General features: G+C 64.4%; 72 protein-coding genes (2 of these 72 cut by a window edge). 25 read left to right on the plus strand and 47 right to left on the minus strand.

Annotated features, from left to right (window positions below):
- From ACV1FX_RS18410 to ACV1FX_RS18495, 18 genes are all read right to left on the minus strand, one after another.
- Positions 1-1,072: the 5' portion of a hypothetical protein gene (locus ACV1FX_RS18410; protein WP_473118958.1), read on the minus strand. 281 nt of this gene lie to the left of the window's left edge; only the first 1,072 of its 1,353 coding nucleotides appear in the window; it begins with the start codon at positions 1,070-1,072; the stop codon falls past the left edge of the window.
- Between the two features lie 68 nt (positions 1,073-1,140).
- A complete protein-coding gene (locus ACV1FX_RS18415) occupies positions 1,141-1,902 on the minus strand; it encodes a YmfQ family protein (protein WP_473118959.1) in 762 nt (253 codons plus the stop codon).
- Positions 1,895-3,010: a baseplate J/gp47 family protein gene (locus tag ACV1FX_RS18420; RefSeq protein WP_473118960.1), complete on the minus strand. Its 1,116-nt coding sequence runs from the start codon at positions 3,008-3,010 to the stop codon at positions 1,895-1,897. The genes ACV1FX_RS18415 and ACV1FX_RS18420 overlap by 8 nt, the downstream gene beginning before the upstream one ends.
- A gap of 15 nt (positions 3,011-3,025) precedes the next feature.
- A complete protein-coding gene (locus tag ACV1FX_RS18425; RefSeq protein WP_473118961.1) occupies positions 3,026-3,547 on the minus strand; it encodes a phage GP46 family protein in 522 nt (173 codons plus the stop codon).
- A 3-nt stretch (positions 3,548-3,550) separates the two neighbouring features.
- Positions 3,551-4,357, minus strand: coding sequence for a phage baseplate assembly protein domain-containing protein (locus tag ACV1FX_RS18430; protein ID WP_473118962.1), 807 nt, complete (start codon positions 4,355-4,357; stop codon positions 3,551-3,553).
- 2 nt (positions 4,358-4,359) lie between these two features.
- Positions 4,360-5,436 carry a phage baseplate assembly protein gene (locus ACV1FX_RS18435; RefSeq protein ID WP_473118963.1) on the minus strand — a complete coding sequence of 359 codons (1,077 nt, stop codon included), beginning with the start codon at positions 5,434-5,436 and terminating at the stop codon, positions 4,360-4,362.
- 3 nt (positions 5,437-5,439) lie between these two features.
- Positions 5,440-6,108: a hypothetical protein gene (locus tag ACV1FX_RS18440; RefSeq protein ID WP_473118964.1), complete on the minus strand. Its 669-nt coding sequence runs from the start codon at positions 6,106-6,108 to the stop codon at positions 5,440-5,442.
- Positions 6,105-6,710 (minus strand): DNA circularization N-terminal domain-containing protein, encoded by a 606-nt coding sequence (locus ACV1FX_RS18445; protein ID WP_473118965.1) that lies wholly within the window; start codon positions 6,708-6,710, stop codon positions 6,105-6,107. The genes ACV1FX_RS18440 and ACV1FX_RS18445 overlap by 4 nt, the downstream gene beginning before the upstream one ends.
- Entirely contained in the window at positions 6,707-9,193 is a 2,487-nt protein-coding gene (locus ACV1FX_RS18450) for a hypothetical protein (RefSeq protein WP_473118966.1), read from the minus strand. Before ACV1FX_RS18450 ends, ACV1FX_RS18445 begins: the two co-directional genes overlap by 4 nt.
- A 160-nt stretch (positions 9,194-9,353) precedes the next feature.
- A complete protein-coding gene (locus ACV1FX_RS18455) occupies positions 9,354-9,806 on the minus strand; it encodes a phage tail assembly protein (RefSeq protein ID WP_473118967.1) in 453 nt (150 codons plus the stop codon).
- Positions 9,803-10,171, minus strand: a complete 369-nt coding sequence (locus tag ACV1FX_RS18460) for a phage tail tube protein (RefSeq protein ID WP_473118968.1) — start codon at positions 10,169-10,171, stop codon at positions 9,803-9,805. Before ACV1FX_RS18460 ends, ACV1FX_RS18455 begins: the two co-directional genes overlap by 4 nt.
- A gap of 81 nt (positions 10,172-10,252) precedes the next feature.
- Entirely contained in the window at positions 10,253-11,818 is a 1,566-nt protein-coding gene (locus tag ACV1FX_RS18465; protein ID WP_473118969.1) for a phage tail sheath C-terminal domain-containing protein, read from the minus strand.
- A gap of 35 nt (positions 11,819-11,853) precedes the next feature.
- Positions 11,854-12,114: a hypothetical protein gene (locus tag ACV1FX_RS18470; RefSeq protein ID WP_473118970.1), complete on the minus strand. Its 261-nt coding sequence runs from the start codon at positions 12,112-12,114 to the stop codon at positions 11,854-11,856.
- Between the two features lie 25 nt (positions 12,115-12,139).
- On the minus strand, positions 12,140-12,826 hold the full coding sequence (locus ACV1FX_RS18475) for a hypothetical protein (protein ID WP_473118971.1): 687 nt from the start codon (positions 12,824-12,826) through the stop codon (positions 12,140-12,142).
- On the minus strand, positions 12,826-13,182 hold the full coding sequence (locus ACV1FX_RS18480) for a head-tail joining protein (protein WP_473118972.1): 357 nt from the start codon (positions 13,180-13,182) through the stop codon (positions 12,826-12,828). Before ACV1FX_RS18480 ends, ACV1FX_RS18475 begins: the two co-directional genes overlap by 1 nt.
- Positions 13,173-13,565, minus strand: coding sequence for a hypothetical protein (locus tag ACV1FX_RS18485; RefSeq protein ID WP_473118973.1), 393 nt, complete (start codon positions 13,563-13,565; stop codon positions 13,173-13,175). The genes ACV1FX_RS18480 and ACV1FX_RS18485 overlap by 10 nt, the downstream gene beginning before the upstream one ends.
- Complete coding sequence (locus ACV1FX_RS18490; protein ID WP_473118974.1) at positions 13,558-14,211, minus strand: head-tail connector protein; 654 nt, start codon at positions 14,209-14,211, stop codon at positions 13,558-13,560. The genes ACV1FX_RS18485 and ACV1FX_RS18490 overlap by 8 nt, the downstream gene beginning before the upstream one ends.
- The gene (locus tag ACV1FX_RS18495) at positions 14,204-14,554 is read right to left on the minus strand and encodes a hypothetical protein (protein ID WP_473118975.1); all 351 of its coding nucleotides are present in this window, start codon (positions 14,552-14,554) and stop codon (positions 14,204-14,206) included. The genes ACV1FX_RS18490 and ACV1FX_RS18495 overlap by 8 nt, the downstream gene beginning before the upstream one ends.
- Before the next feature lie 93 nt (positions 14,555-14,647).
- Between ACV1FX_RS18495 and ACV1FX_RS18500 the strand changes: the two genes are divergently transcribed.
- Entirely contained in the window at positions 14,648-15,259 is a 612-nt protein-coding gene (locus ACV1FX_RS18500) for a hypothetical protein (RefSeq protein WP_473118976.1), read from the plus strand.
- Between the two features lie 97 nt (positions 15,260-15,356).
- On the opposite strand, the gene ACV1FX_RS18505 is transcribed toward ACV1FX_RS18500, so the two are convergent.
- The 9 genes from ACV1FX_RS18505 to ACV1FX_RS18545 all read right to left on the minus strand — a co-directional run bounded on the left by ACV1FX_RS18505 (position 15,357) and on the right by ACV1FX_RS18545 (position 24,560).
- A complete protein-coding gene (locus ACV1FX_RS18505; RefSeq protein WP_473118977.1) occupies positions 15,357-16,757 on the minus strand; it encodes a phage portal protein in 1,401 nt (466 codons plus the stop codon).
- Positions 16,758-16,771: 14 nt separating this feature from the next.
- Complete coding sequence (locus ACV1FX_RS18510) at positions 16,772-17,068, minus strand: hypothetical protein (RefSeq protein WP_473118978.1); 297 nt, start codon at positions 17,066-17,068, stop codon at positions 16,772-16,774.
- 61 nt (positions 17,069-17,129) lie between these two features.
- A complete protein-coding gene (locus ACV1FX_RS18515) occupies positions 17,130-19,256 on the minus strand; it encodes a phage major capsid protein (RefSeq protein ID WP_473118979.1) in 2,127 nt (708 codons plus the stop codon).
- Between the two features lie 87 nt (positions 19,257-19,343).
- Positions 19,344-20,276 carry a phage major capsid protein gene (locus ACV1FX_RS18520; RefSeq protein ID WP_473118980.1) on the minus strand — a complete coding sequence of 311 codons (933 nt, stop codon included), beginning with the start codon at positions 20,274-20,276 and terminating at the stop codon, positions 19,344-19,346.
- A gap of 219 nt (positions 20,277-20,495) precedes the next feature.
- The gene (locus ACV1FX_RS18525; protein WP_473118981.1) at positions 20,496-20,936 is read right to left on the minus strand and encodes a hypothetical protein; all 441 of its coding nucleotides are present in this window, start codon (positions 20,934-20,936) and stop codon (positions 20,496-20,498) included.
- Position 20,937: 1 nt separating this feature from the next.
- Entirely contained in the window at positions 20,938-21,252 is a 315-nt protein-coding gene (locus ACV1FX_RS18530) for an HNH endonuclease (protein WP_473118982.1), read from the minus strand.
- Positions 21,249-22,832, minus strand: a complete 1,584-nt coding sequence (locus ACV1FX_RS18535; RefSeq protein WP_473118983.1) for a terminase large subunit — start codon at positions 22,830-22,832, stop codon at positions 21,249-21,251. Before ACV1FX_RS18535 ends, ACV1FX_RS18530 begins: the two co-directional genes overlap by 4 nt.
- A complete protein-coding gene (locus ACV1FX_RS18540; RefSeq protein ID WP_473118984.1) occupies positions 22,810-23,301 on the minus strand; it encodes a phage terminase small subunit P27 family in 492 nt (163 codons plus the stop codon). The genes ACV1FX_RS18535 and ACV1FX_RS18540 overlap by 23 nt, the downstream gene beginning before the upstream one ends.
- A complete protein-coding gene (locus ACV1FX_RS18545; protein ID WP_473118985.1) occupies positions 23,298-24,560 on the minus strand; it encodes a site-specific DNA-methyltransferase in 1,263 nt (420 codons plus the stop codon). The genes ACV1FX_RS18540 and ACV1FX_RS18545 overlap by 4 nt, the downstream gene beginning before the upstream one ends.
- 659 nt (positions 24,561-25,219) lie before the next feature.
- Here ACV1FX_RS18545 and ACV1FX_RS18550 point away from each other — a divergent pair.
- The 3 genes from ACV1FX_RS18550 (at position 25,220) to ACV1FX_RS18560 (ending at position 26,753) form a co-directional block, all read left to right on the plus strand.
- The gene (locus tag ACV1FX_RS18550; RefSeq protein ID WP_473118986.1) at positions 25,220-25,663 is read left to right on the plus strand and encodes a hypothetical protein; all 444 of its coding nucleotides are present in this window, start codon (positions 25,220-25,222) and stop codon (positions 25,661-25,663) included.
- 117 nt (positions 25,664-25,780) lie between these two features.
- Complete coding sequence (locus ACV1FX_RS18555) at positions 25,781-26,095, plus strand: DUF3489 domain-containing protein (RefSeq protein WP_473118987.1); 315 nt, start codon at positions 25,781-25,783, stop codon at positions 26,093-26,095.
- A gap of 100 nt (positions 26,096-26,195) precedes the next feature.
- A complete protein-coding gene (locus ACV1FX_RS18560) occupies positions 26,196-26,753 on the plus strand; it encodes a hypothetical protein (protein ID WP_473118988.1) in 558 nt (185 codons plus the stop codon).
- A gap of 53 nt (positions 26,754-26,806) precedes the next feature.
- Here the strand turns inward: ACV1FX_RS18560 and ACV1FX_RS18565 are convergent, their stop codons facing one another.
- The 8 genes from ACV1FX_RS18565 to ACV1FX_RS18600 all read right to left on the minus strand — a co-directional run bounded on the left by ACV1FX_RS18565 (position 26,807) and on the right by ACV1FX_RS18600 (position 32,522).
- On the minus strand, positions 26,807-26,980 hold the full coding sequence (locus ACV1FX_RS18565; protein ID WP_473118989.1) for a hypothetical protein: 174 nt from the start codon (positions 26,978-26,980) through the stop codon (positions 26,807-26,809).
- Between the two features lie 383 nt (positions 26,981-27,363).
- Entirely contained in the window at positions 27,364-27,972 is a 609-nt protein-coding gene (locus ACV1FX_RS18570) for a hypothetical protein (RefSeq protein WP_473118990.1), read from the minus strand.
- A gap of 11 nt (positions 27,973-27,983) precedes the next feature.
- Positions 27,984-28,496, minus strand: a complete 513-nt coding sequence (locus ACV1FX_RS18575; protein ID WP_473118991.1) for a hypothetical protein — start codon at positions 28,494-28,496, stop codon at positions 27,984-27,986.
- Between the two features lies 1 nt (position 28,497).
- Positions 28,498-30,021, minus strand: a complete 1,524-nt coding sequence (locus ACV1FX_RS18580) for a DnaB-like helicase C-terminal domain-containing protein (protein WP_473118992.1) — start codon at positions 30,019-30,021, stop codon at positions 28,498-28,500.
- A gap of 210 nt (positions 30,022-30,231) precedes the next feature.
- A complete protein-coding gene (locus tag ACV1FX_RS18585; protein WP_473118993.1) occupies positions 30,232-31,068 on the minus strand; it encodes a hypothetical protein in 837 nt (278 codons plus the stop codon).
- A 1-nt stretch (position 31,069) separates the two neighbouring features.
- A complete protein-coding gene (locus ACV1FX_RS18590; RefSeq protein ID WP_473118994.1) occupies positions 31,070-31,636 on the minus strand; it encodes a hypothetical protein in 567 nt (188 codons plus the stop codon).
- A gap of 11 nt (positions 31,637-31,647) precedes the next feature.
- Complete coding sequence (locus ACV1FX_RS18595; RefSeq protein ID WP_473118995.1) at positions 31,648-32,016, minus strand: GapR family DNA-binding domain-containing protein; 369 nt, start codon at positions 32,014-32,016, stop codon at positions 31,648-31,650.
- A gap of 68 nt (positions 32,017-32,084) precedes the next feature.
- Positions 32,085-32,522 (minus strand): GcrA family cell cycle regulator, encoded by a 438-nt coding sequence (locus ACV1FX_RS18600; RefSeq protein ID WP_473118996.1) that lies wholly within the window; start codon positions 32,520-32,522, stop codon positions 32,085-32,087.
- Positions 32,523-32,873: 351 nt separating this feature from the next.
- On the opposite strand from ACV1FX_RS18600, the gene ACV1FX_RS18605 reads away from it, so the two are divergent.
- From ACV1FX_RS18605 to ACV1FX_RS18700, 20 genes are all read left to right on the plus strand, one after another.
- Complete coding sequence (locus tag ACV1FX_RS18605) at positions 32,874-33,803, plus strand: PD-(D/E)XK nuclease-like domain-containing protein (RefSeq protein ID WP_473118997.1); 930 nt, start codon at positions 32,874-32,876, stop codon at positions 33,801-33,803.
- A complete protein-coding gene (locus ACV1FX_RS18610) occupies positions 33,803-34,741 on the plus strand; it encodes a recombinase RecT (protein WP_473118998.1) in 939 nt (312 codons plus the stop codon). The genes ACV1FX_RS18605 and ACV1FX_RS18610 overlap by 1 nt, the downstream gene beginning before the upstream one ends.
- A gap of 14 nt (positions 34,742-34,755) precedes the next feature.
- Entirely contained in the window at positions 34,756-35,163 is a 408-nt protein-coding gene (locus ACV1FX_RS18615; RefSeq protein ID WP_473118999.1) for a helix-turn-helix domain-containing protein, read from the plus strand.
- A complete protein-coding gene (locus ACV1FX_RS18620) occupies positions 35,163-35,372 on the plus strand; it encodes a hypothetical protein (protein WP_473119000.1) in 210 nt (69 codons plus the stop codon). The genes ACV1FX_RS18615 and ACV1FX_RS18620 overlap by 1 nt, the downstream gene beginning before the upstream one ends.
- 108 nt (positions 35,373-35,480) lie before the next feature.
- Positions 35,481-35,831 carry a hypothetical protein gene (locus ACV1FX_RS18625; RefSeq protein WP_473119001.1) on the plus strand — a complete coding sequence of 117 codons (351 nt, stop codon included), beginning with the start codon at positions 35,481-35,483 and terminating at the stop codon, positions 35,829-35,831.
- A 90-nt stretch (positions 35,832-35,921) separates the two neighbouring features.
- Positions 35,922-36,164 (plus strand): hypothetical protein, encoded by a 243-nt coding sequence (locus tag ACV1FX_RS18630; RefSeq protein ID WP_473119002.1) that lies wholly within the window; start codon positions 35,922-35,924, stop codon positions 36,162-36,164.
- A 53-nt stretch (positions 36,165-36,217) separates the two neighbouring features.
- Positions 36,218-36,403, plus strand: a complete 186-nt coding sequence (locus tag ACV1FX_RS18635) for a hypothetical protein (RefSeq protein ID WP_473119003.1) — start codon at positions 36,218-36,220, stop codon at positions 36,401-36,403.
- Positions 36,400-36,612, plus strand: coding sequence for a hypothetical protein (locus tag ACV1FX_RS18640; protein WP_473119004.1), 213 nt, complete (start codon positions 36,400-36,402; stop codon positions 36,610-36,612). Before ACV1FX_RS18635 ends, ACV1FX_RS18640 begins: the two co-directional genes overlap by 4 nt.
- A complete protein-coding gene (locus ACV1FX_RS18645) occupies positions 36,612-36,806 on the plus strand; it encodes a hypothetical protein (RefSeq protein WP_473119005.1) in 195 nt (64 codons plus the stop codon). The genes ACV1FX_RS18640 and ACV1FX_RS18645 overlap by 1 nt, the downstream gene beginning before the upstream one ends.
- 49 nt (positions 36,807-36,855) lie before the next feature.
- Complete coding sequence (locus tag ACV1FX_RS18650; protein WP_473119006.1) at positions 36,856-37,014, plus strand: hypothetical protein; 159 nt, start codon at positions 36,856-36,858, stop codon at positions 37,012-37,014.
- Positions 37,014-37,223: a hypothetical protein gene (locus ACV1FX_RS18655; protein ID WP_473119007.1), complete on the plus strand. Its 210-nt coding sequence runs from the start codon at positions 37,014-37,016 to the stop codon at positions 37,221-37,223. Before ACV1FX_RS18650 ends, ACV1FX_RS18655 begins: the two co-directional genes overlap by 1 nt.
- Positions 37,220-37,549, plus strand: coding sequence for a TSCPD domain-containing protein (locus tag ACV1FX_RS18660; RefSeq protein ID WP_473119008.1), 330 nt, complete (start codon positions 37,220-37,222; stop codon positions 37,547-37,549). Before ACV1FX_RS18655 ends, ACV1FX_RS18660 begins: the two co-directional genes overlap by 4 nt.
- A complete protein-coding gene (locus tag ACV1FX_RS18665; RefSeq protein ID WP_473119009.1) occupies positions 37,542-38,219 on the plus strand; it encodes a hypothetical protein in 678 nt (225 codons plus the stop codon). Before ACV1FX_RS18660 ends, ACV1FX_RS18665 begins: the two co-directional genes overlap by 8 nt.
- Complete coding sequence (locus ACV1FX_RS18670) at positions 38,216-38,593, plus strand: hypothetical protein (protein ID WP_473119010.1); 378 nt, start codon at positions 38,216-38,218, stop codon at positions 38,591-38,593. The genes ACV1FX_RS18665 and ACV1FX_RS18670 overlap by 4 nt, the downstream gene beginning before the upstream one ends.
- Positions 38,590-38,832 (plus strand): hypothetical protein, encoded by a 243-nt coding sequence (locus tag ACV1FX_RS18675; RefSeq protein WP_473119011.1) that lies wholly within the window; start codon positions 38,590-38,592, stop codon positions 38,830-38,832. The genes ACV1FX_RS18670 and ACV1FX_RS18675 overlap by 4 nt, the downstream gene beginning before the upstream one ends.
- Positions 38,829-39,005, plus strand: a complete 177-nt coding sequence (locus tag ACV1FX_RS18680; RefSeq protein WP_473119012.1) for a hypothetical protein — start codon at positions 38,829-38,831, stop codon at positions 39,003-39,005. The genes ACV1FX_RS18675 and ACV1FX_RS18680 overlap by 4 nt, the downstream gene beginning before the upstream one ends.
- 9 nt (positions 39,006-39,014) lie before the next feature.
- Positions 39,015-39,194 (plus strand): hypothetical protein, encoded by a 180-nt coding sequence (locus ACV1FX_RS18685; protein WP_473119013.1) that lies wholly within the window; start codon positions 39,015-39,017, stop codon positions 39,192-39,194.
- Complete coding sequence (locus ACV1FX_RS18690; protein ID WP_473119014.1) at positions 39,194-39,577, plus strand: hypothetical protein; 384 nt, start codon at positions 39,194-39,196, stop codon at positions 39,575-39,577. The genes ACV1FX_RS18685 and ACV1FX_RS18690 overlap by 1 nt, the downstream gene beginning before the upstream one ends.
- Positions 39,577-39,942 carry a hypothetical protein gene (locus ACV1FX_RS18695; RefSeq protein ID WP_473119015.1) on the plus strand — a complete coding sequence of 122 codons (366 nt, stop codon included), beginning with the start codon at positions 39,577-39,579 and terminating at the stop codon, positions 39,940-39,942. The genes ACV1FX_RS18690 and ACV1FX_RS18695 overlap by 1 nt, the downstream gene beginning before the upstream one ends.
- Positions 39,939-40,118: a hypothetical protein gene (locus ACV1FX_RS18700; RefSeq protein WP_473119016.1), complete on the plus strand. Its 180-nt coding sequence runs from the start codon at positions 39,939-39,941 to the stop codon at positions 40,116-40,118. The genes ACV1FX_RS18695 and ACV1FX_RS18700 overlap by 4 nt, the downstream gene beginning before the upstream one ends.
- Positions 40,119-40,144: 26 nt before the next feature.
- Here the strand turns inward: ACV1FX_RS18700 and ACV1FX_RS18705 are convergent, their stop codons facing one another.
- The 10 genes from ACV1FX_RS18705 to phnG all read right to left on the minus strand — a co-directional run bounded on the left by ACV1FX_RS18705 (position 40,145) and on the right by phnG (position 48,642).
- Positions 40,145-41,419, minus strand: a complete 1,275-nt coding sequence (locus tag ACV1FX_RS18705; protein WP_473119017.1) for a site-specific integrase — start codon at positions 41,417-41,419, stop codon at positions 40,145-40,147.
- 312 nt (positions 41,420-41,731) lie between these two features.
- Positions 41,732-42,343: a pyridoxamine 5'-phosphate oxidase family protein gene (locus tag ACV1FX_RS18710; protein ID WP_473119018.1), complete on the minus strand. Its 612-nt coding sequence runs from the start codon at positions 42,341-42,343 to the stop codon at positions 41,732-41,734.
- A gap of 16 nt (positions 42,344-42,359) precedes the next feature.
- Positions 42,360-42,956, minus strand: a complete 597-nt coding sequence (gene phnN / locus ACV1FX_RS18715) for a phosphonate metabolism protein/1,5-bisphosphokinase (PRPP-forming) PhnN (protein ID WP_473119019.1) — start codon at positions 42,954-42,956, stop codon at positions 42,360-42,362.
- Positions 42,953-44,110: an alpha-D-ribose 1-methylphosphonate 5-triphosphate diphosphatase gene (locus ACV1FX_RS18720; RefSeq protein WP_473119020.1), complete on the minus strand. Its 1,158-nt coding sequence runs from the start codon at positions 44,108-44,110 to the stop codon at positions 42,953-42,955. Before ACV1FX_RS18720 ends, phnN begins: the two co-directional genes overlap by 4 nt.
- Before the next feature lie 11 nt (positions 44,111-44,121).
- Entirely contained in the window at positions 44,122-44,820 is a 699-nt protein-coding gene (phnL, locus tag ACV1FX_RS18725) for a phosphonate C-P lyase system protein PhnL (protein ID WP_473119021.1), read from the minus strand.
- 8 nt (positions 44,821-44,828) lie between these two features.
- The gene (gene phnK, locus ACV1FX_RS18730) at positions 44,829-45,623 is read right to left on the minus strand and encodes a phosphonate C-P lyase system protein PhnK (protein WP_473119022.1); all 795 of its coding nucleotides are present in this window, start codon (positions 45,621-45,623) and stop codon (positions 44,829-44,831) included.
- Positions 45,616-46,512 carry an alpha-D-ribose 1-methylphosphonate 5-phosphate C-P-lyase PhnJ gene (locus tag ACV1FX_RS18735; RefSeq protein ID WP_473119023.1) on the minus strand — a complete coding sequence of 299 codons (897 nt, stop codon included), beginning with the start codon at positions 46,510-46,512 and terminating at the stop codon, positions 45,616-45,618. Before ACV1FX_RS18735 ends, phnK begins: the two co-directional genes overlap by 8 nt.
- Positions 46,509-47,612: a carbon-phosphorus lyase complex subunit gene (locus ACV1FX_RS18740; RefSeq protein ID WP_473119024.1), complete on the minus strand. Its 1,104-nt coding sequence runs from the start codon at positions 47,610-47,612 to the stop codon at positions 46,509-46,511. Before ACV1FX_RS18740 ends, ACV1FX_RS18735 begins: the two co-directional genes overlap by 4 nt.
- A gap of 3 nt (positions 47,613-47,615) precedes the next feature.
- Positions 47,616-48,224 (minus strand): phosphonate C-P lyase system protein PhnH, encoded by a 609-nt coding sequence (gene phnH, locus ACV1FX_RS18745; RefSeq protein WP_473119025.1) that lies wholly within the window; start codon positions 48,222-48,224, stop codon positions 47,616-47,618.
- A 4-nt stretch (positions 48,225-48,228) separates the two neighbouring features.
- Positions 48,229-48,642, minus strand: a complete 414-nt coding sequence (gene phnG / locus ACV1FX_RS18750; protein ID WP_473119061.1) for a phosphonate C-P lyase system protein PhnG — start codon at positions 48,640-48,642, stop codon at positions 48,229-48,231.
- 158 nt (positions 48,643-48,800) lie between these two features.
- Here phnG and phnF point away from each other — a divergent pair, with 158 nt between their 5' ends.
- Positions 48,801-49,532, plus strand: a complete 732-nt coding sequence (phnF, locus tag ACV1FX_RS18755) for a phosphonate metabolism transcriptional regulator PhnF (protein WP_284271210.1) — start codon at positions 48,801-48,803, stop codon at positions 49,530-49,532.
- Between the two features lie 185 nt (positions 49,533-49,717).
- Here the strand turns inward: phnF and phnE (ACV1FX_RS18760) are convergent, their stop codons facing one another.
- Complete coding sequence (gene phnE / locus ACV1FX_RS18760) at positions 49,718-50,566, minus strand: phosphonate ABC transporter, permease protein PhnE (RefSeq protein ID WP_473119026.1); 849 nt, start codon at positions 50,564-50,566, stop codon at positions 49,718-49,720.
- Positions 50,563-51,407: the 3' portion of a phosphonate ABC transporter, permease protein PhnE gene (gene phnE, locus ACV1FX_RS18765; protein WP_473119027.1), read on the minus strand. It continues 40 nt past the right edge of the window; 845 of the gene's 885 nt are visible here — the last part of the coding sequence; the start codon falls outside the window, past its right edge — the gene reads right to left on this strand; the stop codon is at positions 50,563-50,565. Before phnE (ACV1FX_RS18765) ends, phnE (ACV1FX_RS18760) begins: the two co-directional genes overlap by 4 nt.

A 51,407-nucleotide genomic window follows, 5' to 3' on the forward strand; every position in this document is an offset into this window, starting at 1 on the left:
TCAACCAGCACGCGGGCGCGTAGGTGTTGCCAAGCGGCGGCCCGCTGATCTTGAAGACGTCGGATGCCACGCCGTTCAGGCGACAAATGCCGCCATTGTAAACCGTCAGGTGCGTGCCATTGGTCGGCCCCCAGTCGATGTTGTCCATGACCAACTGAGTGGAAGCTGGCACGGCGATGCCGCCGCCATAGGTGCCGAGATTGCCGACGCAGCGGAAGCCGCTGAGATTGTTGTTTTGTCCCTGCGCGATGAAGCAAGCCTGGGCCACGGCGTTACTGCCGCAAGAGACGAGGCAGTTCTGCGGGTTGGCCTTGTTGCCCTGCCACAGGATGGTGCCCTGTCCCGCAGCGGCGGGCAGCACGCATTGCGAATAGTTACTGGCGTCCGCGACATGAACCGTGACGGTGTAGCCGTTCAGGTTGAACTTCGCGATCGCGTTCGACGCGCGCTGCAGCGTCTTGAACGGTCCTTTGGGTGCGGTGCCGACGGTAGGCTGCGAGCCGTCAAAAGTGTCGTTGCCGATGTTGCCGTCGACATAGTAATCGACCGGCGCGGCCAGATAGATCGGGCCACCTGAAGCGCCAGCCGAAATACCCGTCAGCACCCAATTCGTGCCGTCGAACACGAACGTCGCGATCTGCCCCGCGATGACGTCGTACTGCTGAAGATTCGTGCCATCCGGGCGCACGACGTGCGCTGGCGCAAGCGTATTGCAGGCCAGCGTCGAGTCGCCCGCGTTGGTGTGGGCGATCTTGAGGCGGACCACCATGCCAGCGAAATAGGCGTCCGGCGCTGGCGCGAGTTGCGCAACGTAGGCATTCGCGGTGCCGAAATCGGTCGAGTAGTTGAGGCGAGACGACTGGATCGCCTTGGCGAGCTGTTGAAGATCGGAGTTGGAAGCTGCCGCGATGTTGACGTCGCGGATCAGGTTGACGATCTCGCGCTGCGGATACTCGATCGAGGCGGCTGGGGGGATCGAGCCTTGCGTGCCGGTCGCAGGATTGCCGTTGATGTAAGGCGTGTCGCCCCACGTGTTCTCCGGAGCCATCCCATAAGGCTGATTGTACTGCATGCGCGCGTCCTCTCGCGGCGTCCCGCTGCGGCAGGACTCCGGGTCTCAGGTCGAAGTTGTCGGGATTGCTACGGCGTCCCTTCCATCGGATCGCCAGGGTTCAGGTTGGTGTAGTCGTAGACGATCTCGGTGTGCGCTGGCTTCCAGCGCGCAAGGATGCATTCAAGGTCTTGCGCGCGACCGATGCGCAGGTGCGGATCGACGCCGCACTGCCCGCTGGCGCACCTGAACCAATGCAGGTCGGCCTGGTGGACGTGGACGGTCCAATAGTAGCGGTTCTCGGGCGGGCCGAGGCCGTAGTTCGGCCACTCGCTTAGCTCGCCATTCTGGACAGGCGTGCCGTCCGGATTGAGGATCGGGCGGCCCCACTGATCTTGCATGAAGGTGCCGTCGCCGTAGACGCGACCATCGCCGCAGCAGTCGATGCCGACCATGAACGGCCGATACTCGGTGATGGTGATCGTGTAGCCGAGGAAGGCGGCGAAGCTGATGTAGAACTCGCGCGATTGCGAGCCGTACAGCGTCATGCGGGCGACGAGCGCCTTCTGCCGTTCGGCTATGGTCTGCGGCGCGGTGTAGCAGGGATCGGGCAGACCCCAGTTGCGCTCCCAGTCCGGCAGCAGCTCCACGGTCGTGCGCGGGTCGCTCTCGATCTCCAAGAGATCTGCAGCGCGACCGTCGACGTAGCCCCAATAGTTGTTCAGCCCATCGCAGGCCTGCCACAGCACGCTGTCGATCGAATGCTTCGGCCAGGCCTGGCCCTGCGGCAGCAATTCGAGGAAGGCGTCCCGATAGTCGCCGCCCGCCCTGCGGATGTGCCGGTCACTCATAAAGGATGGTCCCGAGCACCGCCATGCTGCCGATATCGGGCATGACGAAGTCGTCGTTGGTGACGAGATCGAACGAGATCACGCTCGGGGCCTGCATGATCGCAGCGCTGATCCATGCCGAGAAGATCGTCTGGCCAGGCGCGGCCATCCGGAACAGCATGCCCTTGAGCTGCGCCTCGATCTCGGCCTTGCACTCGTCGGTGTTGGGATTGAGATCGGCGATGGTGATGTCGAGGAAATACTTGATCGGCGCGGCGACGAAGCAGTCTTTCACGGTGACGGGCCGCATCTTGTCGATATAGGCCCCGACTGCTGCAACGTCCTGCGGCAGCGGGAAGCCGTCATTGTCGGCGCGCAGATCGTCCATCATGAAGCGGACGGTCATCGTGCCGATGCCTTGCTCGACATTGGCCCAGGCCCGCGTAACGCCAGGAACGGCGAGCGCCCAGGAGACGTAGTCGGCTTGCGCGCCGCCCATCGGCGGATTGCGGATGCGCTGCAGGATGCGAGCGCGCAGCTCGTCGTCGGTCTCGGTGTCGGTGCCGCCCGTCAAATTGTAGGCGAAGGCCGTGCTGACGACGCCCGGAATGGATGGCGTGAGCGAGAGCGCCGAGCCGTCCGGCAGATTGCCAAACGAACCGGCATCGACCGCGCGAATGTTGCCGGTCACTGGCGCGGTCGCCGACGTGGTGATGTCCTCCAGCGTCTCGAACGTCACCACCGTGTTCGGCGAGACGAAGTTGACCGGCAGGCCGACCGCGCTCTGCAGCTGCGTCCCCATCGGGATCACGGTGCCATCGACCAGACCCTGGAATTGCGCTGTGCCGGTCGAGAGAGTAGCCATCTTGCGGCCGGTCGAGCCGTCCGCGTTGACCAGCCAGATTTGCCCGTGCCGGTCCAGCCATTCCGTCTCGGCGGTGTCGGGCAAGAGCTGCAGCGACAGCCAGTCGACATATTGCAGCGTCAGGTGACAGAGCGCGCCCTGGTTATCCGAGAGGACTCGCAGCACGCTGTTCGGGACATTGGCATCCGCGCCAGGCAGAGAAGCGTTGACCGCATCGCGCACGAGTTCGCGCACCGCGCGCAATGTCGGCGTTGACCATGGCATGTCGCTGTTTCGCTGTTAGGAGCTTTGCATTGCGTCCCAGAGGACGGCGTAACGAAGCTCGATTTCCGGGAGAGGCCCGCGATAGATGCGCAGCAAGGCGTCGATCCGCTGGGTATCGACGCGCGAGACCCACACGTCGAAGCCCGAGCAAATCTTTCGATCGACGAACGGCTGGATCGCGGCGGCGATGTAGTTTTCGACCATCACCATTGTCGAACCCTGCCGCGCAACGGCAGGTGTGATCTTGGAGCGGCGCAGCAGCCACAGCTTGGAGCCGATGTCCCAGCCGCCCCAGATCGCCTGGGCGTCCATGTCGCCCCACCAGCCCATGCGATCATTGGAGTCGGGATCGGGCATGATGTCGTTCGGGCCGGCGAGCGCGTTGGTGCCGAGCGCGACGATGATCGCGGTGGCGAGCGCCTGGGTGTCGTCGAGCGTGCCATCGGGCAGCAACGACCAATCGACCGTGACGGAATACTGCGGAAAGACGTTGTTCTGGACCAGCCGAATGTCGGGGACGTTATATCCCGCTGGCATCGGTCACCCGATCTTGCCGAGCGAGTTGACGCACGGGCCCGACAGCGTCACCAGATAATCGAACGACGCCTTGCCAGCTTCCGCACCGACATAAACCTGCTTGTCCGTGTGGCAATGCAGGTACGTGTTGCCATCAGCGAGCGCCAGGTGGCACTGGTTGCCGCCCATCCGGGTCTTGTCCTTGGTGACCTCGACGAACAGCGGCGATTTCTGGCCATCCTTGTAGAGCGCCTGCTGACCGCGCTTCTGCTGTTGCTGCTGGCCGCCGCTCGACGAGCCGTTGCCGCCCGACGCATCGCGCACCGAAGCGCCTGCCGGGCTGCTAGCGGAGCCGCCGCCTTGGCTGCCCTGGTCCATCGTCGAGTTGCTCTCGCTGTCCTGCTGGACCAGGTGCATCCGCACCGTCTTGTCCTGCGGCGCGGTCCAGAAGCCGCCATCCTGGGTCAGGTGGAATTGCTGCTTGTCGCCGCGCCCGCGAAACATCGCGGCATCGCCTTTCTCCAGCTTGAACAGCCGGTGGCGGCGATCGTCCATGATCGCGACGGGAAACGAGCGGCTGCCGCCCATGAAGCTGGTGAAGTGCTCGGCGGCCGACTTGATCTTGCCCATCGCGTCCTTTTCGGCGTCGAACACCACGGACGTGAAGCCATAGTTCTGCGGAGCCTCGCAGCCCTTGCGCGACTCGTTGTGCATGAAGTTTCCGGCCATCTCTTGTAGAAACTTGCTGTCATCGACCTGATCGACGACGCCGCGTGCGCCGCCAGCGGAATAGCTGCGCAGCGAGCTGTTGAGCGGTGTGGCGCGGTGCATTCTCAATTCCCCACGTTGTAGGTCGGGTGCGCGTTCAGGTATTCAGGATTGACGCACGTCAGCACGGTGATGCTGCCCCGCTTGTCGTCCTGCGTGAAAATCACCTGCTGGATGGCCAGCTCCTCGTTGAGCATCGCCATCGGCGAATAGACGTGGACGTGATCGCCCTCCTGCCAGAGCGCGATGCCCTCCCGAAGCCAGCCCTGCACGGTGATGGTCGCCTGGATTTGCTGGCCGTCGTGGATGCGCTGCTCGAAATCGGCGCGCAGTTTCATTTCGCCCTGCGACTTAACCGACTCCTCAATCGGCGTGATCAGCTTGCTGTACAGGACGTTCTGGAGGTTCGTGTTCTGGATCGCCTGCTGTTCGCTGGCGTCCGTCATGTTGTGATCGTCGCTGGCCTGGGAGCTGCCGCGAACGTCATATGTCTCGAACACCATCGTCGAGTCGATGATGCACTGGCAGGACAGGATGTTCTTTCCCTCGACCAATCCGGCGACGATGTTGCCTGTGTGCTCGCCGATCAGCAGGAAATTGCCGTAAGCATCGCATGCCAGCCGCGCGCAGCGGTCCCGCGCGATGCGCTCGCAGAAATCCCACACCGGCTCGCCCATGTTGTTCTGCAGCTTGTCGAACGGGGTCATATCGACCTGGCCGACGACTTTGACCCCCGCGCCGTATGGTGCCCACACCTCTTGCGCGATCTGAACGATGTTCTTGTTGTCGAAGCTGCCGGTCGATGTATCGACGCTCGATTTGGCCCCCAGCGCCGTGTAGCTCTTGCCGATGAGCATCACGCCGTGGCTGAAGGCGTCATAGGCAACCTGGCGGATTTCGATAAAGCCGGTGATGGCGAGAAAGCCCGCGAGATAGACGCTGCAGAGATCGCCAGGCTTGAACTGCAGCTTTTGCCAATCCGGAAACGGGCCGCCCTGCTTGAAGATCGGGTCGCGCTCGGCGGCGCTGAACTGGAAATAGGCGTAAGAGTCGCCCCAGTTGCGCCGGACCATGACCGAGTCCCAATCCTCGAACTTCCGGCCGTTGACGACGAGGACCGCGACTTCTTGCGGCTTGGGCATCGATCACGCCGACAATGCTTCGCCGAGCATCGGGCAGAAGGCGGGATGCACGATCTTGTTCTCGGCGCGCAGCTCGTCGGCCCGCGAGGCGTCGCTGTAAAGCTTGTATGCCATCACCAGGCTCGGCAGCGGCTTGAAGAACTGATAGTTCAGCATGCGCGGCAGCGGCAGCGCGGTCTGCACCAGGTGATTGGTGATCGCCCCGTGCAGCGTTATCAGCGCCTGGAACGTCATCTGATCCATGTCGTCGGCGGCGATCTCCTCGGCATCCTGGAACGGCTGGAACAGCGCCGCCTTGATCGCGTCGACCTGCTGGCGGCTGATGAACGTCATGCCCGCGAGGATGTAGGCCTCGGTCGCCAGGCAAAGCCGGATGCCAGCGTTCTGGATCAGCACCGCACCGAGCGAAACCGGGCTCTCCTGTTCGACCTGGGTGCGGACCGTTTCGAGCTGCTGCCAGGTGATGCCCGCCTGGCGCGCCTGGTCGAAGCAGTCGTCGAGCGGCGGGCCCATCGCGTCCTCGATCAGTAGCTTGTACGCATTCGCCCGCGTGTCGCCGATCGCCGTGCGCGCGTTGAGGCCCGCGCGGCCCTTGGCCGGGACGAACGACAGCAAGAGCGCCAGCATCCGGTCAACGAGCGGAGCCGCTTCGTTCGCATCAGCGCGCTTCATGCTTCAATCGGTCCTGTTCCGTTGGACGGGGACGGCGGTGCAAGCGTCCGCAGCACCTGGTCGCGCACGGCCTGCGAGGCGTTCGCGAGCGTCGCCTGGGTGTCCTCTTGTCCGGGATCGAACAACGGGTCGATGCCGTACTCGACGAAGGTGATGTCGAAGGTGCAGAAGCCGCCGAGGCGCTCTTCCTCGCTCATCCGATATTTCGTCACCACCACGGTTTGCGGCGGTTGCGTGGGCAACTGCAGCAGACCGGGACCCTCAGTTTCGAGGGCATTCATCAACCGGTCGCGCACCTCGCGATAGTCGCGGGTGAACAGCAGATCATCCCGCTGTTTTGGATAGCCGATGCAATACGCACGGACGCTGAACTCGCGCGCCTGGCGGCCCATGTCCTCGGCGTAGGGATATTCCTTCTTCGGAAATTGATGCTCGACGATGCGCCGCCCGCTTTCGCGGGTGTTCGCTTCGCAATGGAAATAAGCGCCGTTGAATGATGCAGGTTGAAGATCGTCGCGCCAGCTCGGCTGATTGCGGCCCGGTCCTTTCCCGGCATCGAAGATGGTGCCGGTGCCTTTGGCAACGTCGAAGAGCGTGCTCATATCGACAGCGTCTCCGGGCCCTTACGTGCGGGCTCCATCTGGGTTTGCCGATTGATCTCGACGTCCTTGAAGATGCCGCCGCCCTGCGCATCGACCTTGGTGCCCTTCGGCGCGTTCACATCGACGCTGATCTTGCCTGAGCCTTCGACCTTGTTGGCGGCGGCCATCCGCCTGTCGAGCTGCTCGCGCGCAAACCGCGCGCTGTCGGCGACCGAGAAGTCGACGCCTTTGCGGCGGCCTTCCCAGTAATTGTAAACTTCGTGCGAGCCGGGGATCGGCACGCGCCCAGGCAGCCTCGCGCCGGGATCGGACGCCATGCCCTGATTGGTGCGGCCTTGAATGTAGTCGCTGCCGCCGACGACCTCGGTCAGCGTCTTGTCGTATTTCGCGCGCTCGTTCTCGCTGAGAGGGCCACCGGTCTGGCCCCGATTGATCGGGCCGTAAAAGCCGCTCCTCAACTCATCGCCGATCTTGTAGCCCGGCACCTTCTGCCGGATCATCTGCGTGCGATTGAACAGCGCCTCGACCGTTGGAGCGCCGCCGCCCTCCGAGCGCATCATCCGATACAGCAGCTGCTTCGTGGCGGGGTCCTTGTTGACCTCTCCCATCATTGCTGCGCGCTGGTCAGCCTGTGCTGGCGTTTCGCCCGCGCCCGCACCCGAGCCCGGCCCTGCGGTCTGGCCATTCGGCGGCAGCGCGATGCCGTTGCGCGCCAATGCCTCGCGCGCTGCCTCCGGACTGCGGATACCGAAGTGGCCCGTGTCGGGATGCCGCCATTGCGCGCCCGACACCAGCCCCCATTTGGCGGCGAGCGCATTCTCGGTCTCGACCGGCAATGTTTTGCCGCCGCGCCCGCGCACGCCGTAGCCGATCTGATTGATGTCGATTGCCGCCCCGATCGGATGGCCGCTGCGATTGTGCGGGCGAACCCCCAGCGTCCCGCTCTCCGGACCGATCACGCCACCGGCTGCTTCATAGTCCTTGATGAAGCCCTTGAAGTTTTCCGCATAGCGGCGATCGACCTGGAAATGCCGCCCGCTCTGGGTGGTGATGGTTTCCATGCCACCGTGCTGGATCGGCGTGCCTGCGGGTACGGTGATGCCCGCCGAGCCGCCAGCGCTCACGCCAGCGGGAGGCGGACCTGCCGGCGTTGAGCCAGCGCCTGCACCCGTGCCGGGGCCGACGCTTGAGCCATAAGGAACAGCGCCACCGCCGCCGAAGCCGCGACCGCCGCCGAACGGTCCGTAACCGCCGCCGCCGCCGCTGCCGCCGTAGCTGAAACCTTGAGAGCCGCCCGTGGTGAAGTTTGCGTTCTGCAGCAGCGGACTGCGCCCGACGCCGCCGCCCGTGTAGCTCATCGGCGAATATTGATAGCCGCTCTTGAGGGCGTCGATCAGCTGATCGTTCGACTCCTTCAGCTTCTTCTGCGCCTCGGTGTTTTCCTCGGTGGTCTTCTTCTGCTCCTCGGCCTGCGGCGTGCCGAGCTGGAGCGGCCCCCGGAATTTGCCGAACGTGTCCTGGATCGACTTTTTGGCTTCGTCAGGCTTCACCAGGTCGTAGTTCTTCCGCAGCCACTCGTGGATTTCCTTGCTGACCTCCAACAGCACCCGCGCGCCCTTGATCGCGGGGTCAAACAGCGGAGCCTTCAGGTCCTCAATGATGTCGGACCATTCCGATGTGATATCGCCGGTTAGGTTGGCGAACTCGCGCGCCTTGGCGATGCGCTCGTCCTGGAGGCGGCGCTCTTCCGCCGACAGGTTGTTGAGGCGATCCTTGGCGGCAATCGTCTTGTCCCAAAAGTGCGAGGCGAATTCGTTCGCGCGATTAGTCGCTTCCTGCAGCGTGTAGCCGTTGGCCAGCGCGTTCTTCAGCACGTTGTTGCGCGCCTCCGCGACCGCGTTGTATCGCTCCTCCTCGGTCCTCGCACGAACCACCTTGTCGAGGAATTCGCGCATGCTCGCCTGCGCCTGCGCCGAAGGTCCCGCGAAATGCAGCATCTCGCGACGCAGCGCGCTGCCCTGGCGGTTGAGGTTCGCAACAGCCTCGGCCATCGTGCCCAGGTTGGCTTTGGTCTGCTCCGCGCTGACACCGACAGCCTCGAACTGGCTGATGATGTTTTTCATCGACGCTGGATCGACACCGATGGCCTTAGCTGCCTGGCTGATGCCACGCAGCTCTTCGGCCCACTTCTTCAGCTCGCCGATCTGCTTGGTCATCTCGACGCCGAACAGCGCCAGGCCGCCGACGCCAGCAACCAAGCCGCCCCGGAACGAGCCCAGCGCCTTGAAGGCGTCCCCGAACCCGCCAGACATTTCCTTGAAGGCCTTGTTCAGCTCCTCGGTCCCACGCCGCATCTTCTCGTGGGCTTCCTTGACCTGCGGCCCGCCCATCTCCTTCGTCTTTTCGACGATCTTGTCGAGGCCAGCCGACGCGTTGTCGACCAGCGAGACGATAAGCTTCAGCTCCTCCTGCTCGGTGGCCATCAGTCGTCGTCTTTCGGGGGCTGCTGCCTGCGGTCCAGCGTCGCGGTACGCTCAAGGTGAACGCGCACCTCGCTGAACGGCATCGACAAGAACGTGTCTGGGCTGACGTGGTACCAGCGAGCCAGGCGGTAGCAGTCGAGGATGATCTCGTCCTCGTCGCCTACCAGGCCCGTGGATCGGGCAGAAAAAAATTTCGGAGCTTCATCGCAACCGTGTTCCAGTCGCGAGGATGCATTTCCTCAATGAACGGCGCGAGGATGTCGGACAGCGCGGCGATCATGTAAGTCATCTTGCGCTCGTCCCAGACCACATCGCCGTCCTGGTTGATGCGGACCGGATTGCCGTAGCGGTTGATGTCGCCCGCGCGAGGCTCGCGCAGCTTCAGCTCGTGGACCAGCTGACCGGCGTTGTTGCGGATCGGCTTGTTCAGCAGCTTAACCGTGAGCGGCCACTCGTCCTGCCACATCGGCGGCAGCTCGGCAGGCGACGGCTCGACCTCGGGCGGCGGCATCGAGCGCGACTTGGCTTCCGCCTGGGGCAGCGGCTCGGCGTCGATGATCTTCGGCGCGGGCTTCTCGTCGATGAAGCCTTCTCGTTTCGGCTGAACGTTCATGCGAGGCTAACCTCCTGGCAGGTCACGCCCTCCCAGCGCACACGCACCTGGCCGTCGCGCGTGTTGTTCTCGAAGCCGCCTTTGCAGGTGCCGCCCGTGAGGATGTACTGCATGTTGTTGGCGAGCTGGGCGACGACGGTCACGTCCGTCTCCTGAAGCAGGTCTTCCAGATAGAAGCCTGGCAGCGTCGAGAGATCGCCCTCGATGTAGGGCACGCGCGGCAGCTCCTGATAGCCGTGCACACCGTCCTGGCCAGCGATCATCGTCCGCTCGACCGGCGATGGGCTGACGGTGAAGTTGCCGCGCAGCGCCAATTGCGTCCCATCGACAGTGAGGAACGCAATGCCTGCAATCCTCTGTGCCATTGCTCAGTCTCCTTTGGGTCTGCCAGCACCGACTGCCGCGCCGATTGGCGCGGTTGTGCAGGCCGGTGATGTGAGGGTGGGTTAGGAAGCGCCCGACGCCGCGTTGAACGGCGGCTGCGGCTGGCCGATGATCTGCGTGTCGATGCCCCGGTCGTATTGCAGCCGGAACTGCGCGAGCACGGCGAAGATGCGCAGCTGGTTGATCAGATCGGGCGGGTACAGCACGTTGACCCGGTTCGGGTCGTTCGGGTCGCGCTCGACTTGAAGGTTGCGCTTGAAGTTGACCAGGTCCTCGACCAAACCGTCGTACATATCCTGCTGGTACTGGTTGATCAGCTCGGCCTTGATGATGCCGGGGGTGACGATGGCCTGGCCGGGGCCGAATTTGGTGCCATCGTTGGCGAGCTTGTGCCTCGGGAATTTCGAGGTGATCGCCTGCTTCTGGTTGCGGAGCAGCTTCGCCAGCGTCGCCAGCGTGGTCATCAGCTCATAGGCATCGTCGGGCTGGCCGTAGAGGTTGAGCTGGTAGGTCGTCTGCTCGCGGGCGATCATCGGCTGCCCATCCGAACCGATCTTCTGGATGGCGATGCCGTTCGAGGCCAGCGAGTTCAACTCGATGAAGTCGAAGCGCTGGTGGATCGGGGCCGCCTTGATCTGGTTCAGCGACAGCGCCTGGAGCGGTCGCGCCGGGTCGTTGATGAAGGCGCGCTGCGTCTTGGCCGTATAGGCCGCCGCCCATTCGAAGGACGGCGACGGCGATGCGACCTCGAAGCCCATGATGGACTCGACGCCGCTGTTCATCGTGTCGCCAAAGGTGAGCAGCCCGCTATAGGTGCCACGCTTGGCCGAGATGACATGACCGAACAGCTCGCGCTGCCAACCCCAGCGGCCCTGGTCGGTGAAGCCGTATTCCTGGTCCCACTCGAACAGCGAATTGCTGTCGGTGTAGGGCATCGCGACATATTCGAAGGGCTCGTCGCCCAGGTTGGTGATCGCGGCGGTGAAAACCGGCGTGCCGCTGCCACCGGTCAGGAAGCCGGTCGCGGGCAAGGTGATGCCGAGGCCGACCGGCGTCTGCTGGCCACCCGTGCTGCCGTAATAGTTCAGCGACACGTTGATCTCGTTGGCGTTGACGCTCTTGAAGGTCGAGGTCAGCGTCACCGTGCCAGTTGCCGCGGTCGCTGTGACCGGCAGCGCCGTGTCCGCGTTGACCGCGTCCGCAATCGCTTGGGCGATCGTCGTCGGCGTGTCGGTGGTCAGCACGTTGACCGGGACATAATCGCCCGCGACGTAGAGATGGATCGTGCCTGCTGCGGTCGGCGGGGTGTCGATGACGATATCGCCCGTCGCTGCCGATGCGCCGGTCGGCTCAGCCAGCGGCAGGCCCCAGACCTCGTTGGCGAAGTTGTTCGCGAAGAAGGCCTTGAACATCCGCGCCAGCTCGCTGCCTTCGCCAAACTGCGCGTCGGCTTGCGCCTGGCTGCCGATGGGGACTGCGATGTCGGTCTCGGCGGTGCCGCCAACAGCGACCCCGGCCAGCAGAGCGCGCAGATTGATGGTCGGCAGCCCTGCCATGCTGGGATCGACCTCGACCCAGTAGAGCGGCACTTTGATGTTGGCAGGAATGTTGGCAAAGCTGATCGGCATGACTGGCTCTCCTCAAAATGAAAGCGCCGCCCTGGTTAGGCGGCGCTGCTGTCTTCGTGCTTGCGATGGGATCGAGCTTTGTCCCGGTGTCCTTCGTCCTCTCGCGTGATGTCGCCATCCGCGATCCGACGCTTCGTGAACCGATCATCCGGCCATTCGGCGCTGCCGCTTGCCGGGAAGCCGCCAGCGTGCGGATGCTTCAGCAGCCTTCGCATGGTGTCGTTCGCGGGTGCGACGCGGACGGTTTTCTGCGCCGCCCTGTTGGCCTCCCGCATCTTTTCCATCCGCTGGTTCATGCGCAGCCCGCGCAGCGATGCCTTGCTAACGGCCATTGCCCTTGCTCCTTTGCTTGAAGTCCCGCTTCGCCGCAAAGCTCGACGGGTCGAACTGATAGGTGGCGTGCAACTGCTGGCGCTGGTCCATCTCGTCCTGCGTGTCGCCAGGTTTGATGCCGGTCTTGAGATCGATGGTGAGCAGGTCGTCGGGAATGACCGGCGACCAATAAGTGCGGTGACGGCAGGTGACGTCGTATTGCACCTCGCCGACCGGCGTTTCGTTGTTGAACGCTGCGTTGCCCCAGACGTAGCGGCGCACGCCGCGCTCGATGCTTTCAATCCTGGTGTTGTCGGGGTTCTGCGTGCCGGTGCTGGGGTCGGACGTGTCCAGCAGGTTCATGATGTACTCGTCCGGCCACAGCCGGTTCATGATCCGCCAGTAAGCAGCGTCGAGTTGCGCCTCAAGCGCATCCTGGTCGTTGTTCGCTGCCAGGACCGAGAAGCCGATGCGCAGCGCGTGAATGAAGCGCACCTCGCCCGCATTGCCGTCGCCGTCGGGCAGCATCGTCTCGTCGATGACGTAGACGCCCAGATAAGGCAGATACTCTGGCCGAGCGACCAGCATCCTGTTCTTGCGGCAAGTGTAGCCCGCAAAGAAGGGATCGGCCGACACTGCATCGAAGAACACGTTCCGGATGACGTGCGAATAGCTCTGCGTGTCGGTAACGCCCATCACATGACCGTTTCGTACTTGCGGATGGTCAGCATGGTTTGCCCGCCGCCATCGCTGACCGCATCGACGATCTGGTACTCGCCCTTCGGCACGTTGTTGCAGTCGACCGGGATGATGACGTGATCGTTCTGCATCGGCAGAACCGCGAACTCGCTCTCGCGAATGTCGAGGATGGTGCGCTGGTCGGAATAGAGCGAACCGTCGAGCGCGGTCACATCGGTCGAATAGGTGTTGAGGATGCCGCGCCCCGGATAGCTGCCTGCGGAGGGCTGCGACTTCAGCGGCACGAACGTGCAATCAACCGCCCAGAAATCGAAGATCGGCGATTGCAGCAGCACGTCCAGGTTTATGGCCATTTCATCGCCTCGGCGAGAAGCTTGGTCATCCGGTCAACCAGCTTGGTGAACAGCTCGGTGCGCAGGATCGGTCGCGTCGATCGTGGCGGCCGACCCGCACCGCGCAGACGAAATCGCTTCGGCGCAGCGAGCGCGGGCCGCTTCGTCCTTGCGAAACCGCTTCCGGGCTGCTCGTTGCGCGAGCGCGGCCAGATGTCGGTTTCGACCGTCGTCTCGTCCTGGCCGCCGCTTACATCGATGTTGGGATATCTGCGGCGCATGTCGGTGCGCTGCCACTCGACCAGTTCCTCGGGCATCTGCTTGTGCAGATCGTCGAGCTGCCTGCCGAAGGCGTCGAACTTCTTCAGGAGTTCGCTCGCGCCTTCGACCTTGATCTCAAACATAGTAGCGCATGTACGCCGAGAGCAGCGGTTCAACCATTCCGGCAGCCATGCCGAGCGGCCCAGGGCCGCCTATCTTGGACAGCGCCTGGTTCACGTCGAAGAACTGCACGCGGGACTCGCGATGCGAGATCGAGCGCACGCCCGCCGTCATCGAGCGCGATTGCCACACCCGCGCGCTCTGAACCAGCAATGCCAGTGCCTGCTTGAGGGCTGGCGGGGCTTCGTCGGGCAATTCGTAGCCGCCCGTGTACGTGATGCGGATCGGCTCGCTCCAGGACGTGTTGAAAAACTGCAGCTTGCCGCTGGCGTTCTCCAATTCGTAGGTGCCGCTAAGGTCCGAGCCATCGGGCCCGGTGACGGACTCGATATCGGCGTCGGCAACCGGATAGTGCGTGAGAAACACGCGCCCGTTGTCGGTATCGAACGGCTTGGTGTCGCCGCGCCAGGTTTCCTCGACGGTTTCCTTGGCGAAGACGCGGCGGCAGGTCGTTGCGATGATGTCGGAATAGGTCGTGATCCACATCTGCAACAGCTCGTCTTCGCTGGTGTCGGTCGATGAGATGCCCATCAGCGCCTTGACCTCGTCGAGCGACGCCAGGTCGTAACTGTCGGCTGGCACGAGCACCTTGATGCTGATGTCAGCCATCGCTTTCCTCGTGATACTGCTCGAACAGCGCCCGGACGTTGATCGGCGCGGCCTGGCTGCCATCCGACATGATCGGCGTGATGGTGTAGGCCGCGCGGTTGACTTCCCACCGGACGATGGCCGCAGCGTTCGCTCCGGGCAGTCCGCGCGGCCCAGGCTCGCCGCGCTCGCCCTTCGGCCCCGGCTTGCCCGCGCGCCCCGCCGACGCGATCAGCTGCCAGCCGTCGCCTGGGCACGGCCCTGGATCATCGCAGCGCGCGACGAACGCGGAGCCGTTGAGCGCCACGATGTTCAGGAACTTGTAAGTCTCGCCGTCGCGATAAGTGCCGCAGATCATCGGCATGCTGGCATTTCTTCCAGCAGCCGCGATGCAGGACCAATCAGGATGCGGCGGGGGGCGCGCCGTGTCGCACCTGGCCTGGTAGGTCGAGCCCTGGTGCGTAACGATATCGCCCTCATAATGGACGGAGCCTTCGGCAAACGCGCTGGCCGCCTTCAGCTGCCCCGGCGCGCCGTCCTTACCGTCTTGCCCTGGCTCGCCCTTTTCACCGCGCTCGCCTTGCTCGCCCCGAGGACCGGGCTGGCCTTGCGGCCCTTCATCGCCCTGCTGGCCTTTCTCACCGGGATCGCCTTTTTCGCCTTGCGCGCCGTCTTTGCCTTGCTCGCCGCGCTCGCCTTTCTCTCCAGGCTCGCCGCGCGGCCCTGTTTCGCCAGGCTCGCCGCGCTCGCCGGGCGCACCGTCGAGCCCGCGCTCGCCTTGCAGCCCGCGCTCGCCGGGATCGCCTTTCTCGCCTGGATGGCCTTTCTCGCCGCGCTGGCCGAGGCCGCCCTCCGGTCCACGCTCGCCCTGCAGACCACGCTCGCCTGGTTCGCCTTTCTCGCCGGGAAGACCAGGCTGGCCGGGAGGACCAGGAGGGCCTGGCTCGCCGGGTGCGCCATCCACGCCGTTCCGCAGCTCGGCCAGGCGCGCGTTGATCAGCTCGGCGAACTCGCCGCGCAGCGTCGCAAGCTGGGCTTTCAGCTCGGTAACGTGCGCCTTGAATTCTGAAACTGTCGCGGCGGCTTGGGCCTCGATCAAAGCGCGCTCGCGCTGCCACTCCCGCTGCTGGGTCTCCAGCACCTGGGCGAGCGCCTCGCGCCAGGCGTCAAGGAGCAAGCCGCCGCCGTCCGATGTGCTCGGTGAGTCTAAATAGGTTTCTGACTTCCCGTTGAATGTCATCGCGATTGCCTTTTTCGGGCGGGAGCGGTGCCGGTGGTGCCGATGGCGGCGCAGGCGATGCCGGGATTTTGCCCGCTGCGCTCAACGGGACGACTTGCTGCTGCACGCGTGGCTCGTCGCCGAACGCGACGGCATCGAGGCCCTCTTGCTGACGGGCCTCGTTGGGCGCGAAGATGCCGCCTTGGACGCCGCGCGCCAGCGCTTCGATGCGGTCCTTCATTGCCGACCGCAGCAATGCCGCCGTATCGAACTCGACATATTCGTCGGGCTGGCCTTTCAGCCCGAACAGCACGCCGAAGGCTTCCTCGATGTGGTTGAGGCAAAAGCCCAGGCCCGACGCGATCCAGCTTTGCATCAGCAGCTCGGTCGAGCCGTAGGCCGCGCCTCCGAGGCCGAGAATTTGCAGCGGAATGCGGAAGGCGAGCGCGATGTGCTCGTTCGACAGCTTGAGCATATCGGCGGTCGCCGCATCCCTGCCGCCGACCGACCAGGGCTGCACCTTCAGTCCCGCCGTCAGGATCGGCGTGCCGCCCTGGTGCAAACCCTTCGCCTGGTCATTCCAGCGGTCGCGCAGCGCTTGCACCTGATCTTTGTCGAGCACCAGGTCGGTGGACAGCACCGCAGAGGGCCGCGCCTCGTTCATGTAAAAGGATTGCTGCTGCCTCGCGATGGCGTTGCCGACGCCGATGTCGCCATAGGCGGCAACAATGGGGCTCTCGCCGATCAGCGGCACCGGGTAACGGTGCTTCAACGTGTGCAGTCGGATATGCAGCACGTCGCGCATCGGCACCAGGATCGTGGACTCGCCGAGCCGCGCCGAAATCACGTCGTTGCCGTGCAGCTGGTAGAAGATTTCGCCGCCGACCGCGATCCGCGGAAACGACTGCTCGGGCCGCATCAGGTGCAGCTCGTCGACCTCGTAGCGGTCGTTCCGGAGCGCCAGCGCGTAGCAATTGCCGTCGAGATACAGCGACCGCGTCGCGTTCAGCAGGAAATCGCTGATCGACTGATAGTCGTTCGGATGACGCAGCAAACGGGCGAGCGCCGAGTTCTTGACCCGGTCCCGCCCGCCCTTGTTGTTGAGCCGCCAGTGATCGCCAGGGCACATGGCGACGGTTTGCGCATAGGCAGAGACGCAGGCCTCCACCATGGCCGACTGAGCTGACAGCCCGATAGGGTCGTAGCCCTTCTGCCACCAGTTCAGATATTCGCCCACGGCAGCGGGAAGCCAGCCGCCCGTGATCGGCAGATGATACGGACCGGGACGGTACTCGCCTTCGGCCGACCTCGAAATCAGCCGATTGAGACGGGTAAGCCAGCTCGCCATCGGCCTGTCATCGTCTATTCAGCGCGCTGCGCGCGGGTCGAATAGGTCTGCGGCCTGGCGTGCGGCTTCTCGGCGTCGAGCGCCTTGTCCTCGACCGGCTTGTTGTGCGGATCGGGCGCGCTGCCGTCGTCCTCGTGCTGGAGGATATGGCCACCGCTCAGCGCGATGTCGTTCTCCTCCTGCGTCGGCGTCGGCTTGCCCTTCGTCCGCGCCGCATACTCAGCCCGCGACTTCTCGGCGGCCTTCTTGTCCTCGGCGACCGCCTTCTTGGCAGCCTCGGTCGCCGGATCGTCAGCCAGTTTGGTCGTCATCGGATATTCTCCTCGGTTGGGGATGACGGTGCGCTGCACGCCGCAGCGCACCGGTCGCTTGTCACCAGGTGACGTTCTGCGTCCAGGCAACGGTGCCCGCGCGGCGCTGGACCCAGTTGAGCGGCATGATCATCCGCAACGCGAGCGAGTCGGTCTGGAACAGCGAGCGCTGCGGCGCAGCCGCTGCTCCCGCGCCATCGACCAGCTCCGCGGGAGCAGTGTCCTCCATGTGCAGCGTGGCCTGATCGCTCATCTCCATGCGCGGAGCCTCGCCGCCGACCACGACGAAGTCGGCTGCGTCGACCAGGATCAGCGTCTTGGGCGCAACAGTCGCGGAGTCGATGATCGGGATGTTGTTGAGCATCCCGCTGGCGATCTCCGCGCGGAACGGGAAGATCCCAGTGTTAGCCGCCGTCAGCATCGAGGCACGCAGCATGTCGGTCTGGTTAGCAAGCCAGACCAGGTTGCGCGTGTTGCCGAAGGTCTGCACCGAGATGCTGTTGATCAGCGCGGTGATGTCACCCACCAGCGCCGCGATGCCGCCGCCGGCGGTCGCGCCGGTGGCCGCAACGCCATTGAGCAGCCCAGGAGGCCGGATCGTGGTCGCCGGGTTGGCATCGATCAGCACGCTGTCGATGGCCACGCTGGTGTCATCCTGGATGGCCTGCCGGATCAGCCCCTCGATCGCGGGGACGGAATGGTCGCCCATTTCCCGCGTCCAGGTGCTGATGACCGCCATCTTCTTCGGCGTGAGCGTCTGCGAGGTGAACGCTCCCTGCCGAACGGGGATGGGCATACCTTCGCCGACGAACGAGCCCGCGAGGCTCGGCGTGCGCGAGCGCGTCGGGATGACGATGCGCCCCGAGGTGCCGAAGCTCAGCGTGAGCCCTTTCGGCGCAAGCCGGGTCAGGATCGCCTTCGGCATCAGGAGCGGCATCAGATCGGCATAGGTCGTCTGTGCCAGTTCCTGGGCCCAGCCGGTGACCGTGGTCATGGCGGGAGCCGACGCTGCGCGCGTGACGATCTCGCAGAACGCCTTGGTGCCGTCGTCGTCGCCGTAAATCCGCTGCCGCGTCTCATCGATGGACTTGCCGGACGCCCTGGCGATGTAGGTCACCGTGGCCGCGCGGACGACGTAGTCCAGCAGATCAAGGTCCTTCTTGCGATTGACGATGATCGCGGGCGCCGCGACGCGCTCGCGGTCCGCGCCGACAATCACGGTCGTGCTCAGCGCGCGGCTGCGGCTCGTGCCGTTGCCGTCCGCCGAGGACTTCGCCAGCAGCTTCTCGGAGTCGACCAGCGCAGCCCGCGTCTTTTCGAGCTGGGCGATGTCGGCATTGAGGTTGCTGGTGGTTTCGAGATCGGCGTCGCTGACGTTGCTGTCGTCCATCTTGCCGAGATGGGTTTCGAGGAGGTCCCGCTTGGCGACGATCTGCGCCTCCAAGTCGGTAATACGTTGAGCCAGGCCAGACATGGCGCTGCCCTTTCGATTACGAGATGTCTTGGCTTGCTCGCCAGTGATCCCGCGACGCCTGGTCCTCGCGTCCATGCTGCCGTGCTTGGCGAACAGGAGGTCCATCGTCTGCGGGGAGATGTTCAGCGACTTGGCGACAGCCAAGGCGTTTGGATTGGCTGGCACTGAGACGAGCGAAGTCTCGACCAGCTCGCTGCGAACGAAGGTGCAGCCCCAGTCACTGCCCTCGCGCTGCTTGGTTTCGAGCGGCTTGAAGCCCACGCTGACGGCGCGCAGGATGCCTGCGTCGATCAGCTTCCTGATTTCATCGATGCGCTCGGAGGTGCCGAACGGGGCCATTTCAAGCTGGCCCCGCAGCTGCTTGTTCTCGACGCGCAGGTTGCTCCACTTCCCAATCGGGAAGTCGCTCTTGTGATTGAACAGCGCAATCGGGTTGCGCTTGAAGTTCTTCAGGTCCCAGCCATCGCTGAGAACGACGTCGTCCATGCGGTCCGGCGTCTCGTCCGAGAGCACGAACTCGAGGCCGGTGAGCTGGCCCGCATGCGTCTTGTGCTTGATGCCGGTCGCGGCGCGGCCTTCGTCGTCGTCGCCATCGTTGTCCCAGATCAGCTGGCAGGCGTCCTCGTCGCCGAGTTCGTCCATGCAGCGGTCCATGAAATCGTCATAAGACTCGCCGTCATCAGGCTGGAGGTCATCATCCTGCTTGACGCGCATAACCAATCCCTCCGTGCCATCGCGAGCGATGTCGGTTGACCCTTCGGTTGCTTTTTCCTGGGAGGCGCGTCGGCTGCCGCGCTCAGCTCACTTCCACGTCGGCGTGGTCCACGCGAAGCCGCGCGGATCGCGCAAAACCCATGACACTGGCCAGCGCACCTTGATGGCGATGCTGTCGGTCTGGAACAGCCCGCGCTCGGGCCCCATCGTGCCAGCCGCGCCAGGCACGGTGTCCATCACCAGCGTTGCCGCGTTGACGGTCTCGATCTCGGGTTCTGGGCTGATCGCGGCGACGAGCGCCGCAGGCGCAATGGCCAGCAGGTCGTTGACCACCGCGCTCGAACCGAAAATGGAAAGGTCCACGTCGCTGCGCTCAATAAAACGCGCGCCCAGCATCACCGCGCGGCCGGGAGCCCCGACGAGAATGTACGGTCCGTTGCCGCCGACCGGAGCCAGCGCATTGATGAGCGCTGCAACGTCCTCGAATGCGGCCTCGTAGCCATCGGCTGACCCGCTGGCTGGAATTGCGGCAACACCGTAACGCAAACCGGCAGGCCGATCGGCAGCAGTCGGATTGGCGTCGAACAGCACCTCGTCCATCATGCGGCCCGCTGCTTTCACGAGCGCGTCGGAGATGAGGGCCTCGGCGTTGGACGACTCCAGCATCTCTCGCGTCAGCACGGCAATGGCCGCGAGCTTGTGCGGGTCCATCACGGCTGGCGTGGTCGCCAACTGACGGACCGGGATCGGTTGGCCCTCCGCGACAAAGCCGCCGTTGCCGTATTCGGCAACGAAGCCCGGTGCGCTGATGCTGCCGTAGCCGTCGAAATTGAGAACCAGGCACTTGCGCAAAATCTGCGCGGCAGACGATGCAGGCCCCAGTGCCTCGATCGCGTCGCTAACGTAACGCTGCGACAGTTCGGCGGCCCAGCCCGGAACGCTGGTCATTGCCGGGTTGGACGCAGCGCGCGTCAGTAACTGCTCCAGCGAGCGGTCGTTCGGCCACATCTCGGCAGCCACATCGGCAGCCTTGCTGCGGCGCAGGCTCGCAAGCGTCCTCGCAGTGAGCGAGCGCGTGAACAGATTGCCGCCCGCGACCGGCTCGCGCGGTTCGCGGCGGAAAGCGCTCTGGCTCTCGTGCTTCATCGGGGTCTTTCCCTTTTCGGAGAAGGAAGCCCGCGCGGGCGGCGTCCGGCGTGCGATCACGCCAGAGCAGTCAATCGCCGCCCATCTCGGGGTTTATTTCTGTGAGAGCCGCCGCTCGATCTCAGCGAGCCGCTCATTGATGTCGTCCAGGCGGCGCGAGACTTCCGCAGCGCCGGTCGCGGCGAACATGACTTCGCCCCAGCTGCTGCCGCCGTTGCAGCGATAGATGCCAACACAGGGCGTCAGCATCACGCGATCTCGCTCGCTCAGCGTGGCGAGGCGATGCGAAGCCTTCAGAGTGATCCCGGCGTCGAAGAAGACGGTCTTGGTGATGGCGAGGCCCCACTTTCGACCTTGCGGGTCGATGTCGCCGGAAGGCCCGTCGCCGAAGGACTCGATTGTGCCTTCGCCCTTGATGTAGACGGTGTTCGATCCAACGCTGCCGTTTGCTGGCGAGAGATTGACGATCCGCGCGCAAGCCAGCGTGACAATTGGAGCCTCACCGTGCTCCGCACGCCATCGCAGAAGCGGCATGTCATTTCCTGTTCGCCGGGTGGTTCGGATCGGTCGGCCAGCCGTCCTCATCGACATCATTGCGATAGCCGCGCAGCTCGACGTACCGCTTCGTCGAGTTGTGGCACTCGGCGCACAGCGACTGCAGCTCACCGAGCGCAAATTTGTTCCAGTCGCCCTTATGCGGCTCGACGTGGTCGGCAACGGTCGCGATGGCGACGCAGCCGCGATCCAGGCAGAATTTGCACAGCGGGTGCGCTTGAAGCTGCAGCTTGCGGCGGCGCAGCCAGAAACCGGTGTCGTAGAAGTGCTTCCACTCGCTGCTGGGCGTGCTCATCCGATCAGCGCCTCGATATCGACCGGCTTCGTCGTGCTGCGGTCGCGCGAGCGCAGGCCGAGCAGCATGGCGAGCGCCACCGCGCCGTCGATGCGAAACCGGGCCTTGTCCTTGTCGAGTTTGCGATTGCCAGCCGGGTCCATCGTGGACACGGCGTTCGCCATGTTCCAGTTCAGGATGGGATTGTTCGGGTGCAGCAGCTTGCGCTCGATGATCGCCAGCTCGACGGCGTCGATGGCTGGGCCCATGTCCTTGAAGCCCTGGCCCCAGGGGACGAGCCGCAGCCCGTCGCCCTTGTCGCCGTCCTGGTAGGCTTGCAGGCCGATGCGATCGAACTCGCGCAGCAGATCGTTGATGCGCCAGCGGTCATACGCCAGGCCCTTCACGCGATAACGCTGCGTCAGCTCGGCGATGAAGAGTGCAATCGCCTCGGGGTCGATGGTCCTTGCGGGGCTGAGCAGCAGGTGACCGGCCTCGGCCCATTCCTGGTAGCGGCGGCTCGATGCGCCGAAGTCGCGATTTGAATGATCGTTCAGGTGCTCGCGCGGCTTCCAGAAGTACGGCGCGATGCGGCAGGGATCGCTGACCGATCCAACCAGCAGCGCGGTCAGGTCCACGACGCTGGAAAGGTCGAGCGCCAGGTAAACCTCTTCGCCGTCTTGAAGCGTGGCGTCGCCGTTGCACGCCATCCATTCGGCGCGGCTGATTAGCGAGGCGACCGGCGCGACGCGCTGGTTCAAAAACAGGTTGCGGACCTTCGGCTCCTCGGCGGGCATGCGCTGCGCCTTGCGGATCGCGGTCGCCAGGTCCTCGCGGTCGCGGAATTTGCCGAGCGCCGGGTTGGCCTTTTCCCATTGGCTCTCGTCGTCCAGGTCGCAGTCCTCGTCGGCTGCGTAGAGATGGCAGACGATGGAGGGGTCGACGCCCGACAGCCCGTCATCGATCAGCTTCGACAAAACGTGCTCGGGATCGTTGCTCTGCGTCGAGATCGTGATGAACAGCGGCTCTTGCCGCGCGCCGAACGAGGTATCCAGCACGTCGTACAGCTCGCGGTTCTTGGCCTGGGCCAGCTCGTCGTAAATGACTAGGCTCGGTAGGTAGCCGTGCTTGGTGCCAGCCTCGGCGCTGACCGCGCGATAGACGGAGCCTATGCGCCTGCCGATCATCGTTTTCGTCGAGGGTATGACCTCGATCTCGGCTGCCAGCTCGGGCTCCAGGTCCACGATTTGGCGCGCAAACTTGAAGACGATGCCCGCCTGGTCGCGATCATTCGCGGCGGAATAAATCTCGCCGTGGACGATCGCCTCGGGCCCGACCAGGTGGGCGAGCACGATGGCCGCAATCAGCGCCGTCTTGCCGTTCTTGCGCGCGATCGACAGGATTGCCCGCCGCACCGCGCGGTTGGCACCGATGTGCGGCTCGTAAATGTCGCGGATGAAAAGCTTCTGGAAGGCGTCGAGCTTGAACGGTTTGCCCTGGCCGGTGCCGCTGGGCACCGTCAATCGCTCGATAAAGTCGATAACCGCCCTAGCGCGGGCCTTGCCCTGCGGCGTGCGCTTAACCGGCGAGGAGACCGGCAAACTTGCTCTGCGACTGTTCGCCCTGGACGCCAGCGTTGATGCGCGTGCGGGCTGCAGGGGTTAGGCCGAACTCGGAGGCGTAGCGCACCATGTCCGCTGCGGCCTTGCGCACGATATAGACCAGCGGGTTCTGCGCGGCGTCGCCGTACTTGGTCTTGATGATCATGCCGTTCATCAGCGGATCGTTGTTCTGCATCCGCGCCAGCGCCTCGGCCGCCATGCGCCATTGGCCATAGGCGTGGCAATAGGCGGCAAGCGGCGCCACATCGACGATGGTCAACAGGCCGAGCCGGTGCAGCTCAGCGCCGACCGTCCACCATTCGTCGGCTGCGTAGCCGGTGATGAAGGGCGGCGGATCAGGCAGGTTCGCCGCCACCTCGGGCTGCGGCTCGTCGGTGCGCAGCGGTCGCTTCCCTGGATTGCCGCGCAAAACTTTCAGATGCGTCGGGGTCGGACGCGGGCCGGTCATAGTTTCCTCGCTTGCTTGCCGGTGAAGTTCTCCCAGCGCTTGACCGCGACATCGACGTAAAGCGGGCTGATTTCCATCGCGAAGACCGCGCGCTCCATCATCTCGGCGGCGATGATGGTGGAGCCGGACCCGGCAAAGGGCTCGTAGACCGCCTCGCCAATCTCCGAATTGTTGATGATCGGACGCCGCATGCACTCGACCGGCTTCTGCGTCGAATGGATGCCCTGGTGCGCGTCGGGGCCGTCGTGTATCTGCGCCCAGCCGTTCGGCGCATCGATATCCCAAACCGTGCCTTGATCGCGTCCTGCGGCCCAGCGACCAGGCTTGCCCTTGCGCACCGCGTACCAGCACAGCTCGTGTTGCCAGTGATAGTCGCCGCGCCCGATGACAAAGTGCTTTTTCGCCCAGACGATCTGCGCGCGAAGGCCGAAGCCGACCGCAAGCAACGACGCGGCTACCTCCGCGCTCTTGAGCGCGCCGTTCCAGACGTAGGCGACATCGCCAGGAAAGAGCGCGTAAGCCTCGCGCCAGTCGGCGATCTCGTCGTTCGTCACCACGCCCGTTGCGCGAGCGCCGACGACCGACCCGTTCTTGCGGCGCGCGCGATTGCGCCAGGCCGGGTCGTATTCCACTCCATAAGGCGGATCGGTGACCATCAGCTGCGGCTTCGCGCCGTCGAGCAACCGGGCGACGTCGCTCGCGTTGGTGGAGTCGCCGCATAGCAGGCGATGGTTGCCAAGCTCGAACAGATCTCCAGCTCGCGCGACCGGATCGGGCGCAAGCGGCGGCGTGGCGTCGGGATCGGTCAGGCCGTCCTTGCCGCCCGAGAGCGTCTGCAGTTCGCGCTCGGTAAAGCCGAGCAGCGGCAGATTGAAACCAAGCTCGGCAAGGTCCGCAGCTTCAAGCCGCAGCAGCTCCTTGTCCCAGCCCGCGTTCTCGGCGAGCTTATTGTCGGCGATGACGTAGGCGCGCTTCTGCGCATCCGTCCAACCGCGAGCGACGATAACCGGGACCTCTCGTATCCCTAAACTCTCGGCAGCCAGCAGCCTCCCGTGCCCAGCGATGATCATCCCGGCTTCATCGACCAGGACCGGCACGGTCCAGCCCCACTCGCGGATCGAGGCGGCGAGCTCGCGCACCTGCGCATCGGAATGCGTCCGCGCGTTGCGGGCATACGGCACCAGCGCTGCAAGCGGACGCCTTTCGGTCGCCCAGGCAGCCCAATCCGCACCTGGCGCGCCATCAGTATTCTGCAGCATTGGAACCCTTGGGAAGCGCCTGGGCGGGGCCCCGGCAAACCGTTGATTTTCCGGGCGATTAGGCCCTAGACGAACATTCCCCACCGCCGGTATTTCGGGCCACCAAAGGGAATGGGCATTCCAAGTCTGAAAAAGGCAGCAATTTACCGCTGCAAGAATGGTTTTTCGGGAACCCACTTAGCCGAAATGGGAGCCCGCTAAGTGAGTTCCGCGATTTCGGGAACCTGTGGCCATGACATTGAGAAGTCTGTCATTTTTGGCGGAAGAAAATGCTTTTCTTTTCCGAAATTTGAAAAGTGCGGGCGCTAAAATTGGAGCGCCGCCGCGCTCGGAAATGGGTTCCTTTAGGATTTCCGGTACCGCCCCCCGGCCCGGAGAAAGATATTCCCCGCAGACTTCAATCGGTTAGGCCGAGTTCAGCGTCCGCGGCGCTGATGATTGTCCGAAGTGCAGCGTTCGCTTTCCGTGCCGCGTCACGCGCAGCGCGACAGTTAGGAACCGGACCTTCCGAATGGGGAATGTTCGTCTATTGCACCGGAACCCTGCGAGCCGCTTGGTTCCTTTGACTCGGCCGAGCCGCACGCTTGGCCACACGCGCGTTCTTTTTGCCTTGCCGGGGATTGGGGCCTCCCTATAGCCGCGCGCCACACGGGCCGCCTGTGGCCTGGGAAAGCCTAACCGTTCGATCCGGCTCCCTGGCACTTCAGGGCCAGGACGCTGCTTCCTTCGGTAATCCGAAAACGCTGCCAGCACTTCCGTTGCTGCTTCAGCAGCATCTTCGCAATGGCATGGCTGCGATTGGACTGGATGCGTGGGCGCACCAGAGCGATGTACGGGGCAACGAAACGGCGCGGCGAACAACGCCAGCCGCGAAACCACGAAAGGAAACCAGTTTGCTCGACTCGCCTTACGGCATGCACCTGCCGATCTTTCCGGCTTGCGATATCGACAAGCCGACCGAAGACCGGTTGGAGCGCATCATCGAACGCCTGATGGATCGCGCCGACAAGGCGCTGCTTTCCGGCAAGGCTACGCAGGTCCAATACGACGCCTGGATCAAGGCGCTGAACACTTGGGCCAAGAGCGTGAAGCTCGCGCGATAACATCATCGCATAACCGCAGCCTCCTGGCTGCCCACTGCCCAGCACCCGAAAGGGTTTCTGGGCTCGGGGCAGTACAGCGGGACCATTCCGGTCGCCGCAAAAACAGGAGACTTGAAAATGGCTACCAAGAAGAAACCCGCCGCGAAGAAGCCCGTCGCGAAGAAGGCCGCTGCGAAGAAGGCAGTCGTCAAGAAGGCCCGCGCCAAGAAGACGGTCGCTGCTAAGGGCGACCAGGCGAAGGGCCCGCGCGCTGGATCGAAGACCGCGATGCTGCTCGATCTGCTGAGCGGCAAGGGCTCTACGGTCGAGAAGATGTGCGACGCCCTGGGCTGGCAGGCCCACACGCTGCGCGCCGCGCTCACCCGGCTGCCGAACGGCGCGAAAGCCGAGCGCACCCGAGAGGACGGCGTCACCTCATACAAGCTGGCCTAAAGGGATTGATCTCCCTCAACGGCACGCTCTTGCCCGGAAGCGAAAGCTTACCGGGCTTGAGCCAGTGAGGGCGGCAGGTCGCTCTTCCCGGTGATCGCCCGTGCCGGTGCAAAAGCGGGCCGATAAAAGAGCACCCCATATGCGTAAATTTCTAATCACCGCAACAACCGCTGCACTCACGCTCGCCGCAGCGACCACCGCCAACGCGGGCACCCAGCTCCAGATACAGTTTCAACGCTGGGTCTACGAGGGCAGCGGCACCACCGTCGGCGTGGTGACTCTGCGTAATCCCACGATGAAATCGTTCGCCAGCGTCACCTGGGACTGCGAGTTCTACGACAAGGACAGTCGGGTGATCGGGCAATCGCCCGTGATCTTCACGCGCATCCCCTGGGGAACGACGACCGTCGATCAGTTCGTCGCCTCCACCAACGGACCGGCCCAAGGAGCCAGCTGCAAGTTGGTGAACGCGGAGGAAAAGACCTATCGGAACGAGCGGATGGTTCGCCCGTCCTCGCACGCGAGGAGCTTCGGCAACAGCCTTCAAGAGGCGAGGGATTGGTTCAGCTTCGAGAAGCCGATCCAAGGTAGAGCCGTCGTCACCACGAAGGAGGAAGATGATCAAGCGGCCAAAAATCCTCCGCCCGAAGGATTTTGAAAACATCAAACCCCGACAAAAGGCCCCTGGAGCGATCCGGGGCCTTTTTCTGTTCAGCGCTTCCCGATGCAGCTTTGCAGCATTGCGTCCTTGCGCTCGATCGATTTGCCAACCTCGTGCAGCGTGAAGGCGAAGCCCGCCAGCACCATGATGTTGACCAGGACCAGCACCAGCGCGAGCGGTTGATCGCGCAGGCTATCGACGATGCTGCTGGCGAGCTGCCTCATGTCCGCTTGCTCTGGATGCTGCCAGTGCGCCCAGCCGGATGGCAATGGTTCACTTTGAACTTGCCGCCGCTGCGAATTTTCATGTTCGCCTGGCGGCGCTTCCGATGAGTGTGCAGCTTCCGCATCGGATCACCCCGACAAAAAGCAACCGGCGTCCGTTGACCGGAGCCGGTTGATCCAAGTCTCTGTGCATGATGAAACCACGGCCTCGACCCGAGCGCGCTATGGCGCTGGCATCGAGCTGTGCTGCCATCAAGCGCAGGCCCGGACTCGGCCGTCAACGTAAATCGGTGGGGATGGAGGTTCGCTCGGGCCAGGACGCAATAAGGGCCGCTTGCGCGCGATGAATGATCCCGAATTTTCACGCCGTCAACGTAAATCTTTCAGCGAGCATCCGTCAGCGCTGGGAAGATTTCGGCGAGCAGCGTTTCGCTGCAATCGAGAACGTCCAACGTAATCAGCCGCTTGGTGACAGCCTTCCGCAGTCGCGCTCGCGCTTCGGCGTAGCTCATGCCGGACCCGTTTTTTTTCGCATCGAGCCGCCAGGCCCGATAGGCAGCGTTGAACCAGGCAAGCTGGCCGCTCGCGTTCGCCGCATTGATCACTTCCTGGACGTGCCTGACCGCCGATTTCACGCGCGACATCGCAGCGTCGTGGTTCGTCAGCAGGATATGCCAGTCGGCAGCGACCGCCTCGATCTGCCGCGCTGCTGTTTCGGCCCGCACCGCGAGCCGTCCTTCCTGGTCACGCGGCAACGCGCCGCTGACCTCTGCTGCAATCGCCTCGGCGATATCGCGATCCCTGACCCAGTAGGCGCACGAGATTTCCGACCGAAGCCATTTCTGCTGCATACCGCGTTGGGTCAGGTTCAGATCGCGGCTTGCGCCGACGATGCACGGTTCGCCAACCGGGCAGGTGCCGATGTAGACCGCCGCCACGCCGAAGATGATCAGGTACTCGCGCTCCGCGCCGTGGGGGATTTGAAATTCCATTCAGGCACTCGTCAGAACACCGGCACCAGCTCGTTGCGCAAGCGGCGAGCGATGATTTCGCAGCCCTGGTCGTGGCGCTGCCGCCAGGTGTCGGCATATCCGCCGCGCTTGGCCGCAACCCATCCAGCGTCGCGCTCCAGCGCGTGTGCCAAGGCCACGGCGTTCACCGCCAGGACGAGATGCACGAGCCGTCCCAGGTACTGGGCAGGCCAGCAGATTGCCGCCTCCATGCGCGTGACATCGCGAAGCGACGGCAGCAGCCTGGTCCGGTTCTGCATCTGCTGCGTCCGCTCCAGCTCGCCCTGCTTGTGCTGCTCGACCAGATCGTCGAACTCGTAGACGTAGGGCGGCCAGCCAGGCCGATAGCCGCAGACGCCAGGCATGGGCAGCAAGCGCAGCGTTTGCATCGCTTCGGACAGCCGCTTGCCGACATGCGGCCCGTCCCAAATAGACGGCGCGTCATCGTCGATCATCACGTCTTCCAGCGGATTGAACTTCAGCGGCTCGCGCCGGATCAGCAGCATGTCACTCATAGGCAAGCTCCCCCTGGTTTTCCTGAAGTTGATGAAACTGCTGCGTCTCCGGGTCGAAGCTCATCCGGATCGCGCCGCGATAGCCGGTCTGCTCAAAGCGGACCTTCGAAATGTGGACGGTGGTCTCGGCTTTGACGGGATCGCGCTCGATCACCAGCCCGTGGTCCGGCTTGTTGAACCAGTGCGCCGAGCCGTCGATGTCGTACAGCGTTGCAGTCCGCAGCTTGCCGCGCTCGTAAACGTCCTTCGTCGGATGGGCGAGAACGATCACCGCGACCTCGTACCGACGAGCAAACCGCTTCAGCATGCGGATCGCGCGCCCGATGTACTCGTGCGTGGACTCCTCGCGCTTGCGCGCGTGCTCGATCTCGTTCCAGGGATCGATCACCAGGACGCGGATGCCATCGCGCAGGACCGCATCGCGCGCCTTCTCGACGATCCACTCCAGCGTGATGTCGTCCTCTTCCTCGTCGTTGGGATCGTTGTCGAGGAAAACGAAATTGCGCTCGATGAAGGCGTCGGTCGCCGGGTCGGCTGCGTCGCTGCCCGAGACGATCTTGCGCAGCTTGTCGCGCAGGTACGGCACGGTCGGCATTTCGGGCGAGAAGATCGCGGCCCGCCAGCCGTGAAGCAGCGCGAGCTTGAGCAGCAGGTTCAAAATCCAGGTCGATTTGCCGTGGCTCGGGATGCCGGTGACGACCATGAACTCGCCAGGGAAAAGCTTCATCCAGCCGTTGCCAGGCAGGCCGTCGAAGATCGGCCAGCCGCACGAGACCGGCACCAGCGTCGGGAGATTGGGATACTCGGAGAGCCGGTAGAGGCCGCGCACCGGGTACTGCTTGGCATCGCGCAGGACCGCGCCCACGGCTTCCGACCCCAGCTTGCGCCGCACGTCGTTCAAATCCTTGCAGCCGGGCGGATAGCTGACGAACTGGCAGCGCCAGGCACCGATGCGCCGCACCAGCTCGGCGGCGAGCCGCTGCCCAGGCCCGTCGTCATCGACCGCCAGGATGATCCGCTTCACGCGCCCCAGCCGGTCACGGTTGAGCCACAGGAACTCGAACTTCCCATTCGGCTCGGTCTGGGGATCGAGCGGCGGCAGCCGAGCGTCCTTCGGCACGGGCGGCGCGCCATCGGGCACCGACACCGTCAGCGGCCAGCCGCCCTCGATGGCGACCATGCCGTCCTCGATGCCCTCGGTGATGACCAGCGCCTGCGTGCCAGCCTCAAGCGCCGGATCGTCGAGGGCATCGGCGTTCCAGAACGTCCGCTTGCCGCCCTTGCGATGCCAGAAGACCTTCTCGCCGTTGCGCTCGGCCCGATATTTCTCGTTCACGACCACGCCGTGCTCCAGGAACGGATAGACGACGATGTTGCCGCGCGGGTTCGGGACGACGCGCCGGTCCGGCTTCTCACCGATGAGGGCTCCCGTATAAACTTCGAACCGCGTAGCTGTTTCGGGCGATATCCCCCTTGCTTCGAAGAACGCGGCGGTCGTTGGCGCGAGCGTGTTCATACCGGTAGCTCCCCTTGAAGTCGTCGCAGTGAAAACAGCGGAAGAAAAAACCATCCGGCTCGGACCGGATGGACAGGCAGCGGTAGAACTTCTTGCGGCGCTGATGCGAGCACGCAGGGCAACGGAATGCCTTCGACCCCGTGAAGGATCGCGGATCGCAGCCAACGCTCGCCAGCATGCGAAGAACCTCGTCGAGACGCAGGCGCTGGTTCACAGGATTGCTCCTCTCGGTGTGTCCTCTTCGGCCTTCCCGCGAATGATCGCGCCGATGTACTCGCGGGGATTTTCCTTGGTCGCGGCGACCTCCACCGCCGCTCGTGCCAGCTCGGGTTTGCCCTTCGCTTTGAGCAGCTGGGAGATCACACCGCCTGCGCTCTTGCCGAGGACCTCCCGGCCTCGGCGGAACAGGTCGGTCTCGGGATCGGCTCGCTGCTGGTGCGTCGGTTTCGCTGCTTCCGCTTGGCCAAGATCAAGCTCGCCAGGGCGCGCGGAGCGCGGCGCGCCGACAGGCGCGGCATCTTGATCCTTTCCACTCCCTTCCTCTCCTTTCCTTTCCTTTCCAGGAAGTAGTGCGACGGGAGCACTACCGGAGCCGTCAGGGAGCGAGAGGCGTTCGGGGTTGATATCGGCAGGACCAATGGTCTGATGTTCGATGCCCAGACGCCTGGCGTAACTCGCTGGCGTATCGCCGTTTTTCCAGTCTGGCAGAAGCGGCTTGCTGGGCTTGTTGATCACCTGGTGACGGTGAAAACGTTTGATGAAAATGTACTGGCGAAATTCGCCTTCCTCATCTCCCGCGACGCTGAACAACACGACCAGGCCGCGCGGCAAAAGGTCATCGATCAACGCAGCTTTCACTGCTCCTGTAGTGGTGTCGGAGTGGTACGGGAAAATCTTGGCGCGCCACCCGACGAGGTCGAACTCAAGCACGCCGTAGTCATCGGCATGGTTGAGCAGGCCGAGGAAGAGGCACTTGCTGAACTCAGGCAGCGTGCCAGTTTTTGCATCGGTCCAGAACTCGGGCTTGATGGTTCGGATGCGCGCCATGTCATGCTCCCGTCGTTGCCGCCGCAACCCGCCGCCGAAACAGCGGCGAGGCCTGCACGGCGAGCTGCGGATTGAGGATCGATGCCTGGTAGTGCCAAAGCGCGAGCGCGTCGGCGGCGTTGTCGTCGGCCGGGGCCCAGCCGAGCCGATGGCAGGCGCTGATCGTCAGCGCCTTGGCCTGATCGCGCTTGTGGCGGTTCGAGCCGATGAAGTGGACCCGCACGTCGGCCACGCGCGCCTCACGCACGTCATAGCCGCCGAGCGTAGAGGTCAGCTCCTCCACCACCGCGCAGAGACCGCTCAGCCGCCGCATGATGTCGGCGGTCGTGCGGCCCGCCATCTGCTGCGGCGTCATCGGGGCTTCGAAGACGATCAGCTTGATGTCGGGGTCGGCGGTGAGGAAATCGGACAGCCACCGCCTGCAGCCCGCGAACAGCGCGCCCATGCTCGCGCCCTCGCGGGCAAAGCGCACCGAGCCGGATCGCGGCGTTGCATCACTGCAATTGCCGCAAGCCCAGCCCGTGCGTGAAGCCAGATCGAGCGCCAGGATGCGCGGGTTGTACGCCATCGCCGCAGCCGTCAGTGAGCGGTGGCGCTTGCATCACCCATGATGGCGGCGGCCCGCCAGAGCGGCAGGTCCTTGACACCCTCGGCCGTCGCCAGCATCGACAGCGTCTGCTGCTGGTCGGCCTCAAGCTCTTCGTAAATCTTGCGGTTCTTCGCCTCGTTGAGCCGGATGCGGACCAGCGAGCGCAGCTCCTTCTCCGGGATGCCGCGCGCCTTGGCTTCCGTGTAGACGTTGCTGATGGACTCGCGGATGCTGCGGCACGTCTTCATGAAGGTGCCGCGCTCGCTCGCCAGGTCGGCATGATAGCCGTCGATCTTCCCCAGGAGTTCCTGCACTACTTCGGGTTCGAAATCGTTCGTCGTGTTTGCTGCTTTCGCCATTGGTGTCCCTTTGCGTTTTGCAGGGCCACGGTGAAGCGGGAGGGATCACCGGGCCGCGCTAATTGTCATCAGGGCACCTTTGCTGCAGTGAACACGCGCCGATGCTTGGCGCACCAGGGCGAGCCGAAGCTCTTGGTCTGGCCGCAGCACATCGCGAGTCCGTTCTTGCCGCGCTGATCGAGCACGGCGCGGCAGTGAAACCATTTCAGCTTGAGGAACGGCACCGGTTCGCCGGGACGCGCCACCGGCTTCTTCTTGCGGGGCAGCGGCACCACGTTGGACCTGGTCGGCTGTTTCGCCATCGTCGGTTTGTGCTGGCTACGCGACAGCCCGAGGCGATGGACCTTGCCGATGACGGAATTGCGTGAAGTGTGCAGCTCATCCGCGATCATCGCTGCTGAAGCACCTTGCATCCACATCGCGCGAAGAACCTGTTCGGACTCGGGCTTATCCCAGACGCTGAACCGCATCCGCAATTCATCATCCCTGATGATGCCCCGTGTCACGAAAAAATTCGCGCGCACCTAAAAATAACGGGTCTGGCTCAACTTGAAGGTAGCGCCAGTCAGTCACGATGACTCAGTGGTGCGACGTTGTTAATCGTTGCAACACGCTGCATCAAACTTTCCGGGTCTGCACAGCGTCGAGCTGTTGACACTGCAATAAGCGAGATTGACAATCGCTGCATCAGGTGGGCGCAAAAAGCACCTAACTAAATTAGATCGCCCCTCATGATCTCGAAACCACGGTGTCATCACCTGCCGTGCAGCAGGTGACCCGCTTCCAAATCATCGCACTTTGCCGCCCTTGGCTCGCGCCAAGGTCGGTGCTGCTTTGCGCCGGAGGTTCGTGTCGTCATGCAGTCTATCCAGTGGGACGGAAACCAGATCGCCACGCCTGGGATTTATCGTGGCATCCCGCTCGCCGATTATCACCGCCCTGATCTGTGCGTCGAAGTCAGCGTCTCGTCGTCCATGTTCCGGACGATCATCAGCAAGTCGCCCAAGCACGCCTTCGACAAATCGCAGCTCAATGCGGCTTACTCGCCGGACGAGGAGCAGAACGAAGCGATGTCGCTCGGCCGCTTCCTGCACAGCGCCGTCGCTGGCGAGCCGTTCGAGCACGACTGCGTGCTGCGGCCCGCTACGGTCGGTGGCGTTGCCTATCAAGGCAACAGGAAGGAATGGCGCGAGTGGAAGGCCGCCCAGGTCGCCGCTGGCAAGTACATCTTGACCCCCGAGATGGCCGAGAAGGCGAAAGCCATGATCATTTCGCTCGGTCAGTTTCCGCTGGTGCAGCAGGGCATGCTGAACGGCGCACCGGAGCGCTCACTGATCTGGCGCGACTCGCGCGGCTTCTGGAAGAAGGCTCGCCCTGACCAGATGCCGAACGACAGCGGCGACTTCGCGGATCTGAAGACGACCGGGCGCGGCGTGCTCTATCAGGAGACGCAGCGCTCGATCATCGACGGCGGCTACCACCAGCAGGGTGCGATGGTGCTCGAAGGTGCCCGCGCTCTCGGCATTCCCGCAACCTCGTTCACGCTGCTCTGGGTCGAGAGCAAGTCGCCGCATTGCGTGCGAGCCCAGACGCTGAAGGACGAGGACCTGGCGCGCGGCGATGCGCTCAATGAGCTGGCCGCGAAGATGTTCTGGGACTGCTACCGCAGCGGCGTGTGGCCTGGTCCTGGCGACGATCGCCCGGATGCCGAGTACGTCGATCTGCCGGACTGGTATCGCAAGTCGGTCGATGACCGCATCAAGTTTGAGCTGCGGGAGGCTGCGTGATGACCGATACGACCGTCAGCACCGAAGCCCCGCACACGCCGCCGCCCCAGCAGCAGGCGCAGCCCGAGCGCGTGACCCGCCGCGATCTTGCGGAAGGCAATGCTGAAAAGGTGGTCAGCGAACGGACGGAAGCGGTCACACTGTTCAAGGGCGGCGGCGTCGATTACGCCAACCTGCGCGACATGGTCGACGCGGCCAAGCTGCTGTCCGCAGCCGGTCCGATGATCCCGCCGTGGCTCCAGGGCAATGTCGGCGGCATGTTCGGCATCTGCATGAAGGCGCAGGAGCTGGATATCTCGCCGCTCTCGCTCGCGAGCTGGACGTACACCGTCGAGCAGTACGTCAACGGCCAGAAGGTCGAGCGCGTCGCCTACGAGTCCCAGTTCTTCCACGCGATCATCGAGCAGCGCGCCCCGCTGCTGACCCGTTTGCAGGTTGGCTACGAAGGCGAAGGCGACAAGCGCCGCTGCCGAGTGTGGGCAACCTTCAAGGGCGAGAAGGAGCCGCGCTATTTCCCGCCGCTCGATGCCGATTCCGACCAGTTCACGCTCGGCAAGCTGCATCCTGGCCACAACGACAAGGGCAAGGTGAAAGGCTCGCCGCTGTGGGACAAGAAGCCCGATCTGCAGCTGTTCTACAACATGAGCCGCGACTGGGCCCGCATGTACTGCCCCGACATCATCGCTGGCATGTATGGCCGCGACGAGATGGAGGACGCGGGCTTCACCGTCGCTTCCGACATCGCAAAGGACGTTTCGCCGCGCCTGGCGCAGCGCTTGAGCGGCAATGCGCCCCCGGTTGGCCAGGCGGCCATCGCCGCCATCGACGCGCATGCCGCCGCGCATGCGCCGAAGCCCAAGCAGAAAGCCGAAGCCGAAGCACCTTCTAGCGTGCCCGCGACCGACGCTGCGGGTGATCGTCCTTTGAGTGATGTGTAAACGGAGTGACGAGGATGTTCCGGGTTTCTGTTGATGATGATGCGGTCAGCCAGCTTGACTGGCCGCATGTGCAGGGCACCTCGCTGGCCGTGCCGCGCGCGGCGACTGATGCGCTCCGCTATCGCAAGATGCTTGACGAGTTCAACGCGATCAGCGCGGCGCGTCCTTATCTCAACCATTGCACCATCTCGTGCACGGTCGGCGCGCAGGTGTTCGGCGTCACCGTCCCCGATCTGCGGACAAGACCTAATCGGGACATCCTCGCCACGCGCCAGAAGATCATGGCTTTCACCAAGGTCGCGACCGGCGCGAGCTATCACCAGATCGCCCGCAGCTTCAACATCGACCACAGCGCGGTCATCCGCGCCTGCGAACGGTACGAACACATCATCCGCGCGGTCCTCGCTGGAAAGGTCGGATGATGCGCAAGCTGGTGCGCGATGTGGTTGCGGCCGTGCGCGAGGAAGGCGGCTCCGACGTCCGCGTTTCGGAAGGCGGCAAGCACACGCGCGTCCACTTCACTGGCCCCGAGGGCAAACGCTCCCTCGTGATCCTTCATCGCGGCACCGCTATCGGCCGATGGTTTCAAACCGCGATCCGATCCCAAATCCGAAGGAAGCTCGCGAAATGAGCGCAAATCATCTTCGCCTTTTGTTGGCCCTCGCCAACTTCGCCGTCTGGGTCGTGCTGATCTACGTGGCGCGGCTGCTTGTCTCGCTGATGTGAAAAGGGAGAGACCATGAACCTCGCCAACGAAATTTCCTCGCTTGAGACCGAGTTGCAGTCGCTGCGCACCGAAAATGAGGTGCTCAAGAGCAACAAGGCGCTCATCGAATTCGAGAACGAGAGCCTGCGCCGCCAGGTCACCAAGGTGAACGCCGAACGCGACAACCTGATGCGGCGCGCCGAGTCGATCAAGAGCCTGCTCGATCAGATCGGCAATAGCCTGATGCTCGGACTGCGCAAATTCCACGACAACGAGCGGGACATCGCCGCCGCTCAGCTCACGGCCGAGACCGGCGACATGCCGATGTTCCTGGCCAAGGGGCGCAGCAGCGGCCACGCCGAGACCGACCAGACCGAGCACTGATGATGACCCAGCGACCTCGCGATCCGGTCTGCGGCAAGCGCGGACGCCGCTATTTCCACATCCGTCGTCGTCTGTCCTGGAGGTGCCGCCGTGCCGGTTGATGAAAACAAGATCGCCGACAACGTCTGCAAGCTGATCGAGGCATTCCACCTGGCCAGCGTCGACATGGATTGCGACAGCGAGGGCGCGGCGCTGGCCTATCTGGTGGCCGAGTATGTTGCCTGCTTCTCGCCCCCGCATCAGCAGGAGATGCGCGGGCTGTTCGACCGGTGCGTCGCCGACGAGATCAAGCAGATCAACGCCTACCTGCATCTTCGGAAGGGGGCGCACTGATGATGTCCGCCGCGAAAGAGAAAGCCAAAGCACGCAAGAAATCGGAGGCCCCGATGACTCAGCTTGCCTACACGGTCTCCGAGTTCTGTTGCGCCTTCCGCATCTCGCAGCGGCACTACTTCAACCTGCGCGACGAGGGAAAGGGCCCGAAGGAATTCCGTGTCGGTCGGCGGGTGCTGATCTCCGTCGAGAGTGCGCAGGCCTGGGTCAAGGCGCGCGAGCAGGAGGCGACCTCATGATCACCACCACCGACAAGCTGCGCTGCGTCCTGCGCGAGATCGGCTACCGCAAGCACGTCTATCGGCGGCGCGTCGCTGACGGCTTCATGACCGAGGCCCAGGCGAAGCGCGAAATCGACCTGATGGTGGCGATTGGCGAGGACTACCGCGCGATGGCGGCAGCCGAAGCGCCGCAGGCCGAGCTGTTCACCGAGAAGGAGCAGCCTTGATGGAAGCAACGATCACCATCGACGGGCACACGCTGACCGAAGGCCAGAGCATGTCGGTCCGCGTCGCCATCACGGCTTTCCTCATGGAGCTGAAGAACGACAAGCAGTTCGCGGACAGCCTTGGCCGGATCGGCATCGCCTACCAGGCGCGGTTGACCGAGGTCATGCACATCATCCTTCACGAAGCGTCTTAAGCAACGCCAGCACGCTGGCAAGCGTATTCCCAAGGGGGCCGACATCCAGTTGAAGACCGAGAACGACGCGCTCGAATTGCACGTCACTGCGGCGATCACCACGAAGGCGCAGGCGAACGACCTGATCTCCTGCATTCGCCAGGTTGCCGGTGCGCTGGAGAGCGAGCGCCGCAGCCGCCGCAAGCCGAAGATCGCCGAGGCGGCGTGATGGTCTGGCGGTGGCGTGTCTCAGCGTTCTACGGCGTCGAGGACCCCGACAACGGGAAGCGGCGCGGCATGTGCGCGATCTCGACGGTGCACGCCACCGAGGCCAGCCTGATGGTTGAGCTGACGGTCTTCCGCCAGCGGCCCGACATCGGCTGGGTCGATATCGTCGACCTGGACAGCAACGAGCAGCACCGGGAATACATGCGATGACCGACCGCCGCGCCTTGCCGCAGCGCCGCCGCGCCGAGACCTTCGACGTCAGCTTCGGCGGGCTCAATCGCAGCTATGCCGTCACCCTCGGCTTCTACGAGGATGGCGCGCTCGGCGAGGTCTTCATCTCGGGTGGCAAGTCGGGCGAGGCCGTCGAGGCTATCGCGCGTGATGGTGCGGTCCTGCTGTCGCTTGCGCTGCAATACGGCGCGCAGATCGAAAACATGGCGAGCGCGATCACCCGAGACGGTAAGGGTCAGCCGTCCTCGATCATCGGCGCGGTGATCGACCGCCTCCTTCCGGAAGTGAGGGCGAAAGATGAGTAATGTCGTTTCGACCGTGTTCGAGCACACGCGAGTGCCTTACGGCGACGATGGCAAGCTGGTGCGGGGCATCATCGCGCGATGTGGAGCCCCCAACTGCGAGGCTGCCGTTCCGCTTCCTGTGAACCTGATGGCGAACGGTCGCGGCATGGACGGCAACATCGAGTGGCAATTCATCTCCCGCAAGCTGGAGCAGAAGGGCTGGCGCATCGGCAAGAGCGCGACGGCTCACCGCTGCCCCAGGTGCTTCAAGGCAGCGAAGTTTGCAGCAGTCCGAAAATCCGAGGAGAGACCCGTGGTGAACAAGGTCGAGCCGCCGCTTCAGATCGTGCAGGAAAACGCCAGGGTGATGTCGCGCGAGGACCGGCGCATCGTGTTCGAGAAGCTGAACGAGGTCTATCTCAACGACAAGGTCGGCTACGGGCGCGGCTGGACCGACGAGAAGGTGGCGCTCGATCTTGGCGTGCCGCGCGCCTGGGTGCGCGTGATCCGCGAAGAGAATTTCGGCGACGAGGTTGGCAACGAGGACATCCGCGATCAGATCAATGAAGCGAACAAGGTTCTCGCCGACATCAAGGCATTGCGCCAGCCCTTCGATGAAGCGCTGCGCTTGTTCGCTCTGGCCGACAAGATCGAGAAGTCGCTGTCCGAAATCCAGAAGGTGCTGAAGTGACCGAGCCCGGCGAACTCGAGGCGCTGCGAGCCGAGCTGGCCGCCGCCAAGGAAGAGACCGCCGAGCTGCAGGACATCTTCGACCTGCAGTGGGAGGCCGACATGCGGGCGGTCCGCCGCTGGCGCGAAGCGAACCCCGGCAACGAGCTGGTGCTGCCTGACCGCGCCAACCTGGTGGTCTGGCTGCTCGGCATGGTCGCGCGGTCAGCCGCGCATCCCGGCAGTCGCGAGGGCGAGCGCTGCTTCTGCGGCAAGCCCGCCGCGCACAAGGTCGAGGAAGTGATCTTCGCCGACGACCCGCACCCGATCAGGCATCCGCTGACGAGCTACGTCTGCCGCGAGCATTTCCGCGAGATCATGGGACCGGCAGCATGAGCAGCGAGGAGCAGTCCGAAAGGGACGCGGATATCGGGCGCGATGCGGCGAGCATGCTGCTCGCACTCATTAACGGGGTGAGCCCAGGGGTTGCCTACAACATCATCGGCTGCATGACGGTCACGGTGTTCACCGCCATCCCCTTCGTTAACCCCAGGGATGCCGTCGACGAATTCGATCACTGGGCGGCGTACACGCGGCAGATGATCGCCGATCAGATTAAAGAGCGGCTGCAGTGACCTTTCGCGTCATCAACCTGAGCCGGGGCGAGATCGTGGCCGAGCTGCACCGGGCAGACGACGCCAGGCAGCTCGCCGACGCGCTGGCGGCAGACTCCCTGTACCGGGAGCAGTTCGCCGTGGTCGAGCTGGTCACGATTTACGAGACGCCGACGCCGCTGAAGACGAGATGAGGAGGACGGATGGCTGACAATCTTTGCCCCTGCGGGTCCGGCAAGCGCTCCTGGTGGGAGCACGATGCGCGCGGCATTCCGCTGTGCCGCGTCTGCGATAAGTGCCGGAAGGAGAAGCTCGGCCGCCACCGGCCCGACGTGCTGACCGACCCGAATTACTGGACGGACGAGCCGATCGAAGAGGATTGATGAGGCGGCGCGCCCACATCTCGCTCAAGACGAAGCTCGCGGCGGCGCTGTGCGAGATGCTGACCGACGACGGCACCGGCAAGCTGGTGAAGATCATCCCGCACGAGGATGCGGTGAAAATGTCCGAGGACCAGGTGCTTTCCCTGTTTCGCTTCGACCACGGGCTCTACCACTCGCAAGGCGGCTCGGACGAGTTCTGGAATTTGACGCCGATGCTGATCCGGGAGCACGACATCAAGACGCGGCAGCGGGATATCCCGCAGATCGCAAAGACGCGGCGGATCGAAAAGGCCCAGGAGGAATTCCGAGCGCGCCTGCTGGCCAAGGGTCGCGGCGAGCCGCGACCGCCGAGCCGCTGGCCGAAGCGCAAGATGAGGGAGTGATGAGCGACGACAACGTTTCGCGCATTCCGGTCAGGTTCAAGGCCCCACCCGAGGGCGAGCCGCCTTTCCTCAAGGTGGTCGATCGCTGGGGCGACCGCGACGGCTGCGATCACCGGTCCTACTACGTGGAAGGGCGCGGCTTCGTCCCGGTGACCTACTATCTGCGCGAGGGTGAGACCGAAATCGAATGCGGGCGCTGCCATACCCGGCTCGACCCGATGTTCGTCCTGCGGATCATGGCGAGCGAGGAAACGCAGTGGTCCCGCGCTCGCGAGCGCTACATCGAGGAAATGAAGCGACTCCGCGAGCGAAGCCGCACCAAGTGCTGGCACTGCGGCAAGATGACGGAGATCAGCCGACGATGAGCACGCAGGTTATCCCGACCAAGGTTTGCAAGGCGTGCCGCCAGGAGAAGCCGCTCCGCGATTTCTATGTGCAGGTGCGCCCTGGCCTGCGGGACGCGACCATGACGGTTTGCAAGGAATGCCACCGCGAGCGCGTCAAGCGCGCCACCGCCGAACGCAAAAAAAGCCCCGCCTAAAGCGGGGCTTCTTGTTTGCGGGTCGATCAGGCCGCCATCGGGACGACATTACTGGCAGGCGGCGGGGCCTCGTGATCGAGCAAGGCGCGGCGCGAGAGGCCGCCAGAATGCTCGGTGATGAACTTCGAATAGGTCCGCTCGATTTCCACAACGCTCGTGTTGTGGCTTGCAGCGACGACCCGGATGGGGACATTGAGCAAGAGGTTGCGGACGATCGAGCTATGGCGCAGCGCGTATATCGTGACCTCGTCGGGATCGAGCCCGATGGCCTTGACCACCGCCGCGATGTCCTCGCGATAGTCGTCCGAGACGCCCTTCCCATCGACGCCCCAGGTCTTGCCGTCGCCCTGCACCAGGAGCGGCGCACTCGCGGGCCGCCCCTTCGCCGCCTTCGTCAACCGAGCGGCCAGCGCCGGGGTGATCGCAACGCTGTAGCGCTCGACCTTCTTGCTGGTGCGATTGAGGCCGCCGCCCTTGGCCGACTTCGGCATCATCAACCGGGGCTCAGTCTTGTGCGCGACCAGATCGCGGATATAGAGGCGAGCCGCCTGCGAGGGCCGCGCGCCGGTTTGCGCCAGCACGTCGGTGAACTCGCCCAGCTTCTCGTCGTGGGCGTAGGCACCGGAAACGAAGCTGATGACCTGCGCGTCGTCCAGGATGACGTTGTTGACCTCATTGGCATCGGGGAGCAGTTGGAGGCCAGTTTCCCATGCGTGCTCGTTCTTGATGCGTCGGTCGCTCCGGGCGGCGAGGTTGAGCGCGGCCCTGACCACCTTGCAGTACCGGTTGACGCTGGCCGGAACCATCTTCGCCAGCAGGCCATCGCGCCATTTGCGCAGCTCCTGCGAGTCGAGCAGCGGGACCGGCTTGCTCAACAGGCTGGCGGGCAGATGGCCCTTCGGGGTCGTGGCGTTGCAAGCGTTCGCGCCGCGCGAGACCAGATCGTCCTTGTAGCGGTTCATCGCGATCCCGAGAGTGACGGGCTTGTTGCCTTGCTCCTCCTCGACCGCGTCATCGTCGCCGCCGCGCACCAGCTTGCGGGCTTCGGTGACGGCTTGGCCGTAGTTGAAGATGGCCTTGCCATCGGCCTTGTTGTCGAAGTCGTCGGCAGAGCCGAACTTCTTCAGCCACTCGCCGCCTTGGCCGTCGGCGGCGCGGATCGACCAAGTGCCTGCGCCTTCGTTGCGGCGATAGCCAAGCGACAGGCCGGGGCCGAGCCGTTGCCAATAGGGCTTCTTCCGGATAACGAGCTTCGATCGCGCAGTCGGGGTCTCAAGGGAATAATTTCGGGGTTTCGCCATGGTCTTGCACATTCCGTTTTGTTTTAGTGTCCGGCCCGGTGTCGGGAAGTGCGGGGTGCAACCTCTTGCGCCCCGTTTCAGGACTGTGCAGAATTTACTATGGATTACAGGGGCTTAGAACCCCTCTGGCTAATGCAAGGTGATGCAAGGAAATGCAAACTTTTCCCCTTGTGGGAGAAGGTGGCGCAAAGCGCCGGATGAGGGGTTGCATCCGCGGACTTAAATGACAGTTGGACCCGCGGAGAGAATCCCTCACCCGGCTTCGCGTTCGCGAAGCCACCCTCTCCCACAAGGGGAAAGGGTAAGAAAGGATCACCACATCGTCGCTGCCGCACGCGCGGGCCAGGCGCGGTCGTATTCTTCGCCGCCGACCTTGTTCTCGCTCATCTCGGCGAGGATCTGGCCGGGTGTCGGCAAGCTCTTGGGATCGACGCGCTTGTCGGGATTCCAGAGGTCCGAGCGAACGATGGCGCGGGCGCACTGGAAATAGAGCTCATCGATGGTCATCACCATGACGCTGCGCGGCGCCTTGCCGTCGACCTCAAAGGAGGCGAGCAGCTTAGGATCGACCGAGATGTGCGCTCGTCCGTTGACACGGATCGCGTTGCCTGAGCCCGGGATCAGGAACATCAGGGAGACGCGTGGATCGCGGACGATGTTGCGCAAGGAATCAATGCGATTGTTGCCCCGACGGTCCGGCAGCATCAGCGTCTTCGGGTCATGAATGCGCACGAAGCCGGGCAGATCGCCGCGCGGCGAGCAATCGATGCCCTCGGGACCGATGGTGGCCAGCGCGGCAAAGGGCGACGTCTCGATGAAGACGCGGTAGAGCGGCGTGACGTGGTCGGCGACCTTCACGGTCGAGGCGTCGTTGGTGAGGCCATAGATGGCTTCGAGCTCTTCGACCGTCGTAATCACCGTCATTCCAACTGCTCCCTTGCTACTCGCGCCAGCATTCGTTGCGGATCACCCGGACGAGCTGACGGCCGTGATAATCGGCGTTGCCGGCATTGACAATCGTGACGTCGGCATGCGCCGCAGCTTCGTCGACCTGGCGTTCGAGCCGCTCCCGGATATTGCCATCGCTGCGGCGCGCCCGCGCAGCGAGACGCTGGGCAAGAACGTCCGGCGGTGCCGTGATCGCGACCAGCACGACGTTGGCATAGGCCTGGCGCAGCGCACCAATCACCGTGCGCGAGACGTTGACGACGACCGTGCGGCCGGCGCGGATGTCGCCGTTGATCTCGATCGGCAGCGCGTATGAGAGGCCATGCGCCTCCCAATGCGCAGCGAAATCGCCGCGATCGAGTCCGCGGCGGAATTCGTCGGGAGTCACGGACACATTGTCCTCGGCGGCGGACGCCTCCCGTGTCACGATCCGGCGCGGAAAGACCACATCGTGATCTTCAGCGAGGGCGGCCTTGGCAAGACCAAGCAGCGTATCCTTGCCGGCGCCGCTGGGACCGACGATCAGGACCAGTCGTCCGGGCCCGATCGCGGCGGCCTGCTGTGGTGCAATCGACGGGCTCTCGCTCATGCGACGCGCCCTCCTTCCCGCCAGACGCTGCGGACCACCGGAACGCTGCCGGCGACATGAACGCGGATCAGATCGGCGCGCTTGCCGACCGCGATCTCGCCTCGGTCGGTGAGCCCAACGGCCTCGGCCGGCGCCTTTGTCACTGTGCAGATCGCGGCCGGAAGGCTGATCGCCGGCACATGCTGCGGCAGTTGCAGCGCGGCCATCAGGAGGCTCGACGGAATGTAGTCGGACGACAGGATGTCCAGGAGACCCTCGCGTGCGAGATCCACGGCGGCGATGTTGCCGGAATGCGAGCCGCCGCGCACGACGTTCGGCGCGCCCATCAGGATGTCAATGCCGGCAGCATGCAGGCCGCGCGCAGCTTCCACCGTTGTCGGAAACTCCGCGACCGCGACACCGTCTCGAACCGCGTCGGTGACATTCTCCTCGGTGGTGTCGTCATGGCTTGCGAGCGGAATCCCGTATTCCTGCGCCAGCGCGACAATCTCGCGCATGTTGGTGGCGGCATAGGTCCGCTGGTACGCAAAGCGTCTGGCAAAGAGCTCATCGAGCTGCGCGTCGGTCATGCCACCGCCCTTGCCGCGATAGTAGTCGCGCAGCTTGACCTCGTCGCGGAACTGGCGTTGGCCGGGCGTGTGGTCCATCAGCGACATCAGCCGCACGTCGGGGCGATCGATCAGCTCCCTGGCTTCCTCGACCACGCTCGGCATCGGGACTTCGCAGCGCAGATGCAGGAAGTGATCGGCACGCAAGAGGTCGTGCGCGCGCGCCGTGGTGATCGCAGCCGCCAGCGTGCCGGCACGACCATCGACCTCCTCCGCGCCGTCCTCGCGCCAGACCCGCAGCGAGTCCAGCACCGTGGTGATGCCTGAGGTCGCGAGCTGCCCGTCATAGGAGATGACGGCGGCGACGGGATCCCAGAACACCTTTGGGCGTGGCACGTAGTGCGCTTCGAGATGATCGGTGTGCAGCTCGATCAGGCCCGGCGTGATGAGATCGCCGCCGGCGTTCTCGGCTCCCGCGGGCGCCCTGCCCTCCCCGATCTCGGCGATACGCCCGTTTGCAAGAGCGATCCAGCCCTGCTCGATCACGCTGTCGGCCAGCACGATCCTGGCGTTGGCGATCACGGTTTCATTCGGCTTCACGTTCATTTCCAGGTCCTTCAGGCCGCGGCGGCAAAGCTGGTGACGTCGACGATGCGGTCGGCGATCAGATGGCGGATCTCGTCATCATGGACGATCGCGACCATGGCTGTGCCCCTGCGCTTTTTCTCTGCGATCAGCTCGACGACCACGGCGCGGTTGGCGGCGTCGAGCGAAGCGGTCGGCTCGTCCAGCAGCAGGATCGGCAGCTCCGGAATGAAGCCGCGCGCGATATTGACGCGCTGCTGCTCGCCGCCGGAGAAAGTCGCGGGCGGAAGCTGCCAGAGGCGCTCGGGGATGTTGAGGCGACGCAGAAGCGCGCCCGCGCGCCGTTGTGCATCCAGCCGCGCCACGCCGCTCGCGATCAGCGGTTCGGCGACGACGTCGATGGTCGCAACGCGCGGCACCGCGCGCAGGAACTGGCTGACATAGCCGATCGTATCGCGCCGGACGTTGAGGATCTGCCGCGGCTCGGCGCTGGCAAGATCAATCAGCGTGCCGCGATGACGGATGCCGATGCGGCCGCCGTCGCAGCGGTAATTGCCGAAGATCATCTTCAGGATCGACGACTTGCCCGCACCGGACGGACCGGACAGCACGACGCATTCGCCCGGATCGACGTGGAAGGTCACGCCTCGCACCACGGGCAGTTCGACGCCACCCTGGAGGTGCATCGTAAAGGTCTTTTGCGCGTCGGCGACGTCGATCATGGCAGTCATCGGGCGGCTCATGGCGGCAGAATCGAGGAGACGAGGAGTTGAGTATAGGGCTCGCGCGGGTCGTCGAGCACCTGGTCGGTGAGACCCGTCTCGATGACGCGGCCGCCCTTCATCACCATCACGCGGTGCGACAGCAGGCGCGCGACCGCGAGATCGTGGGTGACGATGATGACGGCGAGGTGAAGTTCGGCAACCAGGTTGCGCAGGAGGTCCAGCAGGCGCGCCTGCACGGAAACATCGAGGCCGCCGGTCGGCTCATCCATGAAGACGAGGCGCGGCTCGGTGACGAGGTTGCGGGCGATCTGCAGACGCTGGCGCATGCCGCCGGAATAGGTCCGCGGCGCATCATCGATGCGTGCGACGTCGATCTCGACGCGCTCCAGCCAGTTCGAGGCGGTGTCGCGGATGCGGCCGTAGTGATTCCATCCCACAGCCATCAGCCGCTCGCCGACGTTGGCGCCGGCGGAGACAGCCATGCGCAAGCCCTGCGCGGGGTCCTGATGCACATAGCCCCAATCGGTGCGGAACAGAAAGCGTCGCTCGGCTTCGCCGAGCGTGGTGAGATCCCGCGTGACGCCGTCGCGCATCCGGTAGGACACGCGGCCACCGCTCGGGGCAAGCTGGCCCGACAGGAGCTGGAGCAGCGTCGACTTGCCCGAGCCGGATTCGCCGACGATCGCCAACACCTCGCCTGGATAGAGCGCGAAGGAGACATCGCGACAGGCCGCGATCCTGCCGTAGGATTTGCTCAGGGCGTCCGCGACCAGCAGCGGTTGATCGGTCTCAAGCACATGCTCAGCCATTTGATTCCCTTTGCGCCGTCTCCTTGTATGGCGCGGCGCTCAGGTTGCCGTGATGGCCAGCCGTCTGACGCTCCTCGCAGAAGTCGGTGTCGGAACACACGAACATGCGTCCGCCCTTGTCGTCGGTGACGATCTCGTCGAGATACGAATTCTCGGCGTTGCAGAGCGCACAGGGCGCGTTGAAGCGATAGGGCTCGAAGGGATGATCCTCGAAATCGAGCGACACTACCTGCGTGTAAGGCGGGATCGCATAGATGCGCTTCTCGCGGCCGGCGCCGAAAAGCTGCAGCGCCGGGCAATTGTCCATCTTGGGATTGTCGAATTTCGGGGTCGGCGACGGGTCCATCACGTAGCGGGCGTTCACCTTCACCGGATAGGCGTAGGCCGTTGCGATATGGCCGAAGCGCGCGATGTCCTCATAGAGCTTGACGTGCATCAGGCCGTATTCGGCAAGCGCATGCATGCGACGCGTCTCAGTCTCGCGCGGCTCGAGGAAGCGCAGGGGTTCAGGGATCGGCACCTGGTAGACCAGCACCTGGTTCTCGCCGAGAGCCGTCTCGGGAATGCGGTGACGGGTCTGGATCACGGTCGCATCGATCGTCGCCGTCGTCGTCGCAACGCCGGCGGTCTTGGCGAAGAATTTCCGGATCGAGATCGCGTTGGTGGTGTCGTCGGAGCCCTGGTCGATCACCTTCAGCACATCGTCCGGCCCGAGGATCGCGGCCGTGACCTGCACGCCGCCGGTGCCCCAGCCATAGGGCATCGGCATTTCGCGGCTCGCAAACGGGACCTGATAGCCGGGGATCGCGATCGCCTTCAGGATCGCGCGGCGGATCATCCGCTTGGTCTGCTCGTCGAGATAGGCGAAGTTGTAGGCGGGCGCGTTCATTCCGCGGCCTCCTTCATCGGCCCGGCATCATTGGCCTCGGCAAATTCCTGACGCAGCTTGCGCAGCAGGCCAAGCTCGGACTGAAAGTCGACATAGTGCGGTAGCTTCAGATGCTCGACGAAGCCGGTCGCCTGGACGTTGTCGGAATGCGACATCACGAATTCCTCGTCCTGCGCCGGTGCGAGCACCTCCTCGCCGAGCTCGCGCGCCCGAAGCGCGCGATCGACCAGCGCCATCGACATGGTCTTGCGCTCGCTCTGGCCGAAAGCGAGGCCATAGCCGCGGGTGAAGCACGGCGCTTCCGCGGCCGAGCCCTTGAACTGGTTGACCATCTGGCATTCGGTGAGCTCGATCGCGCCGAGCGGCACGGCGAAGCCGACGTCCTCGGCGAAGAATTCGACCTCGACCTCGCCGAAGCGGATCTCGCCGGCGAAGGGATGGTTGCGGCCGTAGCCGCGCTGGGTCGAGTAACCCATCGCCAGCAGAAAGCCTTCGTCGCCGCGCGCGAGATTTTGCAGGCGCAGGTCGCGGTCGGCGGGGAAGTTGAGGGGCTCGCGCGTGAGATCGCCGACGCTTGCGCCTTTTTCAGCGTGCGGCGAGGCCTCGATCAGCCCGTCGCGCCCCAGAATGTCCGTCACGCGCGGCGTGGCCGCGGGCGAGGCTTCGGCGGTCGCCGGCGCCTCGGGCACAAATCCCTCGGCCAGCGTCGGATCGAGCAGGCGATGCGTATAGTCGAAGGTCGGGCCAAGAATTTGCCCGCCCGGAATGTCCTTGAACGTCGAGGACACCCGCCGCTGCACCCGCATGGCGCCGGTGTCGACCGGCTCGCTTGCGCCGAAGCGCGGCAGGGTGGCGCGGAAGGCGCGGACCAGGAAGATCGCCTCGATCAGGTCGCCGCGCGCCTGCTTGATCGCGAGCGCCGCAAGCTCGCGGTCATAGAGCGAGCCTTCGCTCATGACGCGATCGACGGCAAGGCCAAGCTGCTCGGAGATCTGGTCGAGCGAAATTTCGGGCACGCTCTGCTCGCCACGCCGCACATGCGCCAGCAGGCGATGGGCGTTCTCGATGGCACGTTCGCCGCCTTTGACTGCGACATACATACTTCAACTTCCCTTGTTCACGACCCGCGTGGTGCGCGGGATCGCAACCACGTCGTCATCGGCGACCAGCACGACGTCGATGCCGCGCGGAAACAGCGGCTCGTTGATGCGCAGGCGCTCGAACAGGTCGATAGGCCTGAGCGCCGCCTGAAGGATCGTCACACCGTCGATGCCAGGGCCACGGAGCTCGAAGGCGGCCCCCGCGTTGAGGCTTTCCACCTGCAGGATCAAGGTGGTCGAGCGATCCGGATACTCATTGCTGCCGAGCGCAAACCGCTCGAGCGAAGGAAGCGCGGCAGCATCGGCGACCAGCGCAAAGCTCGCGACCGAAGGATTCTGGATCACCGGCGCGCCGGTGTGGAACTTCAGCCATTTCAGGACATCGGAGCTCTCCGACATGCGCGCATCGAGCCAAAGCGGCGTATCGTGATCGAACAGCGTCAGCGCGATCGCCGCCGTGCCGCGCATCATGGGACCGGGCGTGCCCGCGACCGGCACGATGCGCTGCACCGAGCCCGGCCGCGCCATCGCATTCATGACCGAGCGAAAGGTCGATTGCGCCGACAACACTTTGTCCGCGAAACCCGGCGGCAGTTCCGCAATCGTGGTCATGGCCTCACCCCTCACCGCGCACCATGGTGTAGAAATCAACCTTCGTCGCCGCCGTTTGCGCGGCACACTGCGCCTGTCGCGCGTGCAGGTCCGCGCGCAAGGGCGCAACGACATCCCGCTCGATGGCCCCCGCGAACTCTTCCGACTGCACGAGCGCGTCGCAGAGGGCGATGAGCCGCGCCTTCGCACCGTCGCGGCCGAGCGTATAGCCGAAGCCGACCTCGCCGCTCGCAAGCCGCACCGCGGCGCGCGACACGGTGGCCTCGCCCAGGTTGAACGGTGCGCCATCGCCGCCGACGCGGCCGCGCAGCATCACGAGGCCGTTCTCGGGCACACGCAGATCGTCATGCCGCGGCAACGCGATAGCGCGAAGGCGGCCGGCAATATCATCTGCGTCCGCATGCACCAGCACGGCCATCGCCGCCTTGCGCCGGGTCTTGAGGCTATGTTGCGGGTTCAAATCATTCACCAGGCTTGCCGGATTCAAGTTGTCTATGATAATAGACAACTTGATAATGAAGCGCCATGACTGTTTCGTGACAATCGTGTGATTTTGGAGATGGGCTTGTCGTCGACATGAGCCTTCAGGACACTGCCTCCTCCGGCGTCGCGCTGTGGCGCCTGGTCGCCGACGGCATCGAGCGCGGCATCGCCGACGGCCGCTTTGCAGCGGGCGAAAAGTTGCCGGGCGAGATGGAGATCGCCGAGACCTATCGCGTGAACCGCCATACGGTGCGGCGCGCGCTGGCGGCGCTCGCCGAGCGCGGCCTGGTGCGCGCCGAGCGCGGCAGCGGCACCTATGTCGAGGCGCAGAAGCTCGCCTATCCCTTGCGCTCGCGCACGCGCTTCTCGGAGATCGTCGGCGCCGGCGGCCGCGAGCCGCGCGGGCAGTTGATCGAGGCGTCGGAGGACGTGGCGAGCCGGGAGTTGGCACGAGAACTCGGCGTAAAGACCGGCGCGCGGTTGGTCCGGATCGAATCCGTGCGCTTTGCCGACCGCACGCCGATCTGCGTCTCGACGTCCTGGCTGTCGGCCGAACTCTTTCCCGATGCGGGTGCGGTGTTCGCCGCCACGCGCTCGATGACGAAGCTGCTCGCGCATTACGGCGTCCGCGACTACCGCCGCGGCTCGACCAGGATCACCGCCGGCATTGTCGACGCAACCGACGCCGCGCGGCTTGATCTCGCGCTGGGTCGTCCGATCCTGGTGGTCGATTCGACCGACGTCGACCCCGACGGCAAGCCGCTGGTGACCAAGCGCTCACGCTTTGCGGCGGAGCGGGTGGAGTTTTTGGTGGAGAACGGGTGAACGTGTCACCACGCGGACGGTGCACCTCTCCCCTTGCGGGCGAGGTCGGGTCGCATCGCCAGATGCGATCCGGATGAGGGGCCTCTGTCCGCGCGTATCGCTTGCAGTTAAGTTCGCGGATAGAACCCCTCATCCGGCGCTTCGCGCCACCTTCTCCCGCAAGGGGAGAAGGAAGAGTTCGCGACCTACGCCACCGCCCGCCGTCCGATGATGGCGAAGCGCACCTTGCCGGAAATGAAATCAATCGCGGCGACAGCGACCAGGATCATCAGGACGAGGAACGATACCTTCTGCCATTCCAGCACGCGGATCTGCTCGGCGAGCTGAAGGCCGATGCCGCCCGCACCGACGATGCCGATGATGCTGGCCGAGCGGGTGTTCGATTCGATGAAGTAGAGCACCTGGCCGGCGATGACCGGCAGCACCTGCGGCATCAGGCCGAAGCGAATCTCGTGCAAGGCATTGCCGCCCGATGCCCTGATGCCCTCGACCTGCTTCTTGTCGGCCGCCTCGATCGCCTCGGAAAACAGCTTTCCGAGTGCACCAAAGTCCGAGACCATGATCGCGAGCACACCGGCGAACGGGCCGAGGCCGACGACATTGATCCAGACCAGCGCCCAGATCAGGGTATCGACGCCGCGGATCGAATCAAGGAAGCGCCGCACCGGAAAGCGGATGATGTTCGGCGGCACGACGTTGCGCGCCGCGAGCAGGGAAACCGGCAGCGCCAGCGTTGCGGCCAGCGTGGTGCCGAGCAGCGCGATCGACAGCGTCTCGCCGAGCGCCTTCAGATAGAGCGGCAGCGACGTTCCGGGGTCCGGCGGGACCATCATCATGGTGATCCAGCCGAGCTGCTTGAGGCCCGCGATGAACTTTGCCGGCTCGAAACCGAGATCGTTGAGACCGAAGACGAACAAGGCGAGCGCCGCCACGATCATGGCCGGCGTCGCCAGACGCGCAGCCGCCGGGCGCTCGAAGACATCGGGGTATTTCGTCCGCAGCGCTGCAGCGTCGGGTTTCTCGACTTCCTTCATGGCCGTGCATCCCTGCCGAACAGGCGCGCGCGCAACCAGCCGGTGGTGATGTCGATGATGAAGATGGTGAGCACGATCATCAACAGGATGGCGCTGACGTCGGAGTAGTAGAACTTGCGGATCGCGACCACGAGCTCCTGGCCGATGCCGCCGGCGCCGACGAAACCCATCACCGAGGATTCACGGACATTGATCTCGAAGCGCAGCAGCGCGTAGCTGACATAGCCGGCGGAGACCTGCGGCAGCACGGCAAAGCGCATGCAGGACAGCCAGCTCGCTCCGGTCGAGCGCACGCCTTCGACCGGCTTCATGTCGGCATTCTCCACGATCTCGGCGAACAGCTTGCCGAGCGCGCCGGTGGAATGAATGGCTATCGCGAGCACACCGGCCATCGGCCCGAGCCCGAAGGCCATGACGAAGATCAGCGCGAATACGATGCCCGGCACGGTGCGAGCGAATTCGAGCAGGCGGCGAACAGTAAAGCGCAACCAGGGCGCCGGCGAGGTGTTCTCAGCCGCGAGAAAATTCAGGCAGAAGGCGCAGACCGCGCCGATCAGCGTGCCGACATAGCTGATCAGCAGCGTCTCGCCGAGCAGCTTGCCCCATTTGTACCAGCCCCACAGCCACTCGCCGGGATCGGTCCAGACGCGCTGGCCGCTGTCGAGGGTGAGGATACGGTCGAAATAGCTGACGAAGTTGCCGAAATACGTGAAGAGCGTCCGCAAGTTCACTTCGGCCCCGATCGCGGCGAGCATCAGCGCAGCAATGAACACCATGCCGCCGGCCAATAACCGCGCGCGCTTGCGCGCCACCGCCTGGCGATAGGCCGCGTTCAGCGCCG

It is taken from the genome of Bradyrhizobium ingae, assembly GCF_055791185.1.

What these genes read in the sequence shown, in the direction of transcription:
- ACV1FX_RS18415 (WP_473118959.1), bottom strand. Translation starts at nt 1,902, where the DNA reads ATGAGTGACCGGCACATCCGCAGGGCGGGCGGCGACTATCGGGACGCC.
- ACV1FX_RS18420 (WP_473118960.1), bottom strand. Translation starts at nt 3,010, where the DNA reads ATGCCATGGTCAACGCCGACATTGCGCGCGGTGCGCGAACTCGTGCGC.
- ACV1FX_RS18425 (WP_473118961.1), bottom strand. Translation starts at nt 3,547, where the DNA reads ATGCCAGCGGGATATAACGTCCCCGACATTCGGCTGGTCCAGAACAAC.
- ACV1FX_RS18430 (WP_473118962.1), bottom strand. Translation starts at nt 4,357, where the DNA reads ATGCACCGCGCCACACCGCTCAACAGCTCGCTGCGCAGCTATTCCGCT.
- ACV1FX_RS18435 (WP_473118963.1), bottom strand. Translation starts at nt 5,436, where the DNA reads ATGCCCAAGCCGCAAGAAGTCGCGGTCCTCGTCGTCAACGGCCGGAAG.
- ACV1FX_RS18440 (WP_473118964.1), bottom strand. Translation starts at nt 6,108, where the DNA reads ATGAAGCGCGCTGATGCGAACGAAGCGGCTCCGCTCGTTGACCGGATG.
- ACV1FX_RS18445 (WP_473118965.1), bottom strand. Translation starts at nt 6,710, where the DNA reads ATGAGCACGCTCTTCGACGTTGCCAAAGGCACCGGCACCATCTTCGAT.
- ACV1FX_RS18450 (WP_473118966.1), bottom strand. Translation starts at nt 9,193, where the DNA reads ATGGCCACCGAGCAGGAGGAGCTGAAGCTTATCGTCTCGCTGGTCGAC.
- ACV1FX_RS18455 (WP_473118967.1), bottom strand. Translation starts at nt 9,806, where the DNA reads ATGAACGTTCAGCCGAAACGAGAAGGCTTCATCGACGAGAAGCCCGCG.
- ACV1FX_RS18460 (WP_473118968.1), bottom strand. Translation starts at nt 10,171, where the DNA reads ATGGCACAGAGGATTGCAGGCATTGCGTTCCTCACTGTCGATGGGACG.
- ACV1FX_RS18465 (WP_473118969.1), bottom strand. Translation starts at nt 11,818, where the DNA reads ATGCCGATCAGCTTTGCCAACATTCCTGCCAACATCAAAGTGCCGCTC.
- ACV1FX_RS18470 (WP_473118970.1), bottom strand. Translation starts at nt 12,114, where the DNA reads ATGAACCAGCGGATGGAAAAGATGCGGGAGGCCAACAGGGCGGCGCAG.
- ACV1FX_RS18475 (WP_473118971.1), bottom strand. Translation starts at nt 12,826, where the DNA reads ATGGGCGTTACCGACACGCAGAGCTATTCGCACGTCATCCGGAACGTG.
- ACV1FX_RS18480 (WP_473118972.1), bottom strand. Translation starts at nt 13,182, where the DNA reads ATGGCCATAAACCTGGACGTGCTGCTGCAATCGCCGATCTTCGATTTC.
- ACV1FX_RS18485 (WP_473118973.1), bottom strand. Translation starts at nt 13,565, where the DNA reads ATGTTTGAGATCAAGGTCGAAGGCGCGAGCGAACTCCTGAAGAAGTTC.
- ACV1FX_RS18490 (WP_473118974.1), bottom strand. Translation starts at nt 14,211, where the DNA reads ATGGCTGACATCAGCATCAAGGTGCTCGTGCCAGCCGACAGTTACGAC.
- ACV1FX_RS18495 (WP_473118975.1), bottom strand. Translation starts at nt 14,554, where the DNA reads ATGCCGATGATCTGCGGCACTTATCGCGACGGCGAGACTTACAAGTTC.
- ACV1FX_RS18505 (WP_473118977.1), bottom strand. Translation starts at nt 16,757, where the DNA reads ATGGCGAGCTGGCTTACCCGTCTCAATCGGCTGATTTCGAGGTCGGCC.
- ACV1FX_RS18510 (WP_473118978.1), bottom strand. Translation starts at nt 17,068, where the DNA reads ATGACGACCAAACTGGCTGACGATCCGGCGACCGAGGCTGCCAAGAAG.
- ACV1FX_RS18515 (WP_473118979.1), bottom strand. Translation starts at nt 19,256, where the DNA reads ATGCGCGTCAAGCAGGATGATGACCTCCAGCCTGATGACGGCGAGTCT.
- ACV1FX_RS18525 (WP_473118981.1), bottom strand. Translation starts at nt 20,936, where the DNA reads ATGCCGCTTCTGCGATGGCGTGCGGAGCACGGTGAGGCTCCAATTGTC.
- ACV1FX_RS18530 (WP_473118982.1), bottom strand. Translation starts at nt 21,252, where the DNA reads ATGAGCACGCCCAGCAGCGAGTGGAAGCACTTCTACGACACCGGTTTC.
- ACV1FX_RS18540 (WP_473118984.1), bottom strand. Translation starts at nt 23,301, where the DNA reads ATGACCGGCCCGCGTCCGACCCCGACGCATCTGAAAGTTTTGCGCGGC.
- ACV1FX_RS18545 (WP_473118985.1), bottom strand. Translation starts at nt 24,560, where the DNA reads ATGCTGCAGAATACTGATGGCGCGCCAGGTGCGGATTGGGCTGCCTGG.
- ACV1FX_RS18555 (WP_473118987.1), top strand. Translation starts at nt 25,781, where the DNA reads ATGGCTACCAAGAAGAAACCCGCCGCGAAGAAGCCCGTCGCGAAGAAG.
- ACV1FX_RS18565 (WP_473118989.1), bottom strand. Translation starts at nt 26,980, where the DNA reads ATGAGGCAGCTCGCCAGCAGCATCGTCGATAGCCTGCGCGATCAACCG.
- ACV1FX_RS18570 (WP_473118990.1), bottom strand. Translation starts at nt 27,972, where the DNA reads ATGGAATTTCAAATCCCCCACGGCGCGGAGCGCGAGTACCTGATCATC.
- ACV1FX_RS18575 (WP_473118991.1), bottom strand. Translation starts at nt 28,496, where the DNA reads ATGCTGCTGATCCGGCGCGAGCCGCTGAAGTTCAATCCGCTGGAAGAC.
- ACV1FX_RS18580 (WP_473118992.1), bottom strand. Translation starts at nt 30,021, where the DNA reads ATGAACACGCTCGCGCCAACGACCGCCGCGTTCTTCGAAGCAAGGGGG.
- ACV1FX_RS18585 (WP_473118993.1), bottom strand. Translation starts at nt 31,068, where the DNA reads ATGGCGCGCATCCGAACCATCAAGCCCGAGTTCTGGACCGATGCAAAA.
- ACV1FX_RS18590 (WP_473118994.1), bottom strand. Translation starts at nt 31,636, where the DNA reads ATGGCGTACAACCCGCGCATCCTGGCGCTCGATCTGGCTTCACGCACG.
- ACV1FX_RS18595 (WP_473118995.1), bottom strand. Translation starts at nt 32,016, where the DNA reads ATGGCGAAAGCAGCAAACACGACGAACGATTTCGAACCCGAAGTAGTG.
- ACV1FX_RS18605 (WP_473118997.1), top strand. Translation starts at nt 32,874, where the DNA reads ATGCAGTCTATCCAGTGGGACGGAAACCAGATCGCCACGCCTGGGATT.
- ACV1FX_RS18610 (WP_473118998.1), top strand. Translation starts at nt 33,803, where the DNA reads ATGACCGATACGACCGTCAGCACCGAAGCCCCGCACACGCCGCCGCCC.
- ACV1FX_RS18615 (WP_473118999.1), top strand. Translation starts at nt 34,756, where the DNA reads ATGTTCCGGGTTTCTGTTGATGATGATGCGGTCAGCCAGCTTGACTGG.
- ACV1FX_RS18620 (WP_473119000.1), top strand. Translation starts at nt 35,163, where the DNA reads ATGCGCAAGCTGGTGCGCGATGTGGTTGCGGCCGTGCGCGAGGAAGGC.
- ACV1FX_RS18625 (WP_473119001.1), top strand. Translation starts at nt 35,481, where the DNA reads ATGAACCTCGCCAACGAAATTTCCTCGCTTGAGACCGAGTTGCAGTCG.
- ACV1FX_RS18635 (WP_473119003.1), top strand. Translation starts at nt 36,218, where the DNA reads ATGACTCAGCTTGCCTACACGGTCTCCGAGTTCTGTTGCGCCTTCCGC.
- ACV1FX_RS18640 (WP_473119004.1), top strand. Translation starts at nt 36,400, where the DNA reads ATGATCACCACCACCGACAAGCTGCGCTGCGTCCTGCGCGAGATCGGC.
- ACV1FX_RS18645 (WP_473119005.1), top strand. Translation starts at nt 36,612, where the DNA reads ATGGAAGCAACGATCACCATCGACGGGCACACGCTGACCGAAGGCCAG.
- ACV1FX_RS18655 (WP_473119007.1), top strand. Translation starts at nt 37,014, where the DNA reads ATGGTCTGGCGGTGGCGTGTCTCAGCGTTCTACGGCGTCGAGGACCCC.
- ACV1FX_RS18660 (WP_473119008.1), top strand. Translation starts at nt 37,220, where the DNA reads ATGACCGACCGCCGCGCCTTGCCGCAGCGCCGCCGCGCCGAGACCTTC.
- ACV1FX_RS18665 (WP_473119009.1), top strand. Translation starts at nt 37,542, where the DNA reads ATGAGTAATGTCGTTTCGACCGTGTTCGAGCACACGCGAGTGCCTTAC.
- ACV1FX_RS18675 (WP_473119011.1), top strand. Translation starts at nt 38,590, where the DNA reads ATGAGCAGCGAGGAGCAGTCCGAAAGGGACGCGGATATCGGGCGCGAT.
- ACV1FX_RS18685 (WP_473119013.1), top strand. Translation starts at nt 39,015, where the DNA reads ATGGCTGACAATCTTTGCCCCTGCGGGTCCGGCAAGCGCTCCTGGTGG.
- ACV1FX_RS18690 (WP_473119014.1), top strand. Translation starts at nt 39,194, where the DNA reads ATGAGGCGGCGCGCCCACATCTCGCTCAAGACGAAGCTCGCGGCGGCG.
- ACV1FX_RS18695 (WP_473119015.1), top strand. Translation starts at nt 39,577, where the DNA reads ATGAGCGACGACAACGTTTCGCGCATTCCGGTCAGGTTCAAGGCCCCA.
- ACV1FX_RS18700 (WP_473119016.1), top strand. Translation starts at nt 39,939, where the DNA reads ATGAGCACGCAGGTTATCCCGACCAAGGTTTGCAAGGCGTGCCGCCAG.
- ACV1FX_RS18705 (WP_473119017.1), bottom strand. Translation starts at nt 41,419, where the DNA reads ATGGCGAAACCCCGAAATTATTCCCTTGAGACCCCGACTGCGCGATCG.
- ACV1FX_RS18710 (WP_473119018.1), bottom strand. Translation starts at nt 42,343, where the DNA reads ATGACGGTGATTACGACGGTCGAAGAGCTCGAAGCCATCTATGGCCTC.
- phnN (WP_473119019.1), bottom strand. Translation starts at nt 42,956, where the DNA reads ATGAGCGAGAGCCCGTCGATTGCACCACAGCAGGCCGCCGCGATCGGG.
- ACV1FX_RS18720 (WP_473119020.1), bottom strand. Translation starts at nt 44,110, where the DNA reads ATGAACGTGAAGCCGAATGAAACCGTGATCGCCAACGCCAGGATCGTG.
- phnL (WP_473119021.1), bottom strand. Translation starts at nt 44,820, where the DNA reads ATGACTGCCATGATCGACGTCGCCGACGCGCAAAAGACCTTTACGATG.
- phnK (WP_473119022.1), bottom strand. Translation starts at nt 45,623, where the DNA reads ATGGCTGAGCATGTGCTTGAGACCGATCAACCGCTGCTGGTCGCGGAC.
- ACV1FX_RS18735 (WP_473119023.1), bottom strand. Translation starts at nt 46,512, where the DNA reads ATGAACGCGCCCGCCTACAACTTCGCCTATCTCGACGAGCAGACCAAG.
- ACV1FX_RS18740 (WP_473119024.1), bottom strand. Translation starts at nt 47,612, where the DNA reads ATGTATGTCGCAGTCAAAGGCGGCGAACGTGCCATCGAGAACGCCCAT.
- phnH (WP_473119025.1), bottom strand. Translation starts at nt 48,224, where the DNA reads ATGACCACGATTGCGGAACTGCCGCCGGGTTTCGCGGACAAAGTGTTG.
- phnG (WP_473119061.1), bottom strand. Translation starts at nt 48,642, where the DNA reads ATGGCCGTGCTGGTGCATGCGGACGCAGATGATATTGCCGGCCGCCTT.
- phnF (WP_284271210.1), top strand. Translation starts at nt 48,801, where the DNA reads ATGAGCCTTCAGGACACTGCCTCCTCCGGCGTCGCGCTGTGGCGCCTG.
- phnE (WP_473119026.1), bottom strand. Translation starts at nt 50,566, where the DNA reads ATGAAGGAAGTCGAGAAACCCGACGCTGCAGCGCTGCGGACGAAATAC.